Annotated in this window: 45 protein-coding genes; 21 read left to right on the forward strand and 24 right to left on the reverse strand. The window is 41.1% G+C overall.

Going from position 1 to position 57,671, the window contains the following annotated elements:
* The coding region (locus tag FRX45_RS23660; RefSeq protein ID WP_226805518.1) for a GIY-YIG nuclease family protein at positions 1 to 548 on the forward strand (548 nt) is incomplete at its 5' end.
* A gap of 94 nt (positions 549 to 642) precedes the next feature.
* On the opposite strand, the gene FRX45_RS22000 is transcribed toward FRX45_RS23660, so the two are convergent.
* Positions 643 to 864 carry a YgaP-like transmembrane domain gene (locus FRX45_RS22000; protein WP_152270646.1) on the reverse strand — a complete coding sequence of 74 codons (222 nt, stop codon included), beginning with the start codon at positions 862 to 864 and terminating at the stop codon, positions 643 to 645.
* Between the two features lie 331 nt (positions 865 to 1,195).
* Here FRX45_RS22000 and FRX45_RS22005 point away from each other — a divergent pair, with 331 nt between their 5' ends.
* From FRX45_RS22005 to FRX45_RS22025, 5 genes are all read left to right on the forward strand, one after another.
* The gene (locus tag FRX45_RS22005) at positions 1,196 to 2,065 is read left to right on the forward strand and encodes an AraC family transcriptional regulator (protein WP_193311812.1); all 870 of its coding nucleotides are present in this window, start codon (positions 1,196 to 1,198) and stop codon (positions 2,063 to 2,065) included.
* 127 nt (positions 2,066 to 2,192) lie between these two features.
* On the forward strand, positions 2,193 to 3,320 hold the full coding sequence (locus tag FRX45_RS22010; protein ID WP_152270648.1) for a Gfo/Idh/MocA family oxidoreductase: 1,128 nt from the start codon (positions 2,193 to 2,195) through the stop codon (positions 3,318 to 3,320).
* Between the two features lie 106 nt (positions 3,321 to 3,426).
* Complete coding sequence (locus FRX45_RS22015; RefSeq protein ID WP_152270649.1) at positions 3,427 to 6,924, forward strand: PVC-type heme-binding CxxCH protein; 3,498 nt, start codon at positions 3,427 to 3,429, stop codon at positions 6,922 to 6,924.
* Between the two features lie 598 nt (positions 6,925 to 7,522).
* Positions 7,523 to 10,714: a SusC/RagA family TonB-linked outer membrane protein gene (locus tag FRX45_RS22020; protein WP_226805519.1), complete on the forward strand. Its 3,192-nt coding sequence runs from the start codon at positions 7,523 to 7,525 to the stop codon at positions 10,712 to 10,714.
* A gap of 17 nt (positions 10,715 to 10,731) precedes the next feature.
* Positions 10,732 to 12,249 carry a RagB/SusD family nutrient uptake outer membrane protein gene (locus tag FRX45_RS22025; RefSeq protein ID WP_152270650.1) on the forward strand — a complete coding sequence of 506 codons (1,518 nt, stop codon included), beginning with the start codon at positions 10,732 to 10,734 and terminating at the stop codon, positions 12,247 to 12,249.
* A 133-nt stretch (positions 12,250 to 12,382) separates the two neighbouring features.
* On the opposite strand, the gene FRX45_RS22030 is transcribed toward FRX45_RS22025, so the two are convergent.
* A complete protein-coding gene (locus FRX45_RS22030; RefSeq protein WP_152270651.1) occupies positions 12,383 to 12,958 on the reverse strand; it encodes an RNA polymerase sigma-70 factor in 576 nt (191 codons plus the stop codon).
* Between the two features lie 142 nt (positions 12,959 to 13,100).
* Between FRX45_RS22030 and FRX45_RS22035 the strand changes: the two genes are divergently transcribed.
* The 3 genes from FRX45_RS22035 to FRX45_RS22045 all read left to right on the forward strand — a co-directional run bounded on the left by FRX45_RS22035 (position 13,101) and on the right by FRX45_RS22045 (position 19,410).
* A complete protein-coding gene (locus tag FRX45_RS22035) occupies positions 13,101 to 14,219 on the forward strand; it encodes a FecR family protein (protein ID WP_152270652.1) in 1,119 nt (372 codons plus the stop codon).
* Positions 14,220 to 14,415: 196 nt separating this feature from the next.
* Positions 14,416 to 17,688: a SusC/RagA family TonB-linked outer membrane protein gene (locus tag FRX45_RS22040; RefSeq protein ID WP_152270653.1), complete on the forward strand. Its 3,273-nt coding sequence runs from the start codon at positions 14,416 to 14,418 to the stop codon at positions 17,686 to 17,688.
* Between the two features lie 30 nt (positions 17,689 to 17,718).
* Positions 17,719 to 19,410 carry a RagB/SusD family nutrient uptake outer membrane protein gene (locus FRX45_RS22045; protein WP_226805520.1) on the forward strand — a complete coding sequence of 564 codons (1,692 nt, stop codon included), beginning with the start codon at positions 17,719 to 17,721 and terminating at the stop codon, positions 19,408 to 19,410.
* A 118-nt stretch (positions 19,411 to 19,528) separates the two neighbouring features.
* Here the strand turns inward: FRX45_RS22045 and FRX45_RS22050 are convergent, their stop codons facing one another.
* On the reverse strand, positions 19,529 to 19,774 hold the full coding sequence (locus tag FRX45_RS22050) for an RNA recognition motif domain-containing protein (protein WP_152270654.1): 246 nt from the start codon (positions 19,772 to 19,774) through the stop codon (positions 19,529 to 19,531).
* A 259-nt stretch (positions 19,775 to 20,033) separates the two neighbouring features.
* Between FRX45_RS22050 and FRX45_RS22055 the strand changes: the two genes are divergently transcribed.
* On the forward strand, positions 20,034 to 20,288 hold the full coding sequence (locus tag FRX45_RS22055) for a short-chain dehydrogenase (protein ID WP_152270655.1): 255 nt from the start codon (positions 20,034 to 20,036) through the stop codon (positions 20,286 to 20,288).
* A 6-nt stretch (positions 20,289 to 20,294) separates the two neighbouring features.
* On the opposite strand, the gene FRX45_RS22060 is transcribed toward FRX45_RS22055, so the two are convergent.
* The 9 genes from FRX45_RS22060 to FRX45_RS22100 all read right to left on the reverse strand — a co-directional run bounded on the left by FRX45_RS22060 (position 20,295) and on the right by FRX45_RS22100 (position 29,684).
* Positions 20,295 to 20,684, reverse strand: a complete 390-nt coding sequence (locus tag FRX45_RS22060; RefSeq protein WP_152270656.1) for a hypothetical protein — start codon at positions 20,682 to 20,684, stop codon at positions 20,295 to 20,297.
* A gap of 101 nt (positions 20,685 to 20,785) precedes the next feature.
* Positions 20,786 to 21,055 (reverse strand): RNA recognition motif domain-containing protein, encoded by a 270-nt coding sequence (locus tag FRX45_RS22065; protein ID WP_152270657.1) that lies wholly within the window; start codon positions 21,053 to 21,055, stop codon positions 20,786 to 20,788.
* 197 nt (positions 21,056 to 21,252) lie between these two features.
* Positions 21,253 to 22,351 (reverse strand): peptide chain release factor 2 gene (prfB, locus tag FRX45_RS22070; protein WP_394350046.1). Its coding sequence is split into 2 segments (ribosomal slippage): positions 21,253 to 22,302 and positions 22,304 to 22,351, totalling 1,098 coding nucleotides; the frame shifts between segments, so codons are not numbered across the junction.
* Between the two features lie 315 nt (positions 22,352 to 22,666).
* Positions 22,667 to 24,682, reverse strand: a complete 2,016-nt coding sequence (locus FRX45_RS22075) for a putative porin (RefSeq protein WP_193311813.1) — start codon at positions 24,680 to 24,682, stop codon at positions 22,667 to 22,669.
* Between the two features lie 73 nt (positions 24,683 to 24,755).
* Positions 24,756 to 25,577 carry a purine-nucleoside phosphorylase gene (locus FRX45_RS22080; RefSeq protein WP_152270660.1) on the reverse strand — a complete coding sequence of 274 codons (822 nt, stop codon included), beginning with the start codon at positions 25,575 to 25,577 and terminating at the stop codon, positions 24,756 to 24,758.
* Positions 25,578 to 25,689: 112 nt separating this feature from the next.
* Positions 25,690 to 26,415, reverse strand: a complete 726-nt coding sequence (locus FRX45_RS22085) for a DUF421 domain-containing protein (protein ID WP_152270661.1) — start codon at positions 26,413 to 26,415, stop codon at positions 25,690 to 25,692.
* 202 nt (positions 26,416 to 26,617) lie between these two features.
* Positions 26,618 to 27,451, reverse strand: coding sequence for a DUF2911 domain-containing protein (locus FRX45_RS22090; protein ID WP_152270662.1), 834 nt, complete (start codon positions 27,449 to 27,451; stop codon positions 26,618 to 26,620).
* A 196-nt stretch (positions 27,452 to 27,647) separates the two neighbouring features.
* Positions 27,648 to 28,970 (reverse strand): carboxypeptidase-like regulatory domain-containing protein, encoded by a 1,323-nt coding sequence (locus FRX45_RS22095; RefSeq protein WP_193311814.1) that lies wholly within the window; start codon positions 28,968 to 28,970, stop codon positions 27,648 to 27,650.
* Between the two features lie 150 nt (positions 28,971 to 29,120).
* Positions 29,121 to 29,684: an RNA polymerase sigma factor gene (locus FRX45_RS22100; protein WP_226805521.1), complete on the reverse strand. Its 564-nt coding sequence runs from the start codon at positions 29,682 to 29,684 to the stop codon at positions 29,121 to 29,123.
* A 167-nt stretch (positions 29,685 to 29,851) separates the two neighbouring features.
* On the opposite strand from FRX45_RS22100, the gene FRX45_RS22105 reads away from it, so the two are divergent.
* From FRX45_RS22105 to FRX45_RS22115, 3 genes are all read left to right on the forward strand, one after another.
* Entirely contained in the window at positions 29,852 to 31,825 is a 1,974-nt protein-coding gene (locus FRX45_RS22105) for a vWA domain-containing protein (protein WP_152270664.1), read from the forward strand.
* A 279-nt stretch (positions 31,826 to 32,104) separates the two neighbouring features.
* On the forward strand, positions 32,105 to 33,061 hold the full coding sequence (locus FRX45_RS22110) for a bile acid:sodium symporter family protein (protein WP_152270665.1): 957 nt from the start codon (positions 32,105 to 32,107) through the stop codon (positions 33,059 to 33,061).
* Between the two features lie 95 nt (positions 33,062 to 33,156).
* Positions 33,157 to 33,774 (forward strand): FMN-binding negative transcriptional regulator, encoded by a 618-nt coding sequence (locus FRX45_RS22115; RefSeq protein ID WP_152270666.1) that lies wholly within the window; start codon positions 33,157 to 33,159, stop codon positions 33,772 to 33,774.
* A gap of 17 nt (positions 33,775 to 33,791) precedes the next feature.
* On the opposite strand, the gene FRX45_RS22120 is transcribed toward FRX45_RS22115, so the two are convergent.
* The 4 genes from FRX45_RS22120 to FRX45_RS22135 all read right to left on the reverse strand — a co-directional run bounded on the left by FRX45_RS22120 (position 33,792) and on the right by FRX45_RS22135 (position 37,424).
* Positions 33,792 to 34,559 (reverse strand): YdcF family protein, encoded by a 768-nt coding sequence (locus FRX45_RS22120; protein WP_152270667.1) that lies wholly within the window; start codon positions 34,557 to 34,559, stop codon positions 33,792 to 33,794.
* Positions 34,560 to 34,658: 99 nt separating this feature from the next.
* Entirely contained in the window at positions 34,659 to 35,744 is a 1,086-nt protein-coding gene (locus tag FRX45_RS22125) for a TlpA disulfide reductase family protein (RefSeq protein ID WP_152270668.1), read from the reverse strand.
* 87 nt (positions 35,745 to 35,831) lie between these two features.
* Positions 35,832 to 36,713 (reverse strand): 3-hydroxyacyl-CoA dehydrogenase family protein, encoded by an 882-nt coding sequence (locus tag FRX45_RS22130; RefSeq protein ID WP_152270669.1) that lies wholly within the window; start codon positions 36,711 to 36,713, stop codon positions 35,832 to 35,834.
* Between the two features lie 69 nt (positions 36,714 to 36,782).
* Positions 36,783 to 37,424, reverse strand: coding sequence for a carboxypeptidase-like regulatory domain-containing protein (locus FRX45_RS22135; RefSeq protein WP_152270670.1), 642 nt, complete (start codon positions 37,422 to 37,424; stop codon positions 36,783 to 36,785).
* A gap of 150 nt (positions 37,425 to 37,574) precedes the next feature.
* Between FRX45_RS22135 and FRX45_RS22140 the strand changes: the two genes are divergently transcribed.
* Positions 37,575 to 38,681 carry an Mrp/NBP35 family ATP-binding protein gene (locus tag FRX45_RS22140; RefSeq protein WP_152270671.1) on the forward strand — a complete coding sequence of 369 codons (1,107 nt, stop codon included), beginning with the start codon at positions 37,575 to 37,577 and terminating at the stop codon, positions 38,679 to 38,681.
* An 82-nt stretch (positions 38,682 to 38,763) separates the two neighbouring features.
* On the opposite strand, the gene FRX45_RS22145 is transcribed toward FRX45_RS22140, so the two are convergent.
* The gene (locus FRX45_RS22145) at positions 38,764 to 39,459 is read right to left on the reverse strand and encodes a uracil-DNA glycosylase family protein (protein ID WP_152270672.1); all 696 of its coding nucleotides are present in this window, start codon (positions 39,457 to 39,459) and stop codon (positions 38,764 to 38,766) included.
* Between the two features lie 192 nt (positions 39,460 to 39,651).
* Here FRX45_RS22145 and FRX45_RS22150 point away from each other — a divergent pair, with 192 nt between their 5' ends.
* Positions 39,652 to 40,680 (forward strand): phosphotriesterase family protein, encoded by a 1,029-nt coding sequence (locus FRX45_RS22150; protein ID WP_152270673.1) that lies wholly within the window; start codon positions 39,652 to 39,654, stop codon positions 40,678 to 40,680.
* A gap of 23 nt (positions 40,681 to 40,703) precedes the next feature.
* Here the strand turns inward: FRX45_RS22150 and FRX45_RS22155 are convergent, their stop codons facing one another.
* Together FRX45_RS22155 and FRX45_RS22160 are read right to left on the reverse strand one after the other, a co-directional pair.
* Positions 40,704 to 41,675 carry an NADP-dependent oxidoreductase gene (locus FRX45_RS22155; protein WP_226805522.1) on the reverse strand — a complete coding sequence of 324 codons (972 nt, stop codon included), beginning with the start codon at positions 41,673 to 41,675 and terminating at the stop codon, positions 40,704 to 40,706.
* Between the two features lie 80 nt (positions 41,676 to 41,755).
* Positions 41,756 to 42,445, reverse strand: a complete 690-nt coding sequence (locus FRX45_RS22160) for a helix-turn-helix transcriptional regulator (RefSeq protein ID WP_152270674.1) — start codon at positions 42,443 to 42,445, stop codon at positions 41,756 to 41,758.
* Positions 42,446 to 42,871: 426 nt separating this feature from the next.
* Between FRX45_RS22160 and asnB the strand changes: the two genes are divergently transcribed.
* The gene (asnB, locus tag FRX45_RS22165; RefSeq protein ID WP_152270675.1) at positions 42,872 to 44,548 is read left to right on the forward strand and encodes an asparagine synthase B; all 1,677 of its coding nucleotides are present in this window, start codon (positions 42,872 to 42,874) and stop codon (positions 44,546 to 44,548) included.
* A 231-nt stretch (positions 44,549 to 44,779) separates the two neighbouring features.
* On the opposite strand, the gene FRX45_RS22170 is transcribed toward asnB, so the two are convergent.
* Positions 44,780 to 44,983 (reverse strand): hypothetical protein, encoded by a 204-nt coding sequence (locus FRX45_RS22170; RefSeq protein ID WP_152270676.1) that lies wholly within the window; start codon positions 44,981 to 44,983, stop codon positions 44,780 to 44,782.
* Positions 44,984 to 45,208: 225 nt separating this feature from the next.
* Here FRX45_RS22170 and FRX45_RS22175 point away from each other — a divergent pair, with 225 nt between their 5' ends.
* Positions 45,209 to 48,130, forward strand: coding sequence for an FAD-binding and (Fe-S)-binding domain-containing protein (locus FRX45_RS22175; RefSeq protein ID WP_226805523.1), 2,922 nt, complete (start codon positions 45,209 to 45,211; stop codon positions 48,128 to 48,130).
* A gap of 74 nt (positions 48,131 to 48,204) precedes the next feature.
* Here FRX45_RS22175 and FRX45_RS22180 read toward each other — a convergent pair whose 3' ends face one another.
* Complete coding sequence (locus tag FRX45_RS22180; RefSeq protein ID WP_152270677.1) at positions 48,205 to 48,657, reverse strand: hypothetical protein; 453 nt, start codon at positions 48,655 to 48,657, stop codon at positions 48,205 to 48,207.
* Between the two features lie 156 nt (positions 48,658 to 48,813).
* Between FRX45_RS22180 and FRX45_RS22185 the strand changes: the two genes are divergently transcribed.
* On the forward strand, positions 48,814 to 49,371 hold the full coding sequence (locus FRX45_RS22185; protein WP_152270678.1) for a cupin domain-containing protein: 558 nt from the start codon (positions 48,814 to 48,816) through the stop codon (positions 49,369 to 49,371).
* 7 nt (positions 49,372 to 49,378) lie between these two features.
* Here the strand turns inward: FRX45_RS22185 and FRX45_RS22190 are convergent, their stop codons facing one another.
* Entirely contained in the window at positions 49,379 to 50,131 is a 753-nt protein-coding gene (locus FRX45_RS22190; protein ID WP_152270679.1) for an NYN domain-containing protein, read from the reverse strand.
* A gap of 589 nt (positions 50,132 to 50,720) precedes the next feature.
* Here FRX45_RS22190 and FRX45_RS22195 point away from each other — a divergent pair.
* On the forward strand, positions 50,721 to 54,203 hold the full coding sequence (locus FRX45_RS22195) for a hypothetical protein (protein WP_226805524.1): 3,483 nt from the start codon (positions 50,721 to 50,723) through the stop codon (positions 54,201 to 54,203).
* Between the two features lie 61 nt (positions 54,204 to 54,264).
* Here the strand turns inward: FRX45_RS22195 and FRX45_RS22200 are convergent, their stop codons facing one another.
* Complete coding sequence (locus tag FRX45_RS22200) at positions 54,265 to 55,242, reverse strand: hypothetical protein (RefSeq protein ID WP_152270680.1); 978 nt, start codon at positions 55,240 to 55,242, stop codon at positions 54,265 to 54,267.
* Between the two features lie 37 nt (positions 55,243 to 55,279).
* Between FRX45_RS22200 and FRX45_RS22205 the strand changes: the two genes are divergently transcribed.
* Complete coding sequence (locus FRX45_RS22205; RefSeq protein ID WP_152270681.1) at positions 55,280 to 56,008, forward strand: ribonuclease H-like domain-containing protein; 729 nt, start codon at positions 55,280 to 55,282, stop codon at positions 56,006 to 56,008.
* A gap of 54 nt (positions 56,009 to 56,062) precedes the next feature.
* The gene (holA, locus tag FRX45_RS22210; protein WP_152270682.1) at positions 56,063 to 57,061 is read left to right on the forward strand and encodes a DNA polymerase III subunit delta; all 999 of its coding nucleotides are present in this window, start codon (positions 56,063 to 56,065) and stop codon (positions 57,059 to 57,061) included.
* 62 nt (positions 57,062 to 57,123) lie between these two features.
* Here holA and FRX45_RS22215 read toward each other — a convergent pair whose 3' ends face one another.
* Entirely contained in the window at positions 57,124 to 57,549 is a 426-nt protein-coding gene (locus FRX45_RS22215; RefSeq protein ID WP_226805525.1) for a c-type cytochrome, read from the reverse strand.
* Positions 57,550 to 57,671: the final 122 nt, after the last annotated feature.

Consider the following 57,671-nt stretch of genomic DNA (forward strand, 5'->3'; position numbering starts at 1 on the left):
TACAAAAGCTCCATACGGGGCTTTTCTGCTATATGAAATACACTGTGTACGTTTTATATTCATCCACATGCGGTAAACATTACACCGGCTACACATCAGATTTACCCAATCGCCTGTTATCGCATAACCATCTTGGGAAAGACTGGACAGCCAGATACCGCCCCTGGGTGTTAATTTACAGCGAGGAATTTATCACTCAACAAGAAGCGATGACTTATGAGAAGTGGTTGAAAACCGGAGCAGGCAGGGATTTTGTGAAAAAGATTGCACATTGCTGCCTGGATTCATATCCGCCGCGGCGGACAGGGGTTCAACTCCCCATCCCGCTACAAAAGCTCCATACGGGGCTTTTCTGCTATATGAAATACACTGTGTACGTTTTATATTCATCCACATGCGGTAAACATTACACCGGCTACACATCAGATTTACCCAATCGCCTGTTATCGCATAATTATTCTGATTATCCTTATTGCGATAAGAAAACCCATCGTGTGGTAGTTGGCATGATTGATATGATCAATGAAAGCAGAAAACTAAAATTTTAGAAGCGATCAGGAATAGTCTGAACGTGAGTAATAAAAAAAGAGCATAAGTATGTTGAATAATACCAAGCTATCTGGCAATTTTAAAACCATTTCCTTAAACAATGCTGTTACTCTTATCGGGCAGTTCACAACTGTTCTCCAGGCATCGTTTTGGACGTAAAAATCCTGTGGCAAAAAAAATGACTCCAAATAGTATGGCGGGCCAGCCTCCTTCTTCATAATATATAAGTCCAATAATAATAAAAAGGATACCCAGCCCCCATCGGAGTAATCTGCTGAAGCATACTATATTTTTGGATGAAACTGTCTTTAACATTGTAATATTTTTTTTTAATAAACGGAGACATCAACACCGCATCTTTGGGTTGCTTTTTAAACATACTAAAAAAGCAGAGCACGCATTACGGCGAAATAAACTGTACCATTGCATGGGCTGAATGTAGTGGCACAGGTTCCGTTGTTGCAGCCTATCCTTTTCCAGTAATAAAACCTCCCACACAGCCAACTGCAGCGCCGGTTGGCAAAAACTTTTTTCTACCAGCATTTCTTCATAGTGCAAAAGTCCGGAATTGCATTCATTTTCTTCGTGACTTATGTTACATTCAATCCATTATCTTTATTAATAAACATGGTTTTAAATGTCTCTCATGAAATCTGCTGTTCAAAAATCCTCCATTCCCGCCTCAAGGATATTTGTAGTAAAAGAGCTGAAAGAAAAGCATTTTGATGCTACCTGGCATGCACACAGCGAATACCAGTTGTTTATGGTGTTAAAAGGAAGAGGTACACGCTTTATAGGCAATACAGTTCAGTCTTTTAATGCAGGAGACCTTACCTTTCTGGGCCCGGGCGTACCACATTTATGGCGCAGCGACAGCATTTATTTTGATAAACGTAATAAACACTTTATACATGGATTGGTTATTTATTTCCGGGCAGATTTTATAGGCGACCTGATAGAAAAAGATGAAATGCAGCAGATCAGAAGCTTGTTTAAAAAAGCAAAGCGTGGAATTGAATATTACGGGCAAACAGTTAATCAGCTCGGCACTATGATGAACTGTATTATTGCCGCACATGGTGCAACATGCCTCATACAATTATTGCAGGTGCTGGAATTAATGGCGCAAACAAAAGAATACCGTTTGTTGCACAATGCTGATTATGCTTACAAATTAAAGGAATCAGAAACCCAACGCATCAATTTGGTGATTAATTACGCTGCACAGCATTTTCAGGGACGCATCGCATTGAAATCCGCCGCTGCATTGCTTAATATGACGCCTACTTCATTCAGCCGGTATTTCAGGATAAAAACCAGCAAATCATTTTCCGATTTTATTACAGAGCTGCGTATCAGGCATGCCTGTAAATTATTAAGTGAAGATGATAACAAAACCATCAGCCAGGTAAGTTATGAATGCGGGTTCAATACCTTATCCAACTTTAACCGTCAATTTAAATCGTACATGAAAATGACGCCAAAAACATATCGCGGTAAATTTTCAACCTTATAATATTCCCCTAATTCTTTGTTTTTTATCATATTTTGGATAAAATACAGTCAGTATTGGACATAATCCATAAAGTATCGAAATTCAAATAACCGTAATTTAGTGTGACTTAATATAACACTATAGCTTTATGTCTTCCCAAAAAATAAACATCGCCATTATAGGTCTTGGCTTTGGTGCTGAATTTATCCCCATATACCAGCGGCATCCCAACGCGCACCTGTATGCCATTTGCCAGCGAAACAAAGAAAGCCTGAATAAAACAGGAGATGCTTTTGGCATCGGAAAAAGATATACGGATTATGATGAACTGCTGAAAGATCCTGCCATTGATGCTGTGCATATCAATACACCCATTCCTGATCATGCGGCGCAATCATTAAAAGCGTTAAAGGCCGGTAAACATGTGGCCTGTACCGTTCCTATGGCCACAACAGTAGATGAATGCAAACAAATTGTACAGGCGGTAAAAGAAACAGGGCTTACCTATATGATGATGGAGACCGTGGTATATGCCAGGGAGTTTTTGTTTATGAAGGAACTGTATGAAAAAGGAGAGCTGGGGAAAATACAATTTCTAAAAGCCAGCCATCAGCAGGATATGGATGGATGGCCAAACTACTGGCCGGGTCTGCCTCCCATGTACTATGCTACACATTGCGTGGGACCGGTATTGGGATTAACAAGAGCGGAAGCGGAATATGTATCCTGCTTTGGTTCCGGAACTATACGGGAAGAGCTTCATTCATTTTATAATTCTTCCTATGCTGTGGAGAGCACGCATATCAAATTCAGGAATTCAGATTTAAGCGCTTATGTATATCGCTCTTTATTTGATACAGCGCGGCAATATCGGGAAAGCTTTGAAGTATACGGTTCAAAAAAATCCGTTGAATGGCCATTGATCGAAGGAAGACCGTTAGTGGTGCATACAGCAAAACGTGAGGAGCCCGAGATACCGGAAGAAGTGGAGTCGCCTGATTATGCTCATTTATTACCTGAACCTATACAGCGTTTTACAACAGGTGGTGTATATGATACCGATGAACACCAGCATCTATCTTTTTTACAGGGTGCAGGTCATGGTGGATCGCATCCGCATTTGGTACATGAATTTATAAGCGCACTGGTACAAAAAAGAGAGCCGTTTCCTAATGCAAGGCAATCCGCCAATATTACATGTGTGGGCATACTGGCCCACGAGTCAGCAAAGAAAGGAGGGGAAATTATTAAACTGCCGGATTTCACCTTATCATAAGCTGATGACAATAATCGTGCTTTGTATAATAAGAGGAATCAGCTATAATTCCTTTTTTCGGTAATTCCTGTCAAAGATTACAGCGACCAAACTAAAATATGAACAAATGAAACGCAATATCCTTTTATCCCTGCTTTGTAGTTTCTCTTTAACTGTGTTGTTGAATTCCTGTAAACAACAGGAAAGAGATGATAAACCCCGGCGGCTGGAAATATTATTTCTGGGGCATAAAAGCAAGCATCATGATTCGGAGAAACTGGCAGAACTGCTTTCGCAGGAATATTTCAAGAAGGGTATAAATATTACCTATACAACAAATCCTGATGATCTTTTACGGGAAGATCTGAAATTATACGATGGATTGCTGTTGTATGCCAATCACGATAGTATTACTGCGCCGCAGGAAAAAGCGCTGCTTGATTATGTAAACTCGGGTAAGGGATTTATTCCCATCCATTGCGCATCCTGGTGCTTCCGCAATTCGCCGGAAGTGGTGGAGATGATCGGTGGTCAGTTTAAAACGCATCAATACGATTCCTTTAGAGCCGTAATTGTAAAGCCGGATCACCCGGTAATGAAAGATGTGCCTGCTTTTTCCACGGAAGATGAAACCTATGTGCACGACAAGATCAGCAAAAATATAGAAGTACTTACGGAACGGGTAGAAGGTGATCATCACGAACCCTATACATGGGTTCGTAACTATGGAGAGGGTAGAGTTTTTTATACAGCTTACGGGCATGATGAAAAAACATGGACCAATCCCGGCTTTTTGAAATTAGTATACAACGGTATTATGTGGGCGGTAGGCGATCATGCAAGCGCGCTGACAAAACATTTCGATACACCCAACCCAAAGTATACAGATGCACGGATACCTAATTATGAAAAACGTGACCCGCCGCCGCAATTCCAGGAGCCCTTATCGCCGGAGCAATCTATGAAATTGATACAGGTGCCGGTTGGGTTTGAAATAAAACTTTTTGCCGCCGAGCCTGATATTAATAAACCTATACACATGGATTGGGATGAAAGGGGCCGACTGTGGATAGCGGAAACCATGGATTATCCGAATATGGTACGCGACAATAAGGAAGAAGGTAAAGACATGATCAAGATACTGGAAGATACGGATGGAGATGGTAAGGCGGATAAATTTACGGTGTTTGCCGATAAGCTGAATATACCTACCAGCTTTGCTTTCATTAATGGCGGGATAGTAGTGGCGCAGGCGCCCGACTTTTTATTTTTGAAAGATACAAATGGTGATGATAAAGCGGATGTAAGGGAAAAGATCATTTCAGGATGGGGAACATTTGATACGCATGCGGGACCTTCCAATTTCCGTTACGGCCCCGATAACACAATATGGGGAACAGTTGGCTATTCCGGCTTTAAAGGGGTGGTGGGCGACAGTAAAGATACCATGCGTTTCAGCCAGGGCCTGTATCATTTTACCGCCGATGGAAAACAATTGGAATTCCTGGGTAATACTTCAAACAATACATGGGGATTAGGTTTCTCTGAGGACTTTGATGCTTTTATATCTACAGCCAATAATACACACAGTGCCGCGTATACTATCCCTAAACGTTATTTTGAAATGTCGGGACAGGGTGGCGAAACTGGTATAGATAAAATTGAAAGCCATTATACCATGCATGTGGTAACCAAAAATCTGCGGCAGGTTGATGTGCATAATGGTTTCACCGCTGCGGCCGGGCATAGTTTATATACCGCGCGTGATTATCCAAAGGAGTTCTGGAACAGAATTGCTTTTGTAAGCGAACCCACCGGTAGGGTTATTCATCGTAATATTATTGAGCCCGATGGTTCTTCTTTCAAAGAAGGTGAAGACGGTTGGAATTTTGTAGCAAGCGCCGATGACTGGTTTGGGCCTGTTCAGGCTGATGTAGGCCCGGATGGAAATGTATGGATAGCGGACTGGTATAATTTTATTATTCAGCATAACCCCACACCGCAGGGATATGAAACCGGCAAGGGAAATGCGTATATCAACCCGATAAGAGATTCGCTCAGGGGGCGCATCTATAGTATTCGTTACAAGAAATCGGATGGAGAGAAAATATCGTCACTCAATAAAGGTGATCCGGATGAGCTTATCAAAGCGCTGAGCAGTTCTAATATGTTCTGGCGCACTACAGCCCAGCGTTTGCTGGTGGAATCAGGCGATAAAAAGGTAGTGGATAAATTGTATAAAATTATAGAAAATATTTCGGTTGATGAGATTGGTTTAAATGCACCTGCCGTGCATGCATTATGGACATTGCACGGGCTGAAGGCTTTTAGCGGTGATAATAAGGAAGCGCTGAATGTTGTCATTGGCGCATTAAAGCATCCTTCGGCAGGAGTGCGCAGGGCTGCCATACAGGTGTTGCCGGTAACTGAAGAAGTTTCAAAAGCCCTGATTGAGGCTGGCATATTTGAAGATAAGGATTTGCGTGTGGTGCTGGCTGCTGTATTAAAAGCATGCGACCTTCCTTCATCAGAAACATTAGGGCAAATTTTATTTAAACTTGCCAGTAAGGAAGGCGGAAGCGCCGAGGATAAATGGATCCAAAAAGCATTGTTTATTGCATCGGGCGTGCAACAGCAGGGTTTTGAAAAAGCATTTAAAGCCAGCGGTATCAGCGAACAGGTGGAGTTGGGCAAAGCCGGTTTGATCCATCGTATAATGCTGCGTTCAAAATTAAATGTGCTCTCACTGCCTCAAAATACTTATATCAGGCCCGACCTGCTACCTGACCTTACAGGAAGAGAATTGTTTTTTACTGCAAATGTGGAATTGAACAATAAGGACCGTAAGAAAGGAGTAATTGTAGCCCAGGGCAATAAAGCCAATGGATATGCAGTGTATGTTGACAATGCTAAGAAATTGCATTTCCAGGTTAACCAAAATAATCAATCCTTTAATATACAATCTAAGGATAGTATTACCGATACCTTTTCTGTAACCGCCAAACTTTTAAAAGGTGGCGTAATGGAATTGCTTGTGAATGACAAAGGAATTGCTACCGGGAAAACGAAAGGGTTGTTTAAAATGCCTTTGCGTGACGCCGGCATTCGAATAGCAAATGATTACTGGAACAGCGGTGCAAAAAAAGCAGGCGATTATGAAGACAGCGCACGAAATATAGGAAGGGTATACGATGCACGTATGGAAACCCTGCTGGCGGAAGCACAACAGGCTGACCTTGGTAAGCCCGACCAGGTAATTATAATGAAAACAGTGCAGAATCAAATGAAATTTGAGAAAACGAAAATTACCGCCAAAGCGGGAACGATATTAGAAATTGTGCTTACCAATATAGATTTTATGCAGCACAATTTGCTGATATTAAAGCCAGGCACTATGGAAAGGGTAGGAGCCGCGGCCGATAAACTGGCGCAGGTACCCGAAGGCGTTAGTATGCAGTATATTCCTTCCGTTCCGGATGTTTTATTTGCAACACCATTGGTGAATCCTGATCAGCAGTTCAGCTTAAAATTCCGTGTACCGGATATCCCGGGCGATTATCCGTATATCTGTTCTTATCCGGGGCATTGGCGGATAATGAACGGCGTGCTAACAGTGGATAAATAAATAAAACTGTTACACCATTCGCTGGAAACCAACTACCCCTATTTGATTATGAAATACGGGTAGTTGCTTTTTTATAAAACACTCTTGTATACAATTTTTTTCAGGTTAACAAATCAATAGCGAAATATTTGACAGATTTCATATTCCTTTGACCGCAGGTAAGCGATGATTTGGAAATGGTGGATTATATAAAGAGGAAGATATGAACCTGCTGTTGCTTCTTTGGTAAAAGCTATTTGCTTTACCCAGTGATTTATAACGACTTTATCCTAATTTTGATTTTCGTTGGGATAACTTCTTCCTGCATAAATTCCCCAATCTCTCTCAATCCTGGTTTATAGTATTAAGTATAGCTCAAGTAAAGCCATTGAAATATGGGTTTAAACTGCTATGCAATACGTGACCGGATAAGCAAGCATTGTTTTTTGCACAAAGATTTTTTTTTTAATCTTTTCATTTAATAATTCATTTATTAAAACTATCTGTATATGAATAGAATTACCTGATAGCGTGAAGCATGCGGAGCATGACTCAAATTTCCGCAAATTAAAGACAAACTGCCGCTTCGGCAGTTATCATCAACTTAAACAAACTTGATATGAAAAAAAATGAATGCGGCGTATCGCATGGTATACGTTGTTTATTAAACAAGTACCTGCTTATGATGGAGATGATCCTATTAATTGTTTTTGGTTTTTCCACTCCAATTTTTGCAAATAGTTACAGTGAAGGTGCCGGTGTAAAAACTGCCAGCAATAATTTCAAAAAAAATATGGCGGTAGACATTGCTGGTAAAGTGAAGAACGATAATGGTGAACCGCTTCCGGGAGTAACTGTTGTGGAAAAGGGAACCAACAATGGAACGACTACAGATGCCGGTGGTAGTTTTTCTATTAATGTAAGCAGTGCAGATGCTGTGCTGGTATTTAGTTACGTTGGTTTTAAAGACAAAGAAGTTGCGGTTAGTAATACTGCAGCATTGCAAAACATCGTATTGATGCCCGATGTAAGCAGCCTGAGTGATATAGTAGTAATAGGTTATGGCACCGCAAAAAAATCTGATCTTACGGGATCGGTTGCTGTGGTAAAAGCAGACCAGTTGATGGACAGGCCGGTGCCCAATGTTACACAGGCATTACAGGGAAAAGTAGCAGGTGTAGATGTAAGTGTAAATAGCAATGCGCCCGGCGCCGGCGCCAAAGTTCGGGTACGAGGATTGGGATCTATTAATTCAAGCCTTGATCCTTTATACGTAGTAGATGGTGTGGCGGGTGTTGACGGCAACAGCATTAATCCCAATGATATTGCTTCGTTGGAAGTATTGAAAGACGCTTCTTCTACTGCTATTTACGGCGCACGCGGCGCCAATGGTGTAATTATGATTACCACCAAACGTGGCAGAAGCGGAGCCACCAGGGTTACGTATGATGGCAATGTAAACGTATCTGAATTATACCGGCACTTACCCGCACTTGATGCGCAGGAATTTGTTGACATATACAATTTATCTTTTGCCAACGGACAGAAGTTTGATCCCCTTGGGGGAACGTGGACGCCTCCGAAAGCATTAAATCATGCCAACTTTCCTTTGCTTTTTGATGAAAATGACAAACCGCTTTATAATACCAACTGGGAATCTGAAGTATATAAACCTGCATTATCTCACAGTCACCAGTTAAATTTCCAGGGCGGCAACGAGAAAACATTATTTAGTGTTTCCCTGGGTTATCTCGACCAGGATGGTATAATGGCAAATTCAAATTTTAAACGTTATTCCGCCAGGTTTACATTAGATAATGATGTGAACCGGTGGTTGAAGATCGGCGGTAGCCTTTCTCTAATGAAATCGCGCCAGCGCATGGTGTCCGATGGCAATGGCGGATTAAACGTGCCGCGTATGGTTACGGAAGCGGTGCCCATTATTCCCATTAAATACCCCGATGGTACATGGGCCGGTAATAGTGATATTGATGGATTGGAAGGTGGCGCAAATCCTGTACATATTGCACAGAACAGGTATACACTCAATAATAACTTTCAAACCCTGGGAAATACCTACCTTTTATTTCATATAACAAAAGACCTGGATTTTAAATCTGATTTTGGATTTAATTTGAATGATCAAAAAAATAATTTCTATTCCGCCGGGGACTTGCATAACCTGTCGCAGGATCAGGGTGGGGTTGCCAACCTGAACACTTACAACAATAATTACTGGCAGTCCGAAAATTATCTTACCTGGAATAAGGAATTCGATAATGGTCATAAGATGACTGCTTTGCTGGGCGCATCCTGGCAGGAGTTCAACCAGGAAAGAGTGAGAGCGGAAGCTCAGAATTTTATTGATGATATTTTCCAGTGGCATTATTTGCAGGCAGGATCTGTTCGCTCAGCCGAAGAATCACAGGATTATAAATGGGCGATGAACTCTTATTTTGCACGTGTTACTTATAATATCAGCGATAAATATTTATTTACGGCAACAGGCCGGTATGACGGTTCTTCTAAATTCGGCGCCAATAATAAATATGCGTTCTTCCCTTCGGTGGGTGCTGCATGGAGAGTTTCAGAAGAAGACTTCATGAAAAACAATATGAATAGTATCATCAGTGATCTGAAAGTTCGCGCCAGCTATGGTACTTCGGGTAACCAGGAAATCGGGCAATACCAGTCTATTGCGCAAACGCAGCCAAGCACCACAGTGCTTAACGGAAGCCTCCAGTCAACCCTTATCCCAAGTTACCTCGGTAACCCCGATCTGAAATGGGAAATATCGTTGCAGGCTGATGCAGGCGTTGAGCTGGGATTGTTTAATAACCGGGTAACATTAACCGCAGATTATTATAACCGTGTTACAAGAGATCTGTTATTGCAGGCGCCTATTCCATGGTCAGCAGGTATGAATAACAATTTTGTGTACATCAATGTTGGCTCTGTAAGAAATGCGGGTGTTGAATTGAATCTGAATACGGTTAATATACAAAGCAAAAATTTCACATGGTCAACCAATTTTATTTTCGCAACTAACAAAAACAAGATACTGAAGTTAAAGGATGGCGATGCTGATATATTTCCAGGTCCTAACTTTCTCGGACAAACGAATATCCTGCGCGTAGGAGAAGCTATTGGATCATTCTGGGGAAGAACAAGGCTTGGAACATATAGTGACAAAGAAGCTGATCTTGCCGCCTCCCAGGGTTTAAAGCCTGGCGACAGGAAATACCTGCTCAACCCTGATGGTTCTGAAAATTACAGTATCATAGGACGGGCTTATCCTAAGTGGACGGGCAATTTTAGCAGCACTATGAATTACAAAAACTGGGATTTTACTTTCGACATTCGTTTTGTGCAGGGCGTAAATACAGCCGCCACATTTAAGCATTCATCGGAAGACAGGCAAACGATAGCAAATAGTCTTAAAACGGTATTGAATGCATGGACACCGGATAATCAGAACACAATGGTGTCGCAGGTAAGGAATTATAAATTCGCGCAGGACTCCAAATTCGATACATGGTGGGTGGAAGATGGTTCTTTTATCCGGGGACAGAATTTTGTGCTGGGCTATTCATTGCCATCTCAAACTTTGGATAAGCTTAAAATAAACAGGCTGAGAATTTATGCAAGCGTTCAAAACCTGTTTATCATTACCGATTATACAGGGTACGATCCGGAAGTGGATACCTATAATAGTTCGTACGGCGCCAACGGTTCATTTTCACAGAACCTCGACTTTTTCTCTTATCCCCGGCCACGTGTATGGAACTTAGGTGTTACGCTCAATTTCTAATTTCAAAACAAACGAACATGAAAAAGATTATATATATAGCTATCGGAGCGGTTATTTTCCTGGCCGCTTCGTGCAAAAAATTCTTAGAAGAGGAACCTACGAATTTTATTACGCCCGAATCGTCTTTGTCGAGCGTTAAAGTAGCAAGAGCTTTTGCAAATGCCTGTTACCAGAACCTGCAGGGTTCCATGCTGGGTGGTCAACCATCTTCCTATGGCGGTAATACCTGGAATTTAATGGAATTTATGACAGGGAAATCAAATAGCGACCTGGGGCAAACAAATTTTACCCTGTTTCAAAATCTTAGCTATAATGCCACTTCTTTTTATGTGGATACCTGGTGGCAGAACCTGTATAAAGGAATAGGCGCTTGTAACCAGGCTATAGCACAGATCCCCGGCATCAATGCACCAGGGTTGACAGATGAAGCAAAAGCCAACCTGCTTGCAGAAGCGCATACACTCCGGGCCTTGTATTATTTTTTCCTGGTAAGGATGTATGGCGACGTTCCCAGCGTAACGCAGGTACCTGACGCTGTAAACGGATTGAATTTGTCCCGATCTCCGGCAAAGAATATTTATGACAGCATTATTCTGCCTGATCTTTTACTTGCCGAACAATCAACGCTGCCCTGGCAGGATAATACAGGCCTGGTTTCCATGGGTGCTGTAAAATCCATCCTGGCCGATGTTTATCTTACTTATGCAGGCGCCGCCATCAATGGGGGAGATGCTGCTTACGCAGAGTCGGCCAAACGTTCGCTGGATGTTATTACCAATGGCGGCTATACTTTGTTTCCTGAGTATACAGATATGATTGACCCTGCTAATAAAAATAAAGGTGAATTTATTTTCCAGGTGCAATATGCTGCCGGTGTACCTTCCACCAATCCATTAACACCTTTAACCATTCCCAACTATTCAGGTATTTCCAAATATTCTGATGAATATGGATCGGTATATCCTACTGCAGAGTTCATCGCTTCTTTTCCGGCAGGTGATAAACGTGTAAAGGAACGCCAGTTTTTTTACAGCAGTTATCCCAGTGCAAAATCACCGGGAACAGTTGTAACATTTAAAGGACCTTACATTTACAAGTGGTTCGATGTTGACGCGGTAACCAATACAGTAAAGTCGGATCTGAACTATAGCCTGTATCGTTTGGCAGATGTATACCTGATGTATGCTGAAGCATCCAACCGTGCCGAAGGCGGACCTAACTCAAAAGCAATCCAATATGTGAATGCCATCCGGCAGAGAGCCGATCTTTCTCCTATTGGCGCCCTGAGCGAGGATGCTTTTGAGAAAGAAGTTTGGTTACAGCGTTATTATGAATTATGTTTTGAAAATAAGATGTGGTTTGATATGCTGCGAACACGAAAAGTACATAATGATGTAACCGGGAATTGGGATGATTTTGTTGGACATACCACAGTATTTAATGCAACATTTACGGAGAAACAATTATTGTTTCCTGTACCCAAGCAGGAGATAGATGTTAATCCAAACCTGTTGCCGAACAATACGGGTTTCTAAAAGCATTATACTCCATTATACTTTGATAAAAGGGCCGCTTTTAAATGGCGGCCTTTTTCTTTTATGAAAAATAATAGTATTGATGCTGATAATGCTAAATTATTTTTGAGAGGATCAGGATGCTGATCCCTTTTTAGAGCTGGTTGATGGGAGATTCGAGGTAAGAAGGTAAAATCCTGCTCATTTTCTTTACTGCAATAGCTACCTGATTACGAACAGTAAGTTCGGAAATGTTTAAAATAGCCGCTACTTCTTTGTATTTCAGTTCATCTTCTTTTACCAATTGTAAAATAATCCTGCATTTGGGAGGTAATTCATCTACAGCCATCCTGATCTTTTTTATAATATCGGATGAAATACATAATTCTTCAGGCGTGTTAAGATCAATAGCTGTTTCAAGGTGCATGGTATCCAAACTTACCTCTGGATTTTTATAATGACGGGTAATATAATTAAGAGAGAGGTTTTTTGTGATAGTATAGAGATAGACCTTCAGGTTTTCAATTTCAGTCAACCTGCTTCGCATCTGCCATATCTTAATAAATACATCGGAAACAATTTCTTCCGCAGCCTCTTTTGATTTTACAAATGTATATGCCGTGCGGTTTAACCTGTAAAAAAAAAGGTCGTACAATTGCCGGTACGATTTCATATCGTCATACAAGGCAATCTTTTTCTGCAGTTCTGGTATTTCAACAAGCGAATCCAAATCGTAAAATCTGGTAGTGAAGATACTACTTTTTTAAAACAATGAATTTTGTTACGGAGACAAAAAAGTTACGTAAAATATATTTTTTTTTCTTTGGTACATTTCCTCCGGAACTGTTGTCTTTATACTACAGGCACTTTTTATGCAGGAAGAAAAATTCTGGTTGTTGTTAAGTTTAAAGCTTTCAGGTGAAGCCACTTTGGAAGAGCTTGAAGCATTGGATTCCTTTTTACTGGAAAATCCGCAATGGGGTATGCAGGTAGAAATGCTAAGCCAGGTATGGAAAGAAAATAAGCGGCAGGAAAACAATACAGATCTTTTTTTTAACAGGCACCTGCAACGGTTGAGCAATTATCCTGATGATTCAAAAGGGCAGATTCATATACGACAACCTGCATTATACCCCGAAGAGGTAAGGACGGAAAAAGAAAAAAGATTTAAATGGCTATGGCTCACCTCATATGCAGCCGCAGCATCTCTTCTGATTTTTTTTATTGTTTTTTATAAATGGGAAAACAACGCGGATAAAAAAAAAGAGCAGGTAATAGCTCAAAATACAGTAAGTACCAGGCGCGGTTCTAAATCTAAAATTCAATTGCCGGATGGCACAATGGTTTGGCTGAATGCCGACAGTAAGGTTATATATGATGAAAACTTCAGGGGTAATTTCCGTGAAGTGCATTTGGAAGGAGAGGCTTTTTTTGATGTGGTAAAAGATAAAACCCGTCCATTTATAATACATACAAAAACGATCGATATAAAGGTATTGGGTACGGCTTTTAATGTAAGGGCATATGAAACGGAAAAGAATACAGAAACCGCCCTTTTCAGAGGGTCTGTAGAAGTTACCTTACACAATAATCCTGAAAAAAGAATTGTGCTGAAACCGAACGAAAAGCTCCTGGTGAATAATAAAACCCCGGCGCTTATTGTTAATGGCAATAAAAGAAAGGAAAAACCAGGTGTAGCAGAAGCGAGCATAACTATAACCAATATACATTTTGAAGACAAAGACAGCAGCGCCCTTGAAACTTTATGGATTAAAAATAAATTAGTGTTTGATGCGGAAAGCTTAGAACAAGTGGCTCAAAAAATTGAAAGATGGTACGATGCAAAAGTGATCATCAACGGTGATGAACTAAAACATGCGGAATACAGTGGCATTTTTGATAACGAAAGCATTGAACAGGTGATGGAAGCCTTGCACATTACTGGTAATTTCAAATATAAGGTCGTTAAAAATGTGGTTACCATATGGTGACCCTCTTACACTCATATTAAAGCCGGGTCATTTAAAAAAATGCATATACTATTTTATAACTAAACTGTCTGCGAATGAATAAATAACCTCATTTTTCTAAAAAAGAAGCGGAGGATGATTACGGCACCCCCCGCCATGCTTAAAGACAAAACTACCCTCAGCGGGGTAGCTATCATCATTAAATCAAAACCAAGATATGAAAAAAACTCAATACGGGGTATCACCTGATATGCGCCGTGTGTTAATTAAATACCTGCTCATGACGAAATTGGTCATATTGCTGATCCTCGCATTTTCTACCCAGGGATTTGCCCGGAGCTATGGACAAGGAATCAGCCTTAATCTGGAAAAGGTTCATTTAAAAAAAGTTTTAAAAACCATTGAGCAGCAAGGCGACTTCAGATTTGTGTATAAAGACCAGTTGCTGAAAGGAAATCAACTGGTTAGCATTGAAGTAGAAAATGCCAGTTTGGATGAAGTGTTAAGCAAAATACTGGAAAATACTAAGCTCACCTATCGCAGGATGAGTGATCATTTGGTGGTAATTGCAGGCGATCAGCCATCAGATCAGCTATTGCTGGCACAGAAAGCAATAATCGTAACCGGGAAAGTAACCAGCGAAAGCGGTGATCCGCTTGCAGGTGTATCGGTTATAGAAAAAAGCACTAACAATGGTACTTTTACCGCTGCTGATGGAGCGTTTTCTATTGAAGTGAGCAGTGCCAGTGCGGTATTGGTATTTAGCTATATAGGTTTTAAAAGCACAGAAGTATCGGTTAATGAGCGTACGGAATTAGGTAGTATCATCATGGCTCCGGATGTAACCAGCATGTCGGATATAGTAGTGGTAGGATATGGAAGTGTACGTAAAAAAGATCTTACCAGTTCTGTGGTAACGATTACCAGTAAAGATTTTTTGCCCGGTGCTGTAAATAGCCCCATGCAAATGATTGACGGAAAAGTAGCGGGATTAACTGTCTCCAATCCGGCTGCTGCAGATCCGAACAGAGGTACCGATGTTCAGGTAAGGGGTGCAGGCTCTTTTAGGGCAGGCAACGGTCCTCTTATTATTATTGATGGCGTACCTGGCGGCGACCTTCGCAATATTGCGCAACAGGATATTGAATCTATTACCGTATTAAAAGACGCCGCTTCTGCAGCCATATATGGTTCCCGGGGCGCTGGTGGCGTTATTCTTGTTCAAACCAAAAGAGGTAAAGCCGGTAAGGTTACGCTTACATACGATAGCTATATTGAGCATGATGCCGTGGCTGCAAAGCCTGATATTCTTTCGGCAGAAGAATTTCTTTCGCATAACAGGGATGTTGATTTGGGCTCAAGAACCAACTGGTATGATGAACTGATCCGGGAAAATAATTTCGGGCAAAATCATTTCCTTTCTATTTCAGGTGGCAATGAAAATTCAGTATTCCGTATTTCCGGAAATTATCGTACCAAACAGGGGATAGATATTGCCACCGGCAGAAAAGAATCCGGACTAAGAGCGAATTTTCTTCAAAAAGCAATAGACGGTTTGCTTGAAATAAGCGGAAATGTTTCTTACAGAACAGCTAAAGAAGAATACACCAACTATGGCGCATTCAAACAGGCAGTAAAGCTTAATCCCACTATTGCTCTGATGGACGCGGATGATCCTACAAAGTACAATACCCTGCAGGGTTTTGATACTTATAACCCTGTGCAGGATCTTAAAGCAAGAGAGAACGGAGCCGATCAAACCTATTCTATTGTAGATCTCAATTTTAAGCTGAACATTACAAAGGATTTAAGTACCGAAGTAAAATTAGCCAGGCAGGGACATGATATGTTGCGCAGGGAGTATTATAACGGTAAATCGGCTGAATCTGTTAATAACGGGTATATAGGAAGGGCTCGTTTGCAGAGTGAAAAATGGCTGGATTATACTCTGGAATGGTTGGGTAATTATGCTAAAAGAATAGACAAGCATGATCTGCGTGTTGTGGCCGGCTATTCGTACCAGGAATTTAATAACCAGGGATTCTGGTCGCAAAACAGGCGTTTCCCTTCCGATGCGTTTTCTTATAATAATATTGGCGCCGGAAATTACGGTAACGGACAGGCGATTAATATGACGGATGTAATGGGCTCGTGGAAAAGCAAAGAAAAGAACATCGCCTTTTTGGGACGGGCAAATTATAACTTCGATGATACGTATTTCTTAACGGTATCCGCCCGTTATGAAGGCAATACTAAATTTGGAGCAGATAATAAATGGGGATTGTTTCCATCTGCTTCAGCAGCATGGCGCATTTCCAATTTGCCTGCTTTTCAGAGCATATCGGCCATTAGCGATCTTAAACTTCGCTTCTCTTATGGCGTAACCGGTCGTTCCGGGTTCGACAGGTATACATCACTTGCCAAATACCAGGGATATGGCAGGTACCAGAATGATGATGGACAATGGATACAGGTGTACGGACCAGGAAATAACTATAATCCCGATCTGCGCTGGGAAAAACAAATTGCTTACAACCTGGGTGTTGACTTTGGATTGTTCAATAACAGGTTAAGCGGTAGTATTGATGCGTTTTTGCGCAAAGGAAGTGATTTGATCAATGATTACTTAGTGCCCGTTCCTCCTTATTTGCACGATCGCATGTTCGTTAACGTGGGTACGCAAAGTAACAGGGGTATTGAGCTTACCTTAAACTGGAACGCTATCCAGGGCAATGATTTCAACTATACAACCACCATTACTGGTTCGTATATCAAATCAAAAATGGATAAATTTTCCAATGATAAATTTAAAGCCGACCGCAGGTTTATGGGTGATTTGCCATCACCTGGTAACCCAGGCCCCGCCTATCTTTTGAGAGAAGGTACAGAGATTGGTAGCTTTTGGGGATATAAATATGCAGGGGTAGATGACGAAGGCAAAATATTAATATGGAAAGACGCCGTTGTAGGCAAGGAAGCGATTGTTGCTTCTTCCGATGCGGATGCAGAAAGAGATAAAACCTTTATTGGCAATGGCATGCCGCGCTATGAGCTGGCCTGGGGAAATACATTCACTTATAAGGCATTTGACCTGGCATTGTTTTTCCGGGCAAGGTTTGACTACGAAATCATCAATTTGTACCAGATGTATTTTGGGTTGCAGGCAGAACCTAATGTAAACCTGCTGCAGGATGCTTATACGCGAAACGGGCATATTACATCAGGAAAAGTGATCACTGATTATTTCCTGGAAAGCGGTGATTATTTCAAATTAGATAATCTTACACTGGGATGGTCGCCCGCAATTGGAAACTCAAAGGTGAAAAGCCTGCGCATATACGCTACAGTTAGAAACGTATTCACCATTACAAAATATACAGGGCTCGATCCTACAACAGTATCTGTTACAGGATTAACGCCTGGCTTTGGGAGCCTTGATGTATATCCTATCGCCCGGAATTTTAGCCTGGGTGCCCAGATTACGTTTTAAACTATTCTTTACAATTTTAGACCTAATGATATGAACAGAATTAAATTAACGCTATACATGTCGCTCCTGTTCACGCTGGTGGTAGGGCCTTCATGTACTAAATTAGAAGAGGAAGCTTTTAATGTGCTTCCTGCGGATAGCTATTACCAGGATAAAAACTCTATTATAGCCGCCCTTGTACGTCCCTATGAACATGGCCATTGGTGTGGCTGGGATGGCGACCGCTGGCTGCTGCAGGAGCTTACTGCTGACCAGTTTGTTTGGGCGCAGAAAGGAAAGCACGGTTATGACGATGGTCAATGGGTGCGTTTGCATGGCCATGCCTGGAATCCTGACCAGGGGCAAATTTATGGTGGATGGGTAGGTCCCTACCAGGGAATAGGGCAATGCAATCTTATTATCAGTGATATGTCTAAATTGGATTATCCTGCATTTGGTTTAACGGATGCCGATAAAGCCCAGCATATTGCTGAATTGAGAACATTGCGTGCATGGTTTTATTTATTTCTCATTGATTTTTTCCGCGATGTTCCAATTGTAGAGAATGTTGGAGAGATTAAACCTCAGTCTACGCCACAGGAAGTATTTGCGTATATTGAAAAAGAGCTGAAAGAATCGCTTCCCGGCTTACCTCAAAATGGCCGTGCGGGGCGTTGGGATCAGGGCGGAGCCGCAGCTCTACTGGTGCGTTTATATCTTAATGCCGGGAAATGGACAGGTACCGCCAAATTCACCGAATGTGCGCAAATAGCACAGGAGATCATTGATGGTAAATACGGTGCATACAGCATTGATACGGATTACCGCGGACCATTCAGGTCTGGCGTAAATGGATACCGTTCACCAGAAAATATTTTTGAGTTCCCTCATGCAAAAAATATTTATGAATTTGGCTGGATGTACAATGCCATGATGCATTACCAGGCAAGATATTCTTTAGATAATGACTGGGGAGGCTGGAATGGAATACATCTTATTCCTTCCCGCGATCTGGAAGGTAATTTGTATCCTGAAAAACTGGGTAAGGCCTACGAAAAGTTTGCGAATGATGATAAGCGTAAGCAACCTTTTAGAACCACTTCTGCTGATGGAGATTATGAAGGATTTTTCATGATCGGTCAGCAATATGAATTTGATTATGCAAAAGGATATGGTTACGACAGCACTAAAATGGTGAATGGTACGGAAGAATACAATGGAAAACCGCTGCATTATGTAGACCAGGTTGGCCGGTTTTCGGAAAAGCCCGGCGGAAGATGGGCTGAAGGCTCGCATGTTACTACGGGCGAAGAAAATACCGGGGTTCGGCTGTTGAAATTTCCCTGGTTGCCAATGTCCGAAAATATGTTTCAGTTTAATTCGGCTCCTGAAATAAGGCTCGCTGAAATTTATTATTCCCTGGCGGAATGTAAATATCGTGCTGGCGATAAAGCCGGAGCTGCCAAATTAATGGATGCAGTGAGGAAAAGAAATTTCCCCGATGATAAATGGGCTGCGCAAAGTTATGAGAACAATCTTTCCGTTTTAACGGATGATGAATTTGTGGATGACCTGGGACGCGAATTTATTGGAGAGCGCCACAGAAGAACAGATTTGGTTCGGTGGGATCGCTTTGGTGATGCATGGTGGGATAAACCAGAGGATGGCGCTGATAAGACGGTTTTCCCGATTCCTAACCAGGCTATAAACGCCAATCCGGAGTTGAAGTCAAACGGGTATTAATAAAATAGCAGTTACAGGTTTTGTTTAAAAGAGGTTGTCTGAAAAGGCAGCCTCTTTCTGCTAAAAAGATATAGCTATAAAGGCGGACGAATACGCACTGGATTCCCTGTAGTAAATTTTAGAAACGGTCACGGAGTTCATCTACAGATATTTTTTTCCCATCCATCATCGTTTGATGTAAAGAAATAATAGCCTGCCTGCCCTGCGCGTCAGACGGCATGTTTATAATTGCACTGCCTTTTGAACGCCCGTTAAATTTGTTCCGGATCACCATCGCAGAATCAACTGTACCAAAAGGAGAAAATAGTTTTCTGATATCAGCGTCAATGGTATTGAGGCTGATATTGGATACCTGTATATTCATAAATGGAGATTTAACAGATAAGTTAAGTGCATAAAGCTACACTACCTATTTCATTCTTTCGATTTTCTTTCGTTAACATTCAGTCCGAAAGGATAATCTGCTGGTATTAATGAAATATCGCCTGGATTATCTTAAATTATCAGGTTCTGCCGTTGCCAAAAGATTATCTTTGTTATCTCTTTCCGTTTCATCAAAAAATAATTTTTTCCCGCAAGCACTATAATTTTTAATAACAGGTTACTTTATTTAAAAAGAAATTATGACAAAAGATGAAGTTGAAGCGTTTTTAACGCGTATTAAAGCAGAAGAGTTTCCCGTACAAATTGGTTTTAAAGCACGGAAATCTTTTGTTGGATTATTTATTAAAACGGTTGATTATGCCGATCTTAAATCAAAGAATTTCTGGCGTATTGTCGGGGAATCTAAAATTAATGAGTATAAAATATCCGGTAACAGGGATCTTGCAAGGATTTATAATGGTATGGAGTTTACCAGGCTTTCAAAAGTGCAATAAGATCGCTTACGCGTTCTGTTGATTGTTCGGCATAGTACCCTGAATGTGTTTGGCTCTTTCGGCGGTCATTGTTTTCGCTCTTTTTTCCTGGCTAATAAAATAAGAAGGAGAATATCTTGAAAACAACATGTCTTTTATTTTTGATGACAGGCTCATGTGCTGGAATGCCACTATTTTGCTTAATTGATTTGCCAGGCATACAGTGAATTCTTTTACAGGTAAGGACAGGGCTGCGTAGTTGATGTTTATGGTATACCTGCTGAAAAAACTAAATTCAGATTCCATAGCATGATTCATCAAATCTCCCCGCTTTAATTTAATATCACAGCCAGATAAATCTTTATACCGGTCAAGAACCAACTCTTTTAAAATGTTATCCGCGTCAGTTATGCTCATGTGTTGAAGTCGCAAGGTGTTTAATAGTTATGAAGTGTAAAGGATTTAACTCGTGAGGTTTAAAATAAAAAGGACCTGCCAAAGGTCCCTTTTAAATCTTTTTAATAAGAGGAAGATTTGTTCCTGTCTTCTCTTTGCCTGGCTTCGTTTACTTTAATAAACCGCCCGTCAAGGGAAGAGCCATTCAACTCACGGATAGCTTTTTCAGCAGCATTATTTTCAGGCATGTCCACAAAGGCAAAACCCCGGCTCCTGTTGGTAACTTTATCCATGATGATGTTTACGGAACTCACTTCCCCGTATTGTGAAAATTGCTTTACTAAGTCTTCATCCGCTACGGCGAAACTTAGATTTGAAACATAAATGTTCATTTCTTTGAATTATTTTAAGAATAAAAATGATCTGAGAAAAAGCAGAGGTAAAAAAGATGGCTAACCAATAGCAGGAATCATTCACTTACAAAATGCTGATAAACTCAAATTGTTATCGAAACGAATATACGCTTAATTATTGAAGCAGCGGCTTATTTTTTGAAAAGCGCGGATTGGCACTGTGCCGCGTATAAAACTTATGAGTTGGTTTCCGCTTCCTTTTCCATCATCAAATAGGCCTTAATAAAGCCGTCTAACTCACCATCCATCACTGGCTGCACATTTCCTACCTCGTAATCTGTGCGGTGATCTTTGATCATTTTGTAAGGATGGAATACATAAGAACGGATCTGGCTGCCCCATTCAATTCTTTTTTTGTTGGCATTTGAAGCATTTTTCAATTCTTCCCGTTTGCGAATTTCTTCTTCATATAAACGACTCTTCAGCATTTTTAATGCTTTCTCCCTGTTCTCTCCCTGGGTTCGGCTCTGCTGGCACTCTACAATAATACCCGAAGGAATATGTTTTAATCTTACAGCGGTTTCTACTTTGTTTACGTTTTGCCCTCCCTTGCCGCCACTGCGGTAAAACTCCCATTCCAGGTCTGCCGGGCTTACTGCTATATCAATAGAATCATCTACCAGCGGGTATACAAATATGGAAGCAAAAGAAGTGTGTCGCCGGGCATTGCTGTCAAATGGTGAAATGCGAACCAGCCGGTGCACTCCGCTTTCTGATTTTAGAAATCCATAGGCAAACGGCCCGTCAAATTGTAAAGTAGCAGATTTTATCCCTGCCCCGTCACCTTCCTGCCAGTCTAACTCAGTAACGTTCCAGCCTTGTTTTTCGCCATACATCCTGTACATGCGGGCCAGCATTTCAGCCCAGTCCTGGCTTTCTGTTCCGCCCGCACCGCTGTTTATCTGCAGTACAGCAGGTAACTCGTCTTCCGGCTGGTTGAGCGTACTTTTGAATTCGGCTTCTTCAATACGGGCATGGGCGAATTCGTATGCTGCTTTTACTTCGTCTTCCGATCCTTCTCCTTCTTTCCAAAAGTCGAACAATACAGCAAAATCTTCTACTGCTGTATGCACATCTTCATACAGCTTTACCCAATATTCGTTAAGCTTAATGTCTTTAAGGATTTGTGTAGCCCGTGCATTGTCGTCCCAGAAGCCGGGAGAAAGGGTGAGCTGCTTGTCACTTGCTATTTTATCGCGCCTGTTAGCAACGTCAAAGAAACCTCCCCAACACGCCAACGGCCAGTCTCATATCTTTTATTTGTTCTTGTGTCATAGTCCACAAAAATAAGGGTTATTTGAGATTTGAGATTTAAAATTTGAGATGCAAATTACTTAGCGCGGTTGGTACCCGATGGAAGGAGGGTCACACTGCACATTAATCAGAAATGCGCTCACCTGCAACAATCTTTTTTCACAAACAATCCTTTCAAAAAATGCAGGAAGGTAAATATGATTTTTTTTGTTGTCATATTCTTTTATCTGGTAAATACAAAAGTGCCGGGTGCAAAGTTACGAATGTATGATCAAAGGCTATCCGCTATCAGCTTTCACTGCTGAAAGCTCATGGCTGAACGCTTACTGCTACCCGTTAGTTCACAAAATTCCAGAAAATGCCTACTTTAAAGAGCAGGCCCTGGTAGGGATACAATGGCGCTGCCATATTGTTGTTGGTGAAAGAAAATCCATCCAGTTCCAGTGTATTCAGATTTTCCAGCCTTACAAAAGCACTAAAGCTCCTGATCCTGAAATTCACAAAAGCAGCGATATCAGGTAAATTGGCTATGCGGATGCTGTCCTGCGGAAAGAACTGGCCCGTTACAGGAGAGTAATTGTCTGCAGTATAAGGTGTATAATACCTGGAATCTAACCCCAGGGCAATATTCAGATTTCTAAAGAATTGACCCTGGAAAACAATGCGGTTGCGCAGGTAAAGCAACGGAATATTAACAGGGGTATTGCCGGCTGTTTTTTGCACGGCCACATCTGCATACCAATGCCAGAATTTGCTTATCCTGAAATCCTTGCTGCCTTTTATCTGCAATACGTTGAAGGGAGTGGTTTGCTGATCCGCTTCATAAAAGTTTTTAAGGTATGCATAATTGCCAATAAGAAAATAATGACCGCTAAGTTGCAATTGTAAAGCCGGAACAGCAAACGAACCGAACAGGTGCGTAATGTTTTCTTTATTGGTTCCATTGGCGGGCGCCACAATCGGAAAACCGCTGGTATTGCGTAGCAGGTAAGATGGTGTTCGGTTTGCATTTTCGAAACCTACCTGTAAAGAGCCCAATTTACTGCTGAGTAGTCTTTGCAGGCTGATATATGCACGGTAATCGCCGGCATTAAATCCTGTAACATAAAACTGTGCATGCGCCTCAATGTCCCATTTCTTATTTCGGGTTCTGTTCCTGTATTCGCCATGTAAAAAAACATTATACAGCATGTCGCGTGTAGAATCATATCTTTTCAGGGAAAGATTTTGAAGGCTGGCGCCCACCTTCAGAAATTGTTGCTGATTTTTAATGTCGGGAAACTGATAGATGGAAAAATCGTTGATGAGTTCCTTCCAGGAATTCGTGTAGATGACAGAATCGCCCGGATTAAATGCGATGTCGTAGTTTTTTTTATAAAATGCGCTGTCCGGCGCAATATCCTGGAACAGGTATTTGTAAGTGTTGTATTGAAGTGTGTGTTCGATCCTGAAGCGCGGATAAAAGAGTTTGATAACAGTAGAATCGGTTACCAATGAATCTTTTTTGCCAAAATCATATTGTTGCCTTACCAATAGTTTAAGCTCATTGTATTTGTTGCCTGTTTTTAATTGTGTATTAAACGGGTCACGGCTGTATGTAGCATCCCCGGCGGTATTAATAGGAATATTAAACCGGTCCGAGTAAGTACCTGTTTTATCTACCAGGAAGCTATCGCTTACTATACCTCCGCTTTCGGCCGATTGCAGGCTGTTGGTTAATCCAATAAAGTATATCCCGTATCTTTTATTGGGCGACTGATAATAGGAGTTGAGCCGCAAATTGGAATGATTGGTGTTCTGGCTTTTAAAAAATCCCGGTGCATTAATGAGCCTGAACTGGAATGCGAAATTCCAGTTGGGTTTTATGTTCTGGGTGTGTAAGATATTGATGAACTGTTCGGCTCCGCTGCCAATCAGGTAATTCAATTCAGTAAATGGGCGGGTAGTGTTATAAAAACGGGTTTGCTCCGTATTAAAAGCATAGGCGTCAAAAGCATGAAATCCCGGATCCCATCCCGGCTTTGTTGATGGATTAAATAAAAGGGAGGTGGTAGCTGTTCCGTTATTGCCTAACCATACGTATTCCGACTTCAGGGGCACCTTAATGTAAAAATCAATTAAAGAAGAATCAAAAGTATAGGAGCGTACCGAATCAATGTATTTAAAGCGGATGCTTACAGAATCTGCAAAAGGATCGCGGTGTTCAAATTTTATGGAATCGCCGCCTCCTGATCTGCCTCCCCGGCCCATATTGCTGATGTTACCCAGCCTGCCCGGAAGTCGCTGCGATAATGCAGGTAATGCAGTACTCACCAATATGGATAGCAGTATGTATGTAAATATTTTCTTCAATGCTGTCGGCTTAATCCTGTACCCGGCGAAAATACCTGAAATCATTACATATCCGTTGAAAAAAATGGCTAAATCAAATAGCTTTAACTAACTCTTTAAATAAGGCGGTAAGCTTTGGTTCTGCTGCGGCCGCTGCCTGCAGCACTTCTTCATGTGTAATGATATTGTCTTCTTCCCGTATGCCCAAATCGGTAATTACGCTTACGCCAAATACTTTTATGCCGGCGTGTACCGCCACAATCACTTCCTGTACTGTACTCATGCCTACGGCATCTCCTCCAAGCACATTGATCATTTTATATTCGGCACGGGTTTCAAATGTTGGTCCTGTTACACCAAAGTATATACCTTCTTTAACAGGATAGCCCATTTGTGCTGCAATTGCTTTTCCTTTTTTGATCAGTGTTTTGGAATAGGGTTCGCTCATATCAGGAAAGCGCAACCCGAATGCATCTTCGTTTTTACCAATTAAAGGATTTACTGTAGCCAGGCTTATATGATCGGTAATGATCATCAGGTCGCCAACGGCAAAAGAAGCATTAACGCCCCCGGCCGCATTACTGATAAGTAAAGTATGAACACCAAGTAATTTCATTACACGAACAGGAAAAGCAACTTCTGTGGCATCATGCCCTTCGTAAAAATGCAGGCGCCCGGCCATTACTACAATTCTTTTTTGGCCTATTTGTCCAAAGATCAGCCTGCCCGAATGTCCTTCAACGGTAGAAACAGGAAAATGAGGTATTTCTGTATAATAAATCTCTTTTTCAACCGTCATTTCTTCCACGAAATTTCCAAGTCCGCTGCCCAGTACGATACCGATTTCTGCGGAAGAACTATAACAGCTTTTAATAAATGAAACGGCTTCTGTTATTTTTTTAAGCATTGCGCTCATACGGATATTTTATGGCGGCAAAGATAAGGATTGGAAAGAGATGGGGTAAACCTGCCGGGAGCAGAGAAAACCATGTGCGGAAAATCGACTGGGCCTTTATTGGTGAAAACCATCAGACAATTCGTTTATTATTGATAGCCTTTACCCACTCATCTCTTTTGCAGGAAGGACACAGATGATTGTTTTCGGGCTGCGCTAAAGATTCTACCTGTCCGCAAAAAGAACAGGCAAAAGAATAGTTCGGTGGTAATTGTTTCAGTTTTTGGGTACATAAATGCGGAAGTACCGGTAAACCCCATCGCACCTCTTCATCGGGATAATAATAGAGGCTGATGGATCCGTTAATTTCAAGAATAGCCAGGTTTACCTGCCCCAGATGTGATACGCTGTTTATACGCAGTTGGGCGAAAAGCTCATCATGAGCAATTAGCTCCTTTTCAAAATTGCTGCAATTTAATCTTCCATCTTCAACAAGATAGATCGGTTCCCCTTCCAGGAATCTTTCTATCTTTTCTCCCCGATTGATGATATATGTTACCAGTCTGTACATCGAAACCACTACTAAAAAAACCATCATACCCGGCAACAGCCCTACATCTTTATAAAACATAGGATCGCCGGCGGCGGAGCCCAAACCAATGATTACGCCCAGCTCAAATATTGATAACTGTGTAACGCTTTGCTTGCCAAGGATACGCAGGCTGAAAAGGATGGTGAGAAACATTACAAATGAACGGATAACTACCTCCACAAGAAATATCCATTTTTCTGTTCCAAGCAATAATGACTGCCAGTCAATTTCAAAAAAGCCATTGAATTGCAACAAGGGAATATGCATGTATTAAAATTAAAAAACTAAAATGGAAGTTCTGCAATATTTCTTTCCGGCTGCATGGCTGGAGAAGTGAATTGTTTTTGTCATTTACTGGAACTACTGAAAATAAAAAACCCACCAGGCAACTAAAATACCGGAAGTGTGCATCTTCCTGTATTTCAGCCTGGTGGCGTAAACTTTACCCGGTACAGTACCTTTTTAAAAATTAATTCAATGATGCAATTAGTTTTTTATTCAACTGCACATAATCGTCATTTTTTGCAGTGGTAGCCAGTTCGGTAGATTTATTGGCTGCTGCAATAGCTTCTTTCTTCTTGCCCAGTTTTGCCAGGCATTTTGCCTTTTGATGCCAGATCCAAAATGCATTGGGCTCTTTTTCTGTTGCTTTATTAAACCAGCCAAGCGCTTTATTCAGATCTTTACCGTTTTCTAAATAATAAGCGGCGGCAGTGAAATAAGGAAAGTTTTCTTTCCCTTCCATGCTGCTGATCTGTGCATTGATCTTAGTAGCTACATCCGTTGTAATTGGAACGATAACAACCGTTCTGTCCCATCCGATAATGAGATCCATGGACGATGGAGAAATATTGTCAAAAGAAATTAAAAACGACTCCAGCGGAAAAGGCAGGTCTGTGGCGTTTATTTTAACACGGGCTACATCCTGGTCTTGCTTGTAAGCAGCAGGACTGGTTACATCTAACTGTTTGGTTAAGATTATGGTCCATTCAGCCGCATTTGGAATAGTAAGCAATCCATATTTGCCCGCGGATATTTTTTGTCCGCCAAATGTAACGTCATCACCAAAACTTATAGTAGTAGCTCCGTTAGCGCCGGTACGCCAAACCTTGCCATAAGGCACCAGTCCGCCGAATATGGTTCTGCCTTTTACTGCTGGCCTTGAATAAGATAGTTCAACTGCGGATAAGCCAAATTCCTGTTTTACTGTTTGCAGTGGCGATGGAGCCGGGGTTTTTAATTGTTGTGCTTCTGCAAAACAAATCATGGTAGAAAAAGCGGCAAGTAAAAAGATCTTTTTCATCTGTAGTTGTTTTTTGGTTGATTAATCAGGTCTTTGTTTTTAATGAATAAACCTTGCGATCCGCATTGTTTATTATATTGTTATTTGTTGAGGCGAAGATAATGTTTACAGTGATGTAATTCAAGTCCGAAAGGAAATTGAAAAGAATTATGCCAGGTTTAACAAAATATGCTTTTTATGCAGGTTGTTCTATCGGTCAGAACTGAACGGTAAGGGTAACTTTTGCAGGAATGTCGCCCTCTGCTAATTTCCACTGAGGTCCTTCTTTTATAACCCGGATGGCTTCCTTATTGCACTGTACACAGGTAGAATGGATGATTTTAAAATCAGAAAGCCTTCCATATTTATCTACGTTAAATGACAGATCAACAAATCCACGGCTTGCAGTTCGTGCTGCACCCGGCAGGCGGGTATTATTAACCAGGTATATATCATAATTTCCCCAGCCGTCTGCGGGTTCTGCTTCAGGAATTGCGTCAGCATTTTCATCAGTCATTTTTTTCTTTGCCGTTTCATAGCCTGTTACTACAACTTCTGCTAAGGCATTTTCTTTGGGCAGGAGTATAATGTTATTGGAAGGAGTGCCGGCATGTAGAACCACCTGCCGTGGCTCAAAGCCCGCAGATTTAACATGTACTGTTAATAGTGTATCTCCGCTTATTAATTTAAAATTCCCCCTGGCATCGCTATAAGTATGGGATGCGGTATTGCCAATTCGAATATTTACAAAAGGCAATGGATTGTTATTGCTGTCTGTTATTTTACCCGTAAGAATATTTGTATTAAAAAAACCTGAAGCATTATTTTGTGTTGTTAAGAGCACCGGTTTTTTACGGCTTTGTGCTGAAATATTTTTATCTCCCTCACTTTCTTCCTGCTCAATACGGTAAACTTTAGTTGCGGCGGCCCTGTTTGCAGCCGCTATATCCTGTGAATGACTTTCCGGAATATCTTTTTTTGTTGCCGCCTTGGGTGGGGGTTTCCTTTTTGTTTTTGGGGAAGTGGGCTGAAGCTGAACGGGGGCTTTTTTTTCAGGTGCTAAAGCCGGGGCTACGATTTTTTCCTGAGCTTTATTTTCCTGCAAAGCAATATTCGCAGAGTCGGTAGCTGCTGCAGGCATTCCGGAAGTATCCTGTGCTTCTTTTAATGGCGCAGTTTTTTGTTCTTTTTCTTTTTGCTGCGCGATATTTTTTCCGGTTGGGGTCAGCCAGTACCAGGTAATGCCGGTTCCCAATACAATAAGAATGGCTGCTGCGGCGCTCCACCATATTTTTCTATTGTGTACAGGAATTACTTTTGTATCGTTTTTTTCCTGCAATCTTTTTCTCAGGTCCTCTATATTTGACGAAAGAGCAGGAGAGCTATGCTGCCTGTAACCCTCTATTGCTTCAGCCAGGAAAGGGTCTTCCAGCGCGGCTTTTTCCATGGCATGCCGCTCCGCCATAGTCATCTGCCGGTTCAGATAGCGTTGTATATCTGCTGCCGTATATGGTTTGATATGTTTATTGTTTTCGGACATTATGTTTTTAGTCAGTGGTGAGTAGTCAGTCGTCAGCACTGATACCTGGAACCCGCTTCCCCATGCAACTTGTAACTTGTAACCTTTATAACTTGTGCATGCGGCCTGACGCTCCTTGGTCGTGACCGACCGCCACATCTCCCACATTCCTCACGCCTCCATGCAACTTTTCAAATTTCTCCTTCCATTCTGAATATAGCTCCTTACTTTATTCCATTCATAGCCGGTAATTTCGGCAATTTCGTCGTAGCATTTTTGCTGCAAATAAAATAGTTCAACTGTTTTTTTCTGTTCCTCCGATAAGGTTTGAATACATTTCTCTAATTTAACAAATTGTTCTTCTTTTTCAAGCATCCCATTAAGATGCACAGTTTCCGCCGATTGCATATATTCCTGGTTAAATTCAGTGGTTTTGAGGTTTCTGGGTGTTCGCAACTGCATAAGGCAGTGGTTCCGGGTAAGTGTATGCAACCAGCTTTTAAAATTACTTACTTCGTGCAGCTTCAGTTTCTCGACCAGCTCTTCAAAAATATTCATTACAGCATCTTTACTTTGCTCTGCATCTTTAAAATATTTCAGGCAAACCCCGTATACCAGTTCCATATAACGCTGATACAGATCCGATAGCACCCGCATATCCTTCGTTTGTTTATACAAAACAATAAGTTCGGTATCCGTGCTATCAGCAGTTGATATGTTCTTTATGAAATTCAAACAATAGTTAAATGTGAAATTCAAAGATAAAAGATAATGAGAAAGGAATACACATTCACGCCCACTTACCCCTTCTCAGCATTCCTTTAATAAATAATTCCATCACCGTATGTAATTCCATTTGACATCGCATCCACCATTCAAACGAAACCTTAAAACTTATTATTATGAAGTACGCAATACTTTGCAGCATAATGATTACTGCTGCCTTAACGGCTTTTTTGCCACCAGCTTCTTTTACAGTTAAAGGTAAGGTAACCGACAGCGCAGGGGCTATACTTTCCGGCGTATCTGTTACAGAAAAAGGCACGGCAAATATTACCCAAACCGATGCGAATGGTGATTTTACCATTACTGTTACAGACGACAAAGCCGCACTTGTTTTTTCAGCACTGGGTTTTGATACTAAAGAAGTGAAAGTATCCGGCAAAGCCATGCTAAATGTTCAATTGTTACAAACAACTAACGAACTGGAGGAAGTTGTAATAACGGGCTATGGTACTACAAAAAAGAGAAACCTTACGGGGTCGGTTCAGCGGGAAGCAAAAGCAGATATGGTGCTACAGGGAAAGGCAGCAGGCATAACGATAAGAGGAAATGCATCCTATCCGTCGCCTGCTACTAAGCAAACACGCAATCATAACTACCGGTTATATGGTAGCCAGGATGTTGATTTTAATACTGAAGATTATGATGGCATTGTTGAAAACCGTTTCCTGGCGGTGAAAGACCATCCCTTATCCACTTTTTCCATTGATGTAGATGCGGCTTCGTATAGCAATATACGGCGGTTTTTAAATAACGGGCAATTGCCACCTGCCGGGGCGGTGCGAATTGAAGAAATGATCAATTATTTTCATTACGAATATCCTCAGCCCGAAGGTGACAAGCCTTTTTCTATCCATACTGAATTATCTGAAGCTCCCTGGAATAAAGATCACCGGTTGGTATTGATCAGCTTGCAGGGAAAGAAAATAGCAACGGAAAATATCCCTTCTTCCAACCTGGTTTTCCTGATTGATGTATCGGGTTCAATGCAGGATGAGAATAAACTGCCTTTGGTAAAACAATCTATGAAGTTGCTTGCGGACCAGCTACGCGAAAAAGATAAAGTTGCCATAGTGGTATATGCCGGAAACGCGGGATTGGTATTGCCTGCAACAAGCGGAGCAAATATGCAAATTATAAAAGATGCCATTGAACGTTTGGAAGCCGGTGGCTCTACCGCTGGCGGTGAAGGGATAAAATTAGCGTATAAAATAGCCAGGCAAAATTTTATACAGGATGGAAACAACCGTATTATTTTATGTACCGATGGCGATTTTAATGTAGGCGCCAGCAGCGACGATGATATGGAAAGACTAATTGAACAGGAAAGAAAGAGCGGCGTTTTTTTAACGGTGCTGGGCTACGGTATGGGCAATTACAAAGACAATAAAATGCAAAAATTGGCCGATAAAGGCAATGGTAACCATGCATACATTGATGATATAAGTGAAGCGAAGAAAGTATTGGTAAGTGAATTTGGCGGTACCTTATTCACGATTGCCAAAGATGTAAAATTGCAGGTAGAATTCAATCCGGCTAAAGTGCAGGCTTATCGTTTAATGGGTTATGAAAACCGTATATTGAACAAGGAAGACTTCAATAACGATAAAAAAGATGCCGGTGAATTGGGAAGCGGGCATACCGTTACAGCTTTGTATGAAGTAATACCTGTGGGTGTAATGAGTGATTTTATAGAAAAGGTTGATTCGTTGAAATACCAGGGCGTAGCAAAGCAAAAAGCGGCCAATAATTCTCCTGAGTTGATGACGATCAAATTCAGGTATAAAGATCCTTCCGGCGAAAAGAGTAAGTTAACAGAACACCCGGTAATTGACGGACACATTGCATTAAACAATACTTCCGGTAGTTTTCGTTTTGCCGCTGCAGTGGCGCAGTTCGGTATGTTGCTCACCCATTCAGAATTCATGCAGCAATCTTCGTATAATAATGTGCTGGCATTGGCTAACTCCGCCATTGGCAATGACCAGGAAGGTTATCGCAAAGGTTTTTTAGAATTGGTGAAGAAAGCAGGTAGCCTGGCGAAGAGGGAAAGGCGCAGCACAGGCGAAGATGAACTGGCAGGGAAAAAATAGTATTCTGCGAATAAGAAGGTATAGCATATGCACCTAACTGGTGATATGCTATGCTTTTTTATAAGACGCTACAGTTAAATAATATTGTCGGCGATAATAAGAATAATGAATTTGAAAATGGAGGTTATGTTTTCGTGCGTATTTTTATATAAATTCATTCGTTCAGAGCATAATGGTAAAGTATCCACAGGATTGATGCCTGAATATTTAAAATTAATTGAAGAAACCAACTGCTGTTGAGGAGAAGGAAGCAGGGTGTTAATGACAACGCGTAGTATTATGAAATTAGACAGATTTGTATCAGCCCTGTTTATTGCAGTTGCGGTTGCCTGGTTTTTCCCGCAGTTTGGCGCTGCCCAAAGCGGAATTCCACTGAATGCTATTTGCAGTGCAGGTATTGCTTTGATCTTCTTTTTTTATGGTGTTAAGCTGAGCCCGGAGAAAATAAAATCGGGATTAAAAAACTGGAAGCTGCACGTTGTTATCCAGTCGGCTACATTTATTATTTGTCCCTTGCTTGTACTTATTGCTCATCCTTTTCTGCAAACAAAACACCAGGAAATGATTTGGTTGTCTGTATTTTTTTTAGCCGCTTTACCTTCCACGGTTTCTTCCTCTGTTGTGATGGTGGCTATGGCAAAAGGGAATCTGCCCGCAGCTATTTTTAATGCCAGTATTTCGGGGCTCATTGGTATTGTTTTAACACCTTTATGGATGGGGTTATTTATGCAGCAGCAGCAAAATAACTTTGATTTTTTGCAAATCTATTTCAAACTAATGGTTGAAATAATTTTGCCTGTAGTTGCGGGAATAGCTGTTCAGCGGGGAATAGCGCATTGGGCTGCCCGGTATGGTAAACAACTGGCGTTATTTGACAAGAGTGTTATTGTTTTAATCGTGTACAAGAGTTTTGCAGAATCATTTTCCGATGGTACATTTTCGGGTATGCAATGGAATGATCTGGCAATGATATGCGTTATTACTATTGTTTTGTTTTTTACATTGTACGGCATCATTTATTTGATTAGTATTTTGCTCGCCTTCAATAAAGAAGACAGGATTACCGCATTGTTTTGCGGTTCAAAAAAATCGCTGGTACATGGCACTGTATTTTCAAAAGTATTGTTCAGTAATGCGTCTTTCGCGGGATTTATGCTGTTGCCATTGATGATCTTTCATGCGTTTCAGTTATTTATTGTAAGTTATATTGCAGGGCGGTTTGGAAGGAAAGCATAGCGTTATCGGCTTACTGCATGCAATGGTAAAAATGGCTGGCAACAAATTAATTTTGGTAGTAATTTTATTAATTCCTGAAAATAAAGACATAAGGCATGTATATCCCTAAGATAAATGCAATGACAGATCGCGAAGAGGTGGTTGCCTTTATGAAACAATTCAGTTTTGCAACGATTATTACTGCCAAAGAAAATTTTCCTGTGGCAACACATTTGCCCTTTCTTGTATCGGTTAAAGAGGATAAAATTATACTAACTTCTCATTTTGCAAAGGCAAATGAACATTGGGCAGCGGTTGTTGAAAATAAAGTTTTAGTGATATTTACGGAACCGCATGCTTATATATCACCCAAAAATTATGATAAGGAGTTAAATGTTCCTACATGGAATTATATTTCAATTCATGCTTACGGGCAAGGGAAGCTTATTACACGAACGGATAAAGTTATTGAAATACTGGAGGCGACTATTGATAACTACGAATTGGCTTACATGCAGCAATGGAATAGTTTGCCGGAAGATTTTAAATTGAAAATGATAAAGGGCATTGTGGCTTTTGAAATTGAAGTAACTGAGTTGCAGGCAAAGAAAAAGCTGAGTCAGAATAAAACGGATGCAGAACAACGAAGAATTATCGACTCACTTTCAGACAGCAATAAGGATAATGAACAGCATATTGCAGATTATATGAGGCGAAACCTGGAAATTAGATAAAGCATTGTGCATACTTGCTATCCTCTTCCGGTTATCCAATACATCAGGCTGCCTGTAATTTCTCTTAAATACATGTCCCAGTATCTAAGCGCAGTGGCCGACGGAAGAATATAATCTGTTGGCACAACGCTATCAGGCGGCTTAACAAAAAAGGCTGCCGGATAAGGTATTACTGCAACACCTGCTTTGGTAAAAGTTTTTTGAGCACGCGGAATATGGAGCGCTGAGGTTATAAGCACGTAAGGCGGAGAGAGGCGGAGCGAATCAATTATCTTTTTGGCGTTGATCGCATTTTCTGCCGTGTTCCTGGAATCCCTGTCTACCGCAATGTCTGCAGCAGGTATGCCCATTGCAATAAGCTGTTCCTGCACAAAATCGCCTTCCCTGAAATCGCCCCTGTTAAAAACGGAACCGTCGCCGGCGGCTACAATTATTTTTTTTATGTGGCCGCTTTTATACAATAGCATTGCCTGGATAAACCTGTCGCTTTGTTCGCTAAAATAGGTTTGGTGATCTGTTTTATTCATTCCTGCAAAGCCGCCCAATAAAATACCGGCGCTATAATTTTGCCCTGCAGTGAGTGTTACTTTTTTAGGTTGATAAACAAGAATGAGCTTACTGATGATAAAGGGATTGGTAAAGAACAGGAGCATAATGACGCCGGCAATATAACATCTTTTTTTCCTGGTCGCCTTTTTGCTGAACCATCCCCATACAAAAACAATAGCAATCCATAATATGGGGCTCAATAATACAATTACCAGCTTAGAAATAGCGAACATCATGCTTCAATATACATTGCGATGCGCAAAAACCCAAAAAAAATCAGCTATCAGTGGGTAACTACTAATGAGACAGTGCTATGTCCTGTAAAAATGTATTTGTTACTTAAATATTTCATTTAGCTTTTTGTCAAGAAATACCTCTTCATCAGTACCGGTATATCGGCCAATGATAATACCAGCTTTGTCAATTAAAATTTTTGTAGGGAACACCTGAACACCAAAAAGCGTTGTTATAGATTGCGATTTATCTAAAGTACCATCCGTATTAAATTTTACACCGCTCAACACATTATGCCAGATACCTGTTCTGTCTTTTTTTACTGCATTCTTCCACGGTGTTCCTGTTTGGTCATATTCTTCAGCTATTGCAATAATATCAAATCCCTTGTTATGATACTTGTTGAATAAGTCAATAAGATGTGGCATGCTCTGTCTGCAGGGTACACACCAACTGCCCCAAAAATCAAGTAGTACGTATTTGCCTTTGAAGTCTGATAAATTTAGGGCATTTCCATTAATATCAATAGTTTTAAATACTTTAGCCGGTTCACCTTCAGAATTATTTCCTATTTCATCTATAATTTTTTTTACCTCTTTTCCGTAAGAACTATTTTGAATAGAAGGGGTAAGTTTTGTATAAAGTGATTTTACTGAATCTATCGTCCATCTCGTTTTATAAGCCCATAATTTAAAAGCGCTAACATAAGAATTTGGATGATTGATTATAAATTTCTGATTTAGGTTTGAAAATTTTTCATAAAGAGAATCAGAGTTTTCGTCTATTGAATTATATTGTTTTTGAAGCATTTCATATTCAATCTGTGTTTTTGAACCTGCTATGTTAATCTCTTTAAAATGGTCATATTGAGCAGTTGCAGTCATTGTTGTTGGTTCCATAAAAAAATCAACAATATTTGGGTTTTCTGCGTCATCCATAATTTTAGAATTTCCTCTTAGAATAGCCCATGTCGGTTCTTTTATTTTCCCTTTAAAATAAAAGCTGCCCTGTTGTAATTTGCAACTGTCTATTATGCGTTTCCCATCTATGTCATATATCAAATAAATTATTGGATTTTTAGAATTTATTATTTTACCCTTTAAGACAAATTGATTGTTTTGTGTTTTTTGTGCATAAATGTGAAGTCCGCATAAGCTTATTAAGAATAAGCAAAATAATTGTCGCATTAAATATGATTTACAATTTAAGCCTGCCGGAACAAAGGCTAAAACAATGAACCGAAAGTGAAGAACGTTTTCAGTCAGCCCACATTTTCATAAAGCCGGTACCAATTCCTTACTGCCGGATGTGTATTTGTAAAATCCTTCGCCGCTTTTTACGCCCAGTTTACCTGCGGCCACCATATTTACCAACAAAGGGCAGGGAGCGTATTTGGGGTTGCCAAATCCTTCGTACAATACTTTTAATATGCTCAAACAAACATCCAATCCAATAAAATCTGCCAGTTGCAAAGGTCCCATAGGATGCGCCATACCCAATTTCATTACGGTATCAATTTCTTCAACTCCTGCCACACCTTCATACAAGCTGTATATTGCTTCGTTGATCATGGGCATAAGAATACGGTTGGCGATAAAGCCGGGGTAATCGTTTACAATGCAGGGTATCTTATCTAACTGTTGGGTGATGTGCACTACCTCGTTTGTTACTTCTTTTGCGGTGCCATATCCATTGATCACTTCCACTAATTTCATTACCGGCACGGGATTCATAAAATGCATGCCAATAACTTTTTCAGCACGCTTTGTAACCGCAGCTATTGCCGTAATGGAAATAGAAGAGGTATTGGTGGCCAGAATGCATGAGGGCGGAGCAAATGCATCCAGTTCTTTAAATATTTTTAATTTGACCGCTTTGTTTTCTGTTGCCGCTTCTATTACCAGGTCTGCTTCGGCAAGGCCCGTTTCTATGCTGGTAGAAGTATGGAGGGTTGACAATATTCTGTCCTTTGTTGCCTGCGTAATGATTCCTTTGCTTACCTGGCGGTCTGCATTTTTAGAGATGGTTTCAATTGCTTTTCCCAATGCGGCTTCGTTAATATCTGTAAGGGTTACATTAAAACCATACTGTGCAAATACATGAGCAATGCCGTTGCCCATAGTGCCTGCGCCAATGACAGCAATGTTTTTTATCATGATCGTATGTTAATGGGGCTATGAGCTTTCAGCTTTCAGCGATCAAATTCACCATTCTCTATTCACTACTCAGTTTTTCTTCTTAAAATCTCCTCTTTTCCACGCCTTTACAAATTCGCTCCAGGCAAACGGGTTAAATATATTCATAGGTGGCGCCTGACCACTATAATAATAGCCCTGGGCATTTTTGCTTAATGCGTAATTGGAAGCTTCCCCACCATCACGGGGTAACGACCGGGCCAATACTCTTCTTTTAGCTTCGCTGGTATTTTGCCGGGCAATTTCTATACCATCATCCGGAACATCATTATTAACAAAATCGCGTTCAAATTGTTCACGGGTTGGACGGGCCTTTATAATAGCTGTAGGCAGGTAAATGGTATCCTCAGCCAATAATTTAACCATGTTGTATTGATTCCCTTCAAGGTTGGTTGGAATCCTGTCTGTTTCTGTCCGGTACGATACATGTGAGAACCGGATTTCATCGCCTTTTAATACCACTATCGAAAAAACACCCTGTTCATTGGTAATGGTTCCCCTGTTTTGCCCTTTTACCATCACGGTTACACCCGGTATTCCTTTTAAACTATCATGCGTCATTACTACGCCATACAATTGTACAACAGAATCTTTCAGGGATTCAAACTGTGCTTCTGCCGCAAAAGGAACCAACAATAATGAGAAAAAAATGTATCGTAAAAAATGTTTCATTAACCTGTTTAAATGAATTGCAATAATACCCTAAAATAACTACCAAACATTCGAAAACGTAATTTACCCTGAACTTACGAAAAAAACAAAGTAAGCATTTATGGGCTTAACTTTGCGGAGCAATATTTTTTTTAACAAAAAGTTCGGCAGATGAAAGAAAGTGATATCCTAAAAGCCCTGGGAAATGTAATTGAGCCCGATTTGGGCAAAGACCTCGTAACACTAAACATGATTAAAGACATTGTAACAGAAGGAGATAACGTTTCTTTTACAGTTGTACTTACTACGCCCGCATGTCCTTTAAAAGATATGATCAAAAATGCATGTATAAATGCAGTGCACCTCCTGGTAAATAAAAATGCACAGGTAGATATAAAATTTACGGCTAATACCAATAGCAACAGAAAAGACAATAAAGCCGTTTTACCCGGGGTAAGAAATATTATTGCTGTGGTAAGCGGCAAAGGAGGTGTTGGCAAATCAACAGTGGCAGCTAATTTAGCCCTGGCATTGGCAGAAGGTGGCGCTGCTGTGGGTTTGATGGATGCGGATATTTACGGGCCAAGTGTGCCTATGATGTTTGGTGTACGCGGCGAAAGACCACTCATGAAAAAAGAAGGCGAAAAAGGTATTATCATTCCATTGGAAAAGTTTGGTATAAAACTAATGAGCATAGGCTCGCTGGTAGATGAAAAGCAGGCGATTGTATGGCGCGGTCCCATGGCAAGCAGTGCTATCCGGCAATTTGTAACGGATGTGGAGTGGGGCGATTTGGATTACCTGGTAATTGATATGCCTCCCGGTACCGGCGACATTCATTTAACATTGGTTCAAACTGTTCCGGTAACAGGAGCGGTAGTAGTTACCACACCTCAACCCGTGGCATTGGCAGACGCCAAAAAAGCAATTGCCATGTTTGGACAAGCCCAAATTAAAGTGCCCATCATTGGGTTGGTAGAGAATATGAGTTGGTTTATCCCGCCAACGGGCGGGACCGAACTACCCGAAAACAAATACTATATTTTTGGCAAAGAAGGCGGTAAAAGGTTGGCCGAAGAATTTGATATTCCCTTTTTGGGACAAATACCATTGGTACAGGGCATAAGAGAAGGTGGCGATATGGGAATACCGGCTATGGTTAGTGATGATGATATTACGCGAAAGGCCTTTAGTAATTTTGCCGGGAACACAGTTCGAAGCATAGCCATGCGCAATGCCAATATTGAGGCTACTAAAATTGTGGAGATCGTAGTGTAATGTTTAAATAATGTCAACTGGGCCGTAGTAACCTGCTGTCGGCACCCGATGAAAGGAGGGTCAGACCGCACGGGAAAACGGATTATTCCACCATGCTGAAAGCGGTGAGGTATTTATCAATATATTCCTGCATATATTTTGATTTGTATTGCATTATAAAGCGGGGATGTTCGAGCGCTACAATTTTTTTAAAGAAACCATGTGTTTCATTTAGCCTGAGCAGTACCTTTTCATTTTTGCCGCTGCCCAGGCAAAAACATATATCGGTATCTATCCCCAGCGCAATTTGTTTTTTGATGCTGCAGATTATAAAATCATGCGCGGCATCGGTCAATGCCTTACTGTCATAAAAATTATAATTTACTTCCTTTCCTAAGCTATTTTTTATAGTAAAGCCCAAAGGGCAGATGGAATTAATGTAAAATCTTGCATAAAATTTTTCTGCTCCGCCGTAAGCATCAATCATATTGTATATAAAAACCGAAGAGGGCTCATGTGCAGGTGGTCCGGGGTAAAGCAACCCGCACTTCTCAACCAGTCTTTTGGGATCGGTAAAGGGAACCCCTGTTAGCCCTGCCCCAAACCTTCCCGGATTAATGCCCAGGATAATGTGCCGCCGGTTATTGTCGCTGTAGTATTTTTTGTAAAAAGCAGATGAAACGATTAAGCTGTTTTTATTTTCACGGAAAGGATTCATCACCCGTATGCCAGGCGGCAATTTACCTGTAAAACGGAGCGACTTGTTAAATGTAATTACTTTACCGGCAAATGTTGTCATATAGTGGAGGAAGGTAAGTAATTTTATAGGGCAAATTAGACGCGAATCCGCAATTCAATAAAAGCTATAGCCCGAGCCGATAAAAGGAGAAATAGTAAAGGATAAGTTTTAAACCTGCAATGGATTTCATTTATATTCGGCATATCTCGAATTTTAAATCTTGAATTTTAAATTTCAAATCGCCTGTCATTTATGCATCGCAAAGATTTTATCCGTTCAGGTTTTTTATTGTGTGCACCTTATGTGCTTCCACTGGCTAAAACGACGCCTGCGAAATCGGCCGAAGATTATATAATGACGGTAAATGGACACATTCCTTCAGCCGATGCGGGGTTTACACTAACGCACGAACATATCCTGGTAGACTTTATTGGCGCCGACAAAATAGCTACATCCCGCTACAATGCAAAGGAAGTATACAATAAGGCGCTGCCTGTTTTGCAGGAGGCCGTACAGAATGGTTGCAAAACACTGGTAGAATGTACACCCAACTACCTTGGAAGAAATGCAGGTTTATTGCAAAGATTATCAAAAGCCAGCGGGCTTCATATTATTTCCAATACCGGTTATTACGGGGCCGCAAAAGAGAAATTTTTGCCTAAACATGCTTATACAGATTCGGCCAAACAACTGGCAGCACGCTGGATAAACGAATGGGAAACGGGTATAGAAGGCACTGGCATTAAACCCGGATTTATCAAAACCGGCGTGGATACCTTCCCGTTATCTCCTGTGCAGCAAAAGCTTATTGAGGCTGCAGCATTAACGCATTTATCAACGGGATTAACTTTTGGGGTGCATACAGGCAACGGGGATGCGGCGCTGGAGGAATTGAAGATTATAAAAGCTATGGGTGTTAGTCCCGTGGCATGGGTGTGGATTCATGCGCAAAGCGAAAAAAACAGGGACGTTCATATGCAGGTTGCAAAAGAAGGGGGCTGGGTTTCTTTTGACGGGCTTAACGATGATTCGGTGCAGCAATACGTACAACTGTTGAAGGATATGAAAGCGGAAAAACTTTTGCACAAAACCCTTATTTCTCATGATGCAGGCTGGTATAATGTGGGCGAACCTGGTGGTGGTCAATTCAGATCCTATAATACCGTTTTTAAACTTATGCTGCCATTGTTGAGAAAAGAGGGATTTACTGAAGATGAAATACAGCAGGTTTTTATTGTTAACCCGGCCAAAGCATTAACGGTTAAGGTTAAGAGAGCATAATTTTCCCGCTGCTCCATTGTTGTTTACTGCCAAACCACAACAACCTTTCCTCTTGTTCTCCCTGTTTCTATTTGCTTATGAGCTTTCGCCATATCAACAAAAGAAAAAGCCCGGGAAACATGCGATTTGACAATAGCTTTCTCTAAGAGGTTTGCTATTTCCTTCATGTCATTACCGTTAGATTTTACTTTGAAAGTATAGCCATTCATTCCTTTAGCACCGGCCTTATCCGTAACTGCTTCGTTCAATCCGGATGGAATGCTGACGATAGTAGCCGCTTTTTTCATCACTTTTAAAGAGTGATCAATGCTGTCTCCTCCAATTGTGTCCAATACAAAATCAATATCAGATACCTGTTCTTCCAGCGGGGCTGCCTTATAGTCAATAAATTCGTCAGCGCCGAGGCTTAGCACAAAGTTTCTGTTGACTGCCGAAGCTGTTCCTATTGTATATGCGCCATAATGTTTGGCTATTTGTACCGCGTAATGCCCTACTCCTCCTGCTGCCGCATGGATCAGCACTTTTTGTCCTTTCTGAATATTAGCATGTGCTTTCAATGCCTGCCATGCGGTTAAAGCAGCAAGTGATGCCGCCGCCGCTTCATTGTATGAAATAGCAAGCGGTTTTAACGCGAGGTGAGCAGCAGGGGCAGCTACATACTCTGCATAGGCTTTACCGTGACCCGGAAAATTGACCATGCCAAATACCTCATCGCCTTTCTTGAATGTTGTAACATTTTTTCCGGTTTCTGTTACTATGCCCGAAATATCCCAACCCAATATCAATGGTGTTTCATCTTTCAGCATCCCATACAAGCCTTTGCCCGAACGGGTTTTTACATCAATCGGGTTAATGCCGGCTGATTTAACTTCTATCAGTACTTCTTCATTTGTTATTAGGGGAACCGGCGCTTCTTCCAAAACCAGGTTTTCAGTGCCGCCAGAGTCATGCAATACAATAGCTTTCATTAAATCCTTTCCCTGAATTTTACCCACAGCTTTAAAATTTAAATTCCAAAATGCTTATCACCCGTATTTACTTGCAGGCTTGTGTGCCTGGTTACTTTCGTCCCCGGTCAGTAATTAACAGGCAATAATTTCATGTATTCATTAATGTCTGTATGATCCTTTTTCCGGAATGCAGTTCCTGCAGCCGATAATTTTAAAATTCGGGAAACCCTGAAATCACGATAATCATTGCGCCACCAGCACCACGCAATCATATGCCAGTTAAAAGCATAAAATATAAGACCTATAGGTTCTATTGCCCTGGCACTTACCTCGTCATTCAGATTCTGGTATTCCAAATTAAGAATGGTTTGGGTAGATATAGCATTCTGGATCTCCGATAAGTAGGCGAAATTATTTCCACCAAACGCACATGTTACTGTTTTTATCTGCGACTGTAATTGTTCTAACTTTTCTTTCTGGCTTCCGCGCAGCACAGACCTTACTTTGTTTAAAGCCGTTTCATAATGCTTCTGAATAGATTGATCGGAGAACCGGGCGGCAATACTTTCCATGAGTATCAGCGCATTGGCTTCTTCATTGGTAAATGATACCGGCGGCAAAAAATAGCCTTGCACGATAAAATAGCCCCGTCCGTTTTCAAAGCTTACCGGTACGCCAATTTCTGTAAGCGCTTTCACATCACGGTACACTGTGCGTATGCTTATTGAAAACTTATCGGCGATGCGTTCCGCAGGCATAAACTTTTTAGATTGCAGCATGGTTAAGATACCCATGAGCCTGTCAATTCGATTCAATGATTTCTGATTTTAAGGGTTAAAATTAAGCACAAACTGCTGCCTAAAGAAGTGTATCCCGGAATTTAGCATCTCCCCCTGTTACACTCTATAAAAGTATACGTGTAAAGTAGTATTAAATCTGGCAAATAATGTCTGTATTTTAGGATGAAAAAGTGAGAGCCCGCCCGTCCGAACGGTATTCAGCCAGGCGGGCATTCCCTTCCCCTCACGTTTCACGTTTCACACAGCAGTAGTATATCTTAAGCCAGTTTGCATATAGAACAGTGCGGGACATGCAATAACTACCCATTTTTTAAATATTTTCTCTTTAATTGCCAATTATTTTAAATATTTTTCATAAAATAAACTAAAATATTTTCTATATCGCAATCATTTCCCTACTTTTGATGAAATTTTTTAACCAACAGATTAAACAGAATATTTATGTGTGGTATAGTTGGCGTATTCGATTGCAAAACGGGTACAGAATCGCTCAGACCTAAGATACTTAACATGTCAAAAAAGATCCGCCACCGTGGTCCGGACTGGTCGGGTATATACAGCGATGACAATATTGTTATAGCACACGAGCGTTTGGCAATTGTTGATCCTCAATCGGGCAGGCAGCCTTTATATACAAAAGACAAAACCCTGGTACTTGCAGTAAACGGAGAAATATACAATCACCAGGAAATTCGCAAATCATTACCTGATTATGAATTTTTAACCCAGTCTGACTGCGAAGTAATTCTGGCTTTATACCAGGAAAAAGGCATTCATTTCCTTGAAGATCTGAATGGAATATTTGCGTTCGCTTTGTATGACAAAACAGATGGATCTTATTTTATTGCCCGCGATCATATCGGCATTATTCCCTTTTATATGGGTTGGGATGAATGGGGCAATTTTTATGTTGCCTCTGAATTGAAAGCGCTGGAAGGGGTTTGTAATAACATTAAGGAGTTTTTACCGGGACATTATTTACACAGTAAAGATGGCGGATATGAATTGAAACGCTGGTACAAACGCGAGTGGGAGCAGTATGAAAATGTAAAAGACAATGTTTCAGATATTGCTGTTTTACGTAAAGCGCTTGAAGATGCCGTACATCGCCAGTTGATGAGTGATGTGCCTTATGGTGTTTTGCTGTCGGGAGGGCTCGACTCCTCTATTATAGCCGCGGTTACCAAAAAGTTCGCCGCCAAAAGAGTTGAATCCGGCGATACGCAGGCTGCATGGTATCCACAGTTGCATTCGTTTGCTGTTGGCTTAAAAGGCTCGCCCGATTTGTCTGCAGCACGAAAAGCGGCAGATCATATCGGCACGGTGCATCATGAAATTCATTTTACCATACAGGAAGGATTAGATGCTATAAGAGATGTGATCTATCATTTGGAAACCTATGATGTAACCACCATAAGGGCCTCTACACCTATGTACCTGATGGCGAGGATCATTAAATCCATGGGTATAAAGATGGTACTGTCTGGCGAAGGTTCGGATGAATTATTTGGGGGTTACCTGTATTTTCACAAAGCGCCCAATCCGGAGGCATTTCACGAAGAAACCGTACGCAAATTAAGCAAATTGCATTTGTATGATTGCCTGCGTGCCAATAAATCACTGGCCGCCTGGGGCATAGAAGGCCGTGTACCGTTTTTGGATAAAGAATTCATGGATGTGGCTATGCGGTTAAATCCTGTTGACAAAATGGCGAAAGACGGCAAAATGGAAAAATGGATACTGCGTAAGGCTTTTGAAGATTACCTGCCCGAAAGTATTGCCTGGCGGCAGAAAGAACAATTTTCAGATGGTGTTGGGTATAGCTGGATTGATACGCTTAAAACGGTTGCCAACCTTAAAGTAACGGATGAACAACTGGCGCATGCCAAATACCGCTTTCCCATCAATCCTCCTATGTCGAAAGAAGAATATCATTACCGTTCTATATTCAGTGAACATTTTCCATCGGATGCGGCAGCAGCCTGCGTACCTTCTGTGCCTTCTGTGGCCTGCAGTACGCCGGAAGCATTGGCCTGGGATAAATCTTTTCAAAATATGAATGATCCTTCCGGACGTGCAGTAGCAAACGTACACAACATGGCGTATGAAGAAAAGTAAATCCGAAGCCGTAAATCCTAAATCCGAAGGGAAACATCAAGAACCAAATTGCAAATCACAAATAAATTTCAAATATTAAATTCGAAACGAAATTCCGCAGATGCGGAACGATATTCCAGGAAAATGCAATCTTAAATCTCAAATTTCAAATACTCAACTGGCATCTCACCATTCGAGCATCCATCCTGCCGTTAGTAGTTATTCAACTGAAAGCTAATAGATGAGGGCTGTTTATTCAGGCAATACTGGCCCATAATGTAACTTCTTACCCATTTGACTTTTGTTGGGAAAGAGAATATCATGGGCGGTTTCATATCCTTCGTTTGCTACCTGGTTAAGGATGCTCCTTTCTTTGTAGCGGCGGGCAGCATATACAATGAGCCCGGCCAAAAAGCCGGCGGCTACAGCAACAAGAATTTTATCTGTCTTTTTCATTCAATGTCTTTTTTACAAAGATAAAACTGCAAAACATATACCATATTAAATGGTGTTAATATATATACAAGAATTCATTACATTCAAAAGGAGTTCGGGTAGCTTTCATGATCATCATTTCTTAAAAATAAAAAAGTAATTTCGCAATCAAACATTTCGCAGCAAAAAAATTATCCGAAAGGAAATGAATACCCCCAAACTGTGGTAATTTTCGCAATTTAAGTAATGATGACAACTCAATTAGCGCAGCTTTCGCAAACCCTGGAAGGTGAATTCTATAACGATAAAACGATAAGAACATTATACGCAACCGATGCTTCAGCTTACCGCGAGATGCCTTTGGCGGTTGCCATACCCAGGTCTGTAGCCGATATTAAAAAATTAATCGCATTTGCCAATGCGCAAAAAACGGCGCTGATACCCCGAACAGCCGGTACTTCACTTGCGGGGCAAGTGGTAGGCAATGGTATAGTTGTAGATGTATCAAAATATTTCACACAAATACTTGAACTAAATACAACAGAAAACTGGGTTCGTGTACAGCCCGGTGTTATAAGGGATGAACTGAATCTTTTTCTTAAACCCCATGGTTTATTTTTTGGGCCCGAAACATCTACTGCCAACAGGGCAATGATCGGTGGCATGGTGGGCAATAATTCCTGTGGGTCAAATTCCGTAATTTACCGCAGCACCCGTGAGCATTTAATTGAAATAAAAGCTTTGCTGAGCGATGGATCGGAAGCGGTATTTAAGGCTATGGATATAGAAGCTTTTCATGCCAAATGTGAAGCGCCGGGTTTGGAAGGAAAGCTTTACCAAAGCATACGCAGTTTATTGAGCAATTACGATACGCAGGAAGAGATACGTAAGGAGTTTCCCAAAAAAACAGTAGAGAGAAGAAACACGGGTTATGCTGTAGACATGTTGCTGGATACCGCACCTTTTACTGCGGGTGAAGAAGATTTTAATTTTTGCAAACTCATTGCCGGCTCTGAAGGCACATTAGCCTTTATAACCGAAATTAAATTGAACGTGGTTCCCCTGCCTAAAGAAGCCGGCTTGTTATGTGTGCATTTTAATACCATAGATGAATCACTAAGAGCAAATTTGATAGGATTAAAATATGGGCCTTCTGCAAGTGAATTAATTGACCATTATATTCTTGAATGTACAAAAGACAATATTGAGCAACGTAAGAACCGTTTTTTCGTGCAGGGCGATCCGGGCGCAATACTCGTAATAGAATATACCCGCAACACAAGAGAAGAAATTACTGCCATTGCTCAGGAAGTAGAAGCGGAAATGCGGGCAGCCGGGCTGGGCTATTATTTCCCTTTGTTATATGGTGATGATACCAAAAAAATATGGACGTTGAGAAAAGCCGGGCTGGGCTTATTGAGCAATCTGCCTGGTAATGCTAAAGCTGTACCGGTAATTGAAGATACTGCGGTGGATGTGAATGATCTGCCTGCCTATATCCGGGAGTTTAATGAGATACTTAAAAAATACAACCTTTATTCTGTGCATTATGCACATGCAGGCAGTGGCGAAATACATTTACGTCCTATCATCAATCTGAAAACAAAAGAAGGGAATCTCCTGTTCCGCAGTATTGCACAGGAAATAGCCACGCTGGTAAAAAAATACAAAGGTTCGCTAAGCGGCGAACATGGCGATGGAAGGTTGAGGGGAGAATTTATCAGGCAAATGATTGGTGAAAAAAATTACCAGTTGCTCAAAGCAATAAAGAAAACCTGGGATCCGCATAATATTTTCAATCCCAATAAAATAGTTGATACACCGGCCATGAACACCATGCTGCGCTATGAGCCCGGTCAGCAAACACCCGCTTTTAAAACCATTTTCAGATATCCCAACCAGGATGTATTGCAACATGCAGAACAATGTAATGGATCGGGCGACTGCCGTAAAACACATTTGTCGGGAGGAACCATGTGTCCCTCCTATATGGCCACTAAAAATGAGAAAGATACTACAAGGGCGAGGGCTAACATTTTAAGAGAATTTCTTACGCATTCAGACAAGATCAACCGTTTTGATCATAAGGAAATTTATGAAGTAATGGATCTGTGCCTGAGTTGCAAAGGTTGCAAATCAGAATGTCCTTCCAACGTGGATGTAGCCAAGCTGAAGGCCGAATTTTTACAGCAGTATTATGATGCCAATGGTGTTCCGCTGCGGAGCCGGCTTATTGCCAATTTTACCACATTATCTAAAGCAGGTGCGTTGTTGCCCGGGTTATACAATGGTTTAATGACGGGTAAATTAACTGCCGGTTTGGTAAAACGCATCGCGGGGTTTGCTCCCAAACGTTCCATGCCCGGATTGTATACTACCACATTAAAAAAATGGTACAATAAACATCGCCGGCAGCAAACAAAGCACAATACGAAAAAAGTGTACTTGTTTTGCGATGAGTTTACCAATTATAACGATACTGAAATTGGCATCAAAGCTATTTTATTATTGGAGAGGCTGGGGTATGAAGTGATCATTCCTGAACACACAGAGAGTGGTCGGTCGTGGCTTTCCAAGGGGCTTTTGCGCAGGGCAAAAGCAATTGCGGAAAAAAATATCAGGCTCTTATCTCCATTAATAAATGAACAAACACCGCTGATAGGCATAGAGCCCTCAGCTATACTCACTTTCAGAGATGAATACATTGACCTGGCAGACGATGCATTGCTTGATGAAGCAAAACGTTTATCGGCTAATGTGTTTACCATTGAAGAATTTTTAAGCCGCGAAACAGATGCCGGGAATATTACCGCTGAGCTGTTTACAAAAGAGCAAAGGAAGATTGTTTTACACGGTCATTGCCAGCAAAAAGCACTGTCATCTGTTACTCCTTCGGTCAAAATATTATCCCTGCCTCAAAATTATGCTGTGCAAACTATTCCTTCCGGGTGCTGCGGAATGGCGGGATCTTTCGGATATGAAAAGGAGCATTATAATCTTTCCATGCAAATAGGCGAACTGGTTTTGCTGCCTGCTGTTCGTAAACAGGGGGAGGATGTAATTATTGCCGCGCCGGGCACCAGTTGCCGGCACCAGATCAAAGACGGCGCATCAAAAAAGGCTTTACATCCGGTAGAAATATTGTATGATGCGTTGTCGGAGGTGTAAAGAGGGATATGAATACTTTTCGGTACGGAGTCCCAGACTTCGTTACAGCGGTATCAACTCATTAAACCAATCTCTCACACTATTTCTTCTACAACATAGCTGATATTGTTGACTTCAGCGGCATCCTTTATTTTTAATCCCATTAATTGTTTTCCTAAAGGCGATTGGGGCGAAAGTGCTATCACGGTTGTACCGTCATCCAATTTTATTTTTGCAGGAGCTATACTAAGAAATAACCAGCCCCTGTTTGTTTTAACGAGGCTCCCCTGTATAATATATGTTGTTTTGACTGTAATATCTATTTTACTGAATAACAATTGTTGTTCCAGTGCTTCTTTTAATTGCCTGCCTGTATTTTCCTGTTCTATCTGCAGCATTGCCAGGGCCGTTTCATGCTTATCTCCGGCGGTGTTTTTTGTTTCGTTGCTGCTGCTCTCTTTTAACTCGTTCAGAGTGCGGCTGAGCAAGCTGATCTTTTCATCAATCAGTTGCCGGTAATGGTTGTATACGTTTTCTTTTAAAGTCATTTATATACTATGCAGCTTTATTATATTAATGGAAACATCACATCGTGCAAAACTAAAAGACATTTCACGATTTCTCCGTTATGCTTAAAAAGAGAAAAATATACCCTTTTTGTGTTATGGGAGGATTGGATTTTATATGTGAACTTCAATTAAAAAATGAGAAGAAGCAAATTTGTGCTGTCCTTATTGTCTGTTGCTCCTGTAGCAGCTTTTGCACGGCTTTACAAACATTCGAGTCGTGAAGGGAAAGCGTTTAAGGTTAAAGCTGGTGAAGGCCGTTATCATGGGCACATTCAGTTAAAAGGCGTTAATGCCAATATTATTGATGTAAAAATATCGGGCAGGGATACAGATGGTGATTTGGCTATTTTTGAGCAAACAGGTATCTCGCCCAAAAGGGGGACACCCCTTCATGTCCATCCAAACCAGGATGAGGTTTTTTACATAGTGGAAGGGAACTATCGTTTTAAAGCAGGAGATACCATACTTGAGCTCAGTGCCGGCGAAAGTATATTTCTGCCGCGAAAACTACCGCATGCATGGACGCAATTAAGTGAAAGAGGAAAAATGACCGTGATGTTACAGCCTGCGGGCAAACTTGAAGACTTTTTTGTAACTATGGCCGCGCTTACGAAGGAGCCTACCCCGAAGGAACTTGTGCAGTTGTTCAGGGATCACGAAATGGAAATAGTGGGACCGCCTTTAGAGGTTTAATACCAATTTACTTAGCCCTGATATATACCAGCTTTACATGCTTTCTTCCTGTATCACGCTCATCAATTTCAAAGCCGGGCAAACTTTTAATGAGGGGCAGCAATTTCGCATAACCATAATTACGCGGGTCAAAATCCGGACGCTTTTTTAACAACAGGTTCCCCAAATCTCCCAGGAATGCCCATCCATTTTCATCGGCAAGGTCATTAATGCTGGTGGTAAGCAGGTTCATGAGGTTCTTATCGGTTTTATTCAGTATTTTTTCTTTTTTGGTTGTTTCTTTCTGGCGGGCAGGTTTGGGTAAAACTTCTTCTTCCTCTTTAATCAATATTTCTATATATATAAATTTATCACATGCCGCACGAAAAGCGCCGGGTGTTTTTTGTTCCCCCATACCAAATACTTTCATGCCTGCTTCCCGCAGCCGCGTTGCCAGCCTTGTAAAATCACTGTCGCTGCTCACTATGCAAAAACCATCTACCCTGCCTGTGTACAAAATATCCATCGCATCTATAATCATTGCCGAGTCGGAAGAATTTTTTCCGGTAGTATAACTGTATTGCTGAACAGGAGATATTGCATGATCTAATAAAACGGCTTTCCATCCCGCAACGTGCGGTTTGGTCCAGTCGGCATAAATTCGTTTAAAGGTTGGTGAGCCATACTTGGCAATTTCTTCCAGAATGCCGCTAATGAGCCGGTAAGGAATATTGTCGGCGTCTATTAAAACCGCAAGGCGAAGGTCTTTTGTATTTTCCATGTGTTATTTGTTGATATTATTCAAAAGGTAATTATAATGTGGGAAATGTGAAAATGTGAAAGTGTGAGAAATGTCTGCCCCCGTCCGACTGGTGTCATCCGGGGGGGGCGACTGAACAGGCGGGTGGAAATGTAAAAATGCGAAAGTGAGTGGTGAGCGGTCGCTTCGGATTGTTTCACGCCCGACTCAACAAATCATTCGCCCACCCGACTTAGCCCCGCCAGAATGATTCTTTTCGGGCTGGCATTCAGGCGGGGATGACACCAGCCGGATGGGGCAAGCAAGAAAGATTTACGGTTGTACCCTGCTTCGAATTTGAAATTTGTTATTTGTATTTTATCCGCCCCAGCGGACAGGTCTGGTTTTTGTGGTTTTGGTTCTTGGTGCTTTTAGATCGGATTTCGGATTTCCGGCTCCGAATTTGCTATTTGAATTTTATCCGCCACGGCGGACAGGTTTGGTCCTTGTTTTTTGTGATTTGGTTCTTTACATTCCCTTCGGATTTTGCCTTTATCCCGGGCATTTTCTTCTTTTTCTCATTGATATACAATAATTTCTAACTTTAGGCATTGTTACAAAAAAGGAAGGATTGAAAAACCGGCTGCTATTGATATTGTTGTGCTTACTGGGAATACAATTTGGGCTTGCCCAGCAAAATCCTTCTCTGTCGAACCTGCGCAAAAAAAAACTGCCCGCCCTTTCAGATACCATTCATTTAGATACATTGAGCATCATTCCGGGAACTTTTTTTATTTCCGGTGTGGATAGCAATAGCTATGTCCTGGACATTTTTAACGCCATGCTCATATGGAAGAAAAAACCCGTAGCAGATAGCGTGCTTATTACATACCGGGTTTTTCCGGGTAAATTTAACACGGTATACCAGCGAATGCGGTTTGACAGCATCAGTAATAATTTTCTTGCATCACCTGTAACTATACAGGATGCCAATTCACTTCAAAACTCCATTTTCGATTTTGGTAATGTAAACTATAACGGAAGTTTTGGCAGGGGGCTTTCTTTTGGTAACCAGCAGGATGTGGTGCTCAATTCTACCCTGAACCTGCAAATGAACGGGTACCTGGCCGACAGTATCCAGATTGCTGCGGCTATAACCGACAGCAATATTCCGATTCAGCCGGATGGCAATACACAGAATTTGAATGAGTTCGATAAGGTATTTATCCAGTTTAAAAAAGGGGGATGGCATTTTGATATTGGCGATATAGATATCCGCCAGCAGCAGAGCTATTTTCTTAATTACTATTCAAGATTGCAGGGCGCTGCTTTCGGTCGGGAAAGCAGGATTAGTCGCTCAACAACCAACCGCCTGTTGCTCAGCGGCGCTATTGCAAAGGGTAAGTATACCCGTAATATTTTTAATGGCATAGAAGGCAACCAGGGCCCATACCGCTTACAGGGGCCAAACAATGAATTGTTTTTTATTGTGCTGGCCGGTACGGAAAGAGTATTTATTGACGGAGAACTGATGCAAAGAGGAGAGGACCAGGATTATGTGATCAACTACAATACCGCTGAACTAACGTTTACACCTAAGCGAATGATTACAAAAGATAAGCGCATACAGGTAGAGTTTGGTTATGCCGACAGGAACTACCTCAATTCTCAATTGTATGTTTTTGATGAAGCCGCGATAGGCGAAAAATTTAAAATAAGGGTTGCGGCCTATTCAAACGGAGATGCTAAAAATTCGCCCATCAATCAAACGCTTGACCCGCGGCAAAAACAATTTTTGGCGGATATTGGCGATAGTGTGCATCACGCATTATATCCATCGCAGGTATTGGATACTTTTTCGGTAAATAAAATCCTGTATAAAAAAGTAGATACTGTTTTCAATAATACGGTACATGATTCTGTATATGTCTATTCGGTTTCACCTGCCGATACCTTGTATAACCTTGCTTTTACGGAAGTAGGACAGGGAATGGGCGACTATGTGCCGGATGAAACAAGCGCTGCCAACGGAAAATTGTTTAGATGGGTAGCCCCGGATGCCAATAACAACAAACAGGGAAGATATGATCCTGTAATATTACTGGTTGCCCCTAAAAAGCAGCAACTGTTAAGCATAGGCGCAGATTATATGGTTTCTGCCCATACACAGGTGAGCACCGAAATGGCGGTAAGCAGTTATAATGTGAACAGTTTTTCGCCGAAAGATAAAAGCGATGACAAGGGCTTTGCCGCAAAACTGGTATTGAATGACAGCAGGCAATTGAAAAAAAGCACAAAAGGACTCACATTGGTGAGCCAGCTAAGTTACGAATGGGTGCAAAACAGATTCAGGCCTGTTGAAAGACTGCGCAACGTAGAATTTTACAGGGGATGGGGGCTGCCTTTAGATGTGCCGGCCGCAACTGAAAACCTTTTTCACGCCGGTGTGGCGCTTAACAGTAAAAATGGCAATTCAATCCGGTATCAGTTTGAAAATTACAGGAGAGATGATGGATATAATGGTATTCGCAATGGCATCCTGCAACAGGCTAATTATGGCGACTGGCATTTTAATAACCAGTTTGATATTACCCGTTTTAACCTCCGGGAACAAAAGGGATATTACTTTAAACCCGTTATTGATGTGGCGCGTGATTTTCCAAAACTCGGCAACTATAGAATAGGCGGAGGCTACAGCGGCGAACGCAATTATGTACAATACAGGCAGTATGATTCGTTAACTACCGGTAGTTTTTCTTATGATATATGGCAGGCCTATCTTAAATCTTCTTTAAATAAGCCCAATAAATGGGGGGTTACCTATTACACCCGCAGAGATAAATATCCATACCAGGCAAAGTTGGTATCATCAGACAGGAGCAGCAATATCAACGCCTATACCGAACTGATGAAGAATGAAAAACACCAGTTGAAGGTTAATGTTACGTATAGGAAATTGGATGTAATTGACGGTAAGGTTACTTCACAGCAACCCGAAGAAACAATATTGGGCAGAGCAGAATATTTTATCAATGAATTTAAGGGATTGATCAATGGAAATGTATTATATGAAGTGGGAACAGGTCAGGAGCAGAAAAGAGATTTTACTTACGTGGAGGTACCGCCGGGCCAGGGCGAGTATACATGGAATGACTATAATGGCAACGGTATCCCCGAACTGAATGAATTTGAATTATCGCAATTTCAGGACCAGGCAAAATACATCCGCATATTTACGCCTACCAATGAATTTATAAAGGCAAATTACCTGCAGTTTAATTATAGTCTCGTCATTAATCCGCATTCAATGATTGATGCAGCTAAAGCAAATAACTTTCAAAAAATGCTTGCCCGCCTGTATTTTCAGAGCTCTTTACAGATATATAAAAAGGAAAGCTCGGGGAAGCTCCAGTTTAACCCTTTTGCTGTGCCTTTATCTGATACCTCTTTAATTGCATTAAACCAGGTATTCAGTAATTCTTTTTCGTTTAACCGTTTCAGTAATATATGGGGCATGGATTTCAATAATATCCGCAACAGCAATAAAGCCTTCCTTACCTACGGGTATGAAAGCCGGAGGGTGAATGAGTGGAATGTAAAAGGCAGATGGAATATAACCCGGTCTTTTTTGCTGGAATTACTGGCTAAAAAAGGGCAAAACAAGCTGGTAACGCCAAATTTTGATAACAGGAATTATAATATAGAATCCTACGGAATGGAGCCCCGGCTTTCTTTTATCCGTGGTACCAACTTCCGCATAGCCGTGGGATACAAGTATGATGATAAACAGAACACAGATGCTGCACAAAAGGCGATCATTAATTCTTTAACCAGCGAAGCAAAATACAATGTGCTTTCCAGCAGTTCGGTTACTGCTAAGTTTACTTATAGCCAGATTAAGTATTCCGATCCTGGGAATGCCAACACACCCAATACCAGCGTTTCTTATATTATGCTTGATGCCTTATTGCCGGGGAAAAATTTTTTATGGACTGTTGATTTTACGAAACGGCTCACTTCCTATCTCGAACTGAATTTTCAGTATGAAGGAAGGAAGGCAGGCGTTTCAAACACTGTGCATATCGGCCGCGCCTCGTTAAGAGCCCTGTTTTAAAATGAAAAACCGGAAGCATTGCTACTTCCGGTTTCCTAACTAATATTCATGAAGGATATTATTATCCAAATATTCCACCTTTTTTAAGTGTAACAGCACCTTCGCCAATTTTGAAACCATTCTGGTATACTTCAACCTTGTAGGTTCCTGGCTTGTACTTGTCGGTTTGTTTCAGGTCAAAGCTTACATTTTTGCGTTTGCCCTGTTCGTAATCAATAGATACTTTATTGGTAAATTCTTTATCGCCATCTTCCCTGGTGGTAACAGATCCTGATCCAAGCCCGTCTTCTTTTACTACCTGTCCTTCGGGATTAGTAACAATCACATACAGGTCTTTGGTGCCGGTTAAAGATAACCTGTTTTCCACATCAAAAGAAACCCTGAATTTGTCGGCTCTTTTTGCTCTGGAAGTTTCTGATTCCTTGCCGCTTTTCTTTTCATTAATGGCAGCGATATGAAAGTTAGCTGCATTCAATGTAGAGCCTACATCAACCTGACTTGAAAGCTCTTTGTTTTCAGTTAACTTGGTGTTCAATGTATCTGTTAACTGTTGCTTTTCTGTGGTAAGCTGTTGCTTGTCGGCTGTTAATTGTGTATTTTCTCCCTGGAGTCTTTCAATTTCCAGCACATACTCTTCAATTTTTCCGTTCAACTGGTTGATCAGCTTCCGTGCTTCCGACAGGTCTGCTGCACTGGCATTTTGTTTGTTGATCAATGTTTTGATCCTGCTTCTCATGCTGGTAACATCTTTATCACGCGTTTTAACCAGACTGTCGAGCTTTGTGTTTTCAGAAGTCATTTTATCCAGGCGAATTTCAGCAGCCTGATAATCTGTTAAAAGCTGGTTTCTTACCGAATCTAAGGAAGCGTACTGAACATCCTTTTGTTGAATTACTTCCTTGGTTTTACTTTTATCATAAATAATGTAGCCCCAGGTTCCTAATAAGGCGGCGATTAATACGCCGTATATTATACCACGGTTATCTTTTTTTGGTGGTTGAGACTGGCTTGATGCTGAGGGATAGTTTGAAGCGCTCATAGTTTATTTTTTTTTGAGTTTAAACAAATTTAGAGATATGATACATCAGATAAACTTAACAAATTTATTGGTTATTGACATAGAAACTGTTCCCGGAACCCCTGATTTTCAACTATTACCAGAATATTGGAAGGGGCTCTGGCAGGACAAGATTTCCAAAACCATGCCAGAAAATATTTTGCCCGACGAATCCTACCTCCAAAAGGCTGGCATTCTGGCTGAATTTGGGAAAATAATTTGCATTTCAACAGGCTTTTTTTATCATGAAGCAAATGGCAGACTATGCTTTAAAATTAAATCGTTCAGCGGCGATGATGAAACCGCCTTGCTTACTGGTTTCGTGGATTTGCTGAACACTTTTCGTGATAAAAGAGGCATTTTTGCAATTGCGGGACATAATCTCAAAGAATTTGATATTCCATACATCTGCAGACGAATGCTGATATTGAACATACCATTGCCGGACTACCTGCAGTTAAGCGGAAAAAAACCCTGGGAAACCAACCTGGTAGACACTATGGAATTATGGAAATTCGGGGACTATAAAAATTATGTATCTCTTAAATTGCTTGCTGCTGTTCTGGGTATTGCTACACCAAAAGACGATATAGACGGAAGCATGGTAAAGGATGTATATTATGAAGAAAAGAACCTTCCCCGCATAGTAACCTATTGCCAGAAAGATGTTGTAACCGTTGCCAATATTATCCTGCGGTTTAAAGGTATCCCTTACCTGGAAAAAGAGAACATTACCATAGTAGAATGAATATCCGATAGGCCAATCAACTGATCACCCGATAAACCCACTTAACTTAACAACATGAGTGTTGAAAAAATTATTACAGACTGGAAACAAAAAAAGTTTAAACCGGTATATTGGTTAGAGGGCGATGAGAATTTTTATATTGATCAGTTGGTTGAATATGCAGAACATCATATTCTGTCTGATGCCGAAGCTGGTTTTAATCTTTCCGTTTTTTATGGCAAGGATGCCAATTGGGCCGACCTGATCAATGCCTGCCGGCGCTATCCCATGTTTTCCGATAAGCAGGTGATCATATTAAAAGAAGCCCAGCAAATGCGCGATATAGATAAGCTTGAGTCTTATGTCGAAAATCCATTGTCTTCTACCGTGCTGGTGGTTGCGCATAAAGAAAAGAAGCTGGATGGGCGCAGTAAGTTATCAAGACTGTTAAAACAGCATGCCGTAGTGCTGAGCACAAAAAAAATTTACGAAAGCCAGTTGCCCGAATGGGCCAACGACCAGGTGCAGAAAAAAGGTTTTACCATTTCACGAAAGGCAGTAATGCTGCTGGTAGAACATATTGGCAACGATATGAGCCGCATCAATAATGAAATTGATAAATTGCTGGTAAACCTGGGCAGCCGTAAGTCCATTACTGAAGAAGATATTGAACAGTATGTTGGTGTGAGCAAAGAATACAATGTTTTTGAATTGCAGGAAGCTCTGCAGCGTAAGGATGTAGTCAAAGCAATGCGCATCATTCAATATTTTGGATCCAATCCCAAAGCCGCTCCCATACAAATGATGATGCCAGCCTTATACAATTTTTTCAGTAAAGTGTATATGTTATTTGGCGTGCAATCGCAGGATGAGAAATCAGCGGCTTCAGCAATAGGCGTTAATCCTTTTTTTATTAAAGATTATATGCTTGCAGCTAAAAACTATGGGTATGCAGGTATTGAGCAGGCGTTATTGTTGCTCCATCAGTATAACCTGCGCAGTGTTGGCGTTAATGACGTGGGTACGGGAGATGCTTCGCTAATGAAAGAAATGGTGCTGAAAATAATGCAATAATGCGGGTTGCATGTGTATTTGCAACCTGCATTATTGTGTGTTAAATGAAAGTTTTGTAATGATTAGCGTTCAGGAGGAGGGGGAGGTAAAGTTATTTTGCTTTCCGGATGTTCCTTTCCGTTATGGCAGGTAATACAGGTGAGCACTGTTTTCCCTTCTTCCACATAGTTAAAATATTTTTTGTTGACCTTTGCTGTCATACGCATCATACTGCGCGCCACATCTTTTTCGGGTTTTTCATCACTGGAAAAATCAAGTTTTTTAGGATTTGTTTTTGAAGGAGCATGGCAATGATTGCATTTTACGCCCAAAGAAACATTAAACCCCTTCATTATCTTTTCCAGTTCCTCATGGCTGATATCTTTGGGAAGTACTTTGAGATTTGGTTTAGGTTTTTTGTCCTGCACCGTTGTTGCGGCCACGCCTATCATGAGGATAAGGAATAAAGACGAGCCTACTAAAAATTTCTTCTTGTGCAATTGATACATAGCAGTAAATTTTGACCATTAAAGTAAAGTTTTCTTTTTTACATACCAATTTTATTTTTGAATGGATTGATGCAGACGTTATTTACTAAGGATTAAGAATGTACTTCTTTAAAAAATCATGA

The sequence above is a fragment of the Agriterribacter humi genome, from assembly GCF_009192765.1.
GTDB lineage: Bacteria > Bacteroidota > Bacteroidia > Chitinophagales > Chitinophagaceae > Agriterribacter > Agriterribacter humi.

Bases quoted from the DNA above. Each gene is read 5' to 3' on its own strand.
- FRX45_RS22215 (WP_226805525.1), bottom strand. From the start codon at position 57,549: ATGTATCAATTGCACAAGAAGAAATTTTTAGTAGGCTCGTCTTTATTC.
- FRX45_RS22180 (WP_152270677.1), bottom strand. From the start codon at position 48,657: ATGACTTTAAAAGAAAACGTATACAACCATTACCGGCAACTGATTGAT.
- FRX45_RS22135 (WP_152270670.1), bottom strand. From the start codon at position 37,424: ATGAAACATTTTTTACGATACATTTTTTTCTCATTATTGTTGGTTCCT.
- FRX45_RS22115 (WP_152270666.1), top strand. From the start codon at position 33,157: ATGTATATCCCTAAGATAAATGCAATGACAGATCGCGAAGAGGTGGTT.
- FRX45_RS22150 (WP_152270673.1), top strand. From the start codon at position 39,652: ATGCATCGCAAAGATTTTATCCGTTCAGGTTTTTTATTGTGTGCACCT.
- FRX45_RS22060 (WP_152270656.1), bottom strand. From the start codon at position 20,684: ATGAGCATAACTGACGCGGATAACATTTTAAAAGAGTTGGTTCTTGAC.
- FRX45_RS22140 (WP_152270671.1), top strand. From the start codon at position 37,575: ATGAAAGAAAGTGATATCCTAAAAGCCCTGGGAAATGTAATTGAGCCC.
- FRX45_RS22025 (WP_152270650.1), top strand. From the start codon at position 10,732: ATGAAAAAGATTATATATATAGCTATCGGAGCGGTTATTTTCCTGGCC.
- FRX45_RS22110 (WP_152270665.1), top strand. From the start codon at position 32,105: ATGAAATTAGACAGATTTGTATCAGCCCTGTTTATTGCAGTTGCGGTT.
- FRX45_RS22005 (WP_193311812.1), top strand. From the start codon at position 1,196: ATGAAATCTGCTGTTCAAAAATCCTCCATTCCCGCCTCAAGGATATTT.
- FRX45_RS22175 (WP_226805523.1), top strand. From the start codon at position 45,209: ATGATGACAACTCAATTAGCGCAGCTTTCGCAAACCCTGGAAGGTGAA.
- FRX45_RS22055 (WP_152270655.1), top strand. From the start codon at position 20,034: ATGACAAAAGATGAAGTTGAAGCGTTTTTAACGCGTATTAAAGCAGAA.
- FRX45_RS22020 (WP_226805519.1), top strand. From the start codon at position 7,523: ATGAAAAAAAATGAATGCGGCGTATCGCATGGTATACGTTGTTTATTA.
- FRX45_RS22205 (WP_152270681.1), top strand. From the start codon at position 55,280: ATGATACATCAGATAAACTTAACAAATTTATTGGTTATTGACATAGAA.
- FRX45_RS22090 (WP_152270662.1), bottom strand. From the start codon at position 27,451: ATGAAAAAGATCTTTTTACTTGCCGCTTTTTCTACCATGATTTGTTTT.
- asnB (WP_152270675.1), top strand. From the start codon at position 42,872: ATGTGTGGTATAGTTGGCGTATTCGATTGCAAAACGGGTACAGAATCG.
- FRX45_RS22080 (WP_152270660.1), bottom strand. From the start codon at position 25,577: ATGAGCGCAATGCTTAAAAAAATAACAGAAGCCGTTTCATTTATTAAA.
- FRX45_RS22145 (WP_152270672.1), bottom strand. From the start codon at position 39,459: ATGACAACATTTGCCGGTAAAGTAATTACATTTAACAAGTCGCTCCGT.
- FRX45_RS22085 (WP_152270661.1), bottom strand. From the start codon at position 26,415: ATGCATATTCCCTTGTTGCAATTCAATGGCTTTTTTGAAATTGACTGG.
- FRX45_RS22035 (WP_152270652.1), top strand. From the start codon at position 13,101: ATGCAGGAAGAAAAATTCTGGTTGTTGTTAAGTTTAAAGCTTTCAGGT.
- FRX45_RS22130 (WP_152270669.1), bottom strand. From the start codon at position 36,713: ATGATAAAAAACATTGCTGTCATTGGCGCAGGCACTATGGGCAACGGC.
- holA (WP_152270682.1), top strand. From the start codon at position 56,063: ATGAGTGTTGAAAAAATTATTACAGACTGGAAACAAAAAAAGTTTAAA.
- FRX45_RS22065 (WP_152270657.1), bottom strand. From the start codon at position 21,055: ATGAACATTTATGTTTCAAATCTAAGTTTCGCCGTAGCGGATGAAGAC.
- FRX45_RS22040 (WP_152270653.1), top strand. From the start codon at position 14,416: ATGAAAAAAACTCAATACGGGGTATCACCTGATATGCGCCGTGTGTTA.
- FRX45_RS22000 (WP_152270646.1), bottom strand. From the start codon at position 864: ATGTTAAAGACAGTTTCATCCAAAAATATAGTATGCTTCAGCAGATTA.
- FRX45_RS22105 (WP_152270664.1), top strand. From the start codon at position 29,852: ATGAAGTACGCAATACTTTGCAGCATAATGATTACTGCTGCCTTAACG.
- FRX45_RS22190 (WP_152270679.1), bottom strand. From the start codon at position 50,131: ATGGAAAATACAAAAGACCTTCGCCTTGCGGTTTTAATAGACGCCGAC.
- FRX45_RS22095 (WP_193311814.1), bottom strand. From the start codon at position 28,970: ATGTCCGAAAACAATAAACATATCAAACCATATACGGCAGCAGATATA.
- FRX45_RS22015 (WP_152270649.1), top strand. From the start codon at position 3,427: ATGAAACGCAATATCCTTTTATCCCTGCTTTGTAGTTTCTCTTTAACT.
- FRX45_RS22050 (WP_152270654.1), bottom strand. From the start codon at position 19,774: ATGAATATACAGGTATCCAATATCAGCCTCAATACCATTGACGCTGAT.
- FRX45_RS22120 (WP_152270667.1), bottom strand. From the start codon at position 34,559: ATGATGTTCGCTATTTCTAAGCTGGTAATTGTATTATTGAGCCCCATA.
- FRX45_RS22170 (WP_152270676.1), bottom strand. From the start codon at position 44,983: ATGAAAAAGACAGATAAAATTCTTGTTGCTGTAGCCGCCGGCTTTTTG.
- FRX45_RS22010 (WP_152270648.1), top strand. From the start codon at position 2,193: ATGTCTTCCCAAAAAATAAACATCGCCATTATAGGTCTTGGCTTTGGT.
- FRX45_RS22125 (WP_152270668.1), bottom strand. From the start codon at position 35,744: ATGCGACAATTATTTTGCTTATTCTTAATAAGCTTATGCGGACTTCAC.
- FRX45_RS22185 (WP_152270678.1), top strand. From the start codon at position 48,814: ATGAGAAGAAGCAAATTTGTGCTGTCCTTATTGTCTGTTGCTCCTGTA.
- FRX45_RS22045 (WP_226805520.1), top strand. From the start codon at position 17,719: ATGAACAGAATTAAATTAACGCTATACATGTCGCTCCTGTTCACGCTG.
- FRX45_RS22200 (WP_152270680.1), bottom strand. From the start codon at position 55,242: ATGAGCGCTTCAAACTATCCCTCAGCATCAAGCCAGTCTCAACCACCA.